The organism is Xanthomonas euroxanthea (genome assembly GCF_900476395.1).
GTDB classification, from domain to species: Bacteria; Pseudomonadota; Gammaproteobacteria; order Xanthomonadales; family Xanthomonadaceae; genus Xanthomonas; species Xanthomonas euroxanthea.
Genome location: NZ_UIHB01000002.1, coordinates 513,128 through 569,750 on the forward strand (window position 1 = coordinate 513,128; position 56,623 = coordinate 569,750).

The following is a 56,623-nucleotide window of genomic DNA, read 5'->3' on the forward strand; positions in this document are numbered from 1 at the left end:
GCCAGCATGAGCGAAGCCGAAGCCGAGACCTTCAAGCCCAATCTGGTATATGTGGACGGCAGCAACGCGATCACCCACACCAACCACAGCATCCCCACGCAGGCCGCATGACACACACCAACGGATTCGACGCGCTTCACGCCCACGCCCAGCGCCTGCGCGGCGCTGCCATCCCCGCATTGCTTGCCGCCGAGCCACAACGGCCGACGCAGTACGCCAGGCAGGTCGGTCCGTTGTATTTCAATTTCGCGCGGCAGAAGTACGACCACGCCGCGCTCGATGCCTTGTTCGCCATCGCGCGCGAGCGTGATCTGGCCGGCGCGTTCCAGCGCCTGTTCCGCGGCGAGCAGGTCAATGTCACCGAGCAGCGCGCTGCACTGCATACCGCGTTGCGCGGCGACCTGACCGATGCGCCGGTGGCTTCCGAAGCGTATGCAACCGCTGCGGAAGTGCGCCAGCGCATGGGCGCGCTGATCAAGCAACTGGAAGCCACCGACGTCACCGATATCGTCAGCGTCGGCATCGGCGGCTCGGACCTGGGGCCACGGTTGGTGGCCGACGCCTTGCGTGCGCCGTCCGGTGCGCGGTTTCGCGTGCATTTCGTCTCCAACGTCGACGGCGCGGCAATGCAGCGCACGCTGGCCACGCTGGACCCGGCACACACTGCCGGCATCCTGATTTCCAAGACCTTCGGCACCCAGGAAACCCTGCTCAACGGCAGCATCCTGCACGCCTGGCTGGGTGGCAGCGAGCGGCTGTACGCGGTGAGTGCCAATCCCGAGCGCGCCGCCAAGGCCTTCGACATCGCGCCGAGCCGCGTACTGCCGATGTGGGACTGGGTCGGTGGCCGTTATTCGCTGTGGTCGGCGGTGGGTTTCCCGATCGCCCTGGCGATCGGCTTCGAACGTTTCGAACAATTGCTGGAAGGCGCGGCGCAGTTCGACGCGCATGCGCTCGACACGCCGCTGGAAGAAAACGTCGCCGTGCTGCATGGCCTGACGGCGGTGTGGAACCGCAACCTGCTCGGCAGCGCCACGCATGCGGTGATGACTTACGACCAGCGTCTGGCCCTGCTGCCGGCCTACCTGCAGCAGCTGGTGATGGAAAGCCTGGGCAAGCGGGTCAAGCTGGACGGTTCTGCCGTGGACAGCGACACCGTGTCGGTGTGGTGGGGCGGTGCCGGTACCGATGTACAGCACAGCTTCTTCCAGGCGTTGCACCAGGGCACCAGCGTGGTGCCGGCCGATTTCATCGGCACCGTGCACAACGACGATCCGTACGCGGAAAACCATGTCGCGCTGATGGCCAACGTATTGGCGCAGACCGAGGCGCTGGCCAACGGCCAGGACAGCAGCGATCCGCACCGCAGTTATCCGGGCGGCCGCCCGAGCACGGTGATCCTGCTCGACGCGCTGACCCCGCAAGCGCTGGGCGCGCTGATCTCGATGTACGAGCACAGCGTCTACGTGCAGTCGGTGATGTGGGGCATCAATGCCTTCGACCAGTTTGGTGTGGAGCTGGGCAAGCAGCTGGCCAGCCAGTTGCTGCCGGCACTGAAGGGCGAGTCGGCCGACGTGGCGGACCCGGTGACGCGCGAACTGCTGGCCAAGCTGCGCGGCTGAGCCTGGTGCATCGGTGGCAAGACGACGGGGCCTGCGGGCCCCGTTTTCGTTGTGCGGCGGCCTGTCCGGCATGGATTGGTTCAAAATAGCCAAATTTCCCAAAATGGGAAGTTGGGCGTACGCTGTGAGTCACCACCACGTGCAGGACCGTCCCATGTCTCGCCTCCAGGATCTGCCCGAGCTCGAAACATCCCCTGCCGCCGACATCAAGGTGAAGGGCTGGCCCAGCCTGATGCGCAAGGTGCGCTCGCATGGCGCGGTGGTCATCACCAACCATAATCATCCCGAGGCGGTCGTGGTGGATGCGGAGGAATACCACCGTCTGGTGAGGCAGGCGAGCGCAGCGGCGGCCGCCTCGACGCGGGCGCAATCGCTGCAGGCATTGCGGGCCAGGTTCGACGCGCATCTGGCGGCGGTGACCGATGGCCCAGGCCTGGCCCAGGTGATCGGCAAGCCGGCACGCCGGGGCAGCAAGGTCACCCTGGGCCCGTCGCTCTAGATCGTGGGAAACATCCTGGTGCTGGCCGGCGTCAACGGCGCCGGCAAGAGTTCGCTGCTGGGCAGCGTGTTGCGGGAAGAAGGCGGCACCTGGTTCAACCCGGACGCGTTCACCCGGGAGCTGGTGGAGCAGGGCTGGCCACCGGAACAGGCCAATGCGCAAGCCTGGCAGGAGGGCGTGCGACGGCTGCGTCAGGCCATGGACGCCGGCCATGACTATGCATTGGAAACCACCCTGGGCGCGACCACCATCCCGCGCCTGCTGCGGCAGGCCTGCGCGCAGCACACCGTGGCGATCTGGTTCTGCGGCCTATCCAGCGTCGAGCTGCATATCGAACGTGTCGCAGCGCGCGTGGCCGCCGGCGGGCATGCCATCCCCGAGCGCAAGATCCGCGAGCGCTACGATGCCTCGCGTGCCAACCTGATCGCGCTGCTGCCGCATCTGGCGGTGCTGCATGTCTACGACAACAGCGTGCCCGCCGATGCGACCGGGCAGGTTGCCCCGCTACTGGTGCTGGAACTGGACCGCAACGGCCTGCAGTACCCGACCACGCCGGACGAACTGGCGCAGGTGCCCGGCTGGGCCAAGCCCATCGTGATGGCGGCGCTGGAGTTGCGGCAATCTTGAGCCGCGCGCTCATGCACTTGCGGTCTGATCCGCTTCTCGCCGACGCGGCCCGACATCCGGCGACCTCACCTGTAGGAGCGCACCCGGGCGCGACAGGTTAGATCGGCAAAGCTCCTCGCGCCCAGGTGCGCTCCTACCGGCATTGCGACAGCAGCGAGACGCCACGCTGCACGCGTCGGCCTCACCCGTAGGAGCGCACCCGGGCGCGACAGGCCATGCCGGCAAAGCTTCTCGCGCCCAGCTGCGCTTCTACCGGCCTTGCGACAGCAACGAGAACGCCATGCTGTATGTGTCAGCTGCAGCGCCACGCAACGCTGCAACTGGAACGGCGGCGCCTAGGCTTTGCCCAACCTCACCGCCACCGGGTCGCCGGTGAGGTAGCCCACCGCCGCGCCGAAGCGGTTCTTGTAGTTGGCACGCACCAGCGGATCCAGCGTGGCCTTGACGGTGTCGTGCAGCGGGCTTTCCCAGTCACCGGGGTGCTGGAAATTGCTCATCACGTAGGTCCAGCCGTGGATCTGGTCGACCGCATGCAGGCCGGTGGATTCGGCGCCGGCCGGCACCGACAGCAGGCGCGTGAGGGTGCCGCTGTCCACGTTGTAGGCCCACAGGAAATTGTTGACGTGCAGGCTGCTGTCTTCGCCGATGAACAAGGTGCGCAGCGCTTCGGAGAACTTGAGGTTGTCCGGGTTGGCCAGGCGCTCCGGATCGGCCAGGTTGCCCAGCGCGTCGGCCTTGGCCAGGTCGTGGCCGGTGAGCGCGGCCGGGGCGGCCATGTCGATCGGCACCCAGTCGCTGTGGATCGGCGCGCCGTGGTGGTCGCGCTGGCCGCCGCGCAGATTCAAGGCGTACACCGCGCCCGCGTCCGGGCCCTCCACCTTCACGTCGCCCGAACCGTCGCGCATGCTGGTGACGATGTAGGACATCGCCATGTAGGCGATCTTGTCGCGGGCATTGACGGTGGTGCCTTCGAGCTTGGTGAAGCCCAGGCTGCCGCCGGCCAGGGCGGCGTAGCGGTGGGTTTCCAGATACGTGGCCGCCTTCTCCATGCCCGGCTTGATGCGGATCCAGTTGAAGGTGCCGTTGAACGGAATTTTGGTGAACGCGGCATCGCCCGGGTCGCTCAGATGCACGTCGAGGATGTCGGCGGCGGTGAGGCGGTCGGCCATGGCCTGGATCTCGGCACTGGTGGCATGGCCGAGCTTGATCCAGCGCAACGTGGCCGCGCCCGGGCCCACGCCCGAGGTCTGCTGCCACTTGCCCACGTACAGGGTGCCGGCCGACAGGTCCGCCTTGCGGTCGGCGATGAACATGAACAGCCCGCCATTGGTGGCGTCGTCGCCCATCAGCACGGTGCGCTGGTCGGGCATCACCTGCACCAGCTCGTGCGAGATGCGGCCCAGGCAGTAATGCTTGCGCACGCTCCCGGTGCCGTCCGGGTGGACGGTGATTTCGGGCAGATGGCCGTAGTGATAGGGGTTGGCCTTCTCCGGGTCGCCGTACAGATGCGTGCTGTAGCTGCGGAACTGGGTGTTGCCGGCCAGCGCGGTGGCGTCGGGTTCGTATTCTTCGCTGGACAGGTGGGTATTCCACGGCGACAGGCTGGCCCCGCAGGTGGTCCACAGCCCGTGCACCGGTGCCGTGTCGACGTTGTGGTACTTCACCAGCGACAGCTTGCCGGTGGCCGGGTCCTGATCCAGCGTCAGCACGGCGATCGGCGCGGGCAGGTGCCGGTTGGTGTCGTTGCCGGCCTGGTCGCGGGTGGTGTATTCGAACTGCACCACCGCGAAGACGTGATTGCCCTTGACCCCGGGCACCTTGGCATCGGGCAGGGTCAGCAGCGAGGAGCCGTCCGGGCAGTCGGAAAAGAACGGCCGTTCGGCACCGGGTTTGGAGCGGTCGATGATCGGGCGGTGCTGGATGTCGTAGTAGCCGCCGGCCAGCACGGTGCCGCCCTTGCCGTCGGGCACCTGGTCGCCGGTGACGAAGAACGGGTGGTACGCAAGCGCATACCGCTGGGTGCTGCCGTCGCTGCGCGCCACCGTCAGCGACGAGCCCACCGTGGTGGTGGCCATCGCCGCGGGGTTGGCCAGGCTGGGCGCCGGCATGCCATGGAAGGTGGCCGACACCAGCTGGGTCGGGGTGTCCGACGGCCGCAGCGGGCGTGCGGCCAATGCCGCACCGCCGAAATGTTGCAGGGCGGCGGCGCTGGCGCTGCCCAGCGGCAACAGCGGGACGGACGCCAGCAGGTGCATCAGGCGGCGGCGGGCGGGATCGGGGGAGGCAGACATCGAAACTCCAGGCAAAGACGACGATCAACGATGGCCGGTGGCGCATCGGCAAGCCGGTCACGCTAGGCCCGGGGTATGACAGTTGTTTGACGGCGAGCTCACCTGTTGGCGGGCATTCGAACAGGGCGCCGCAAGCGAACCCGGCAATACCTGCAACGGCGGGTTGGGCTGCGCAGTGCGGAGCCGGCACGGTGGTGCATCGCAGCAAAGTGCGCCGCCACGCAAGCCCAGGCGCCACGCCGGATTTGGCGGTTTCCCGTGGTTTGACGGGTGCTGCCGGTATTCCAAGCCTATAGCCCGGGCCAATAAGTTGCTCGTCGTTTGGCATACGAGCGCGCGGTGTTGACAGGGTAGGGGAATCACGCAAGCGTACGCCGCCTAATGGCCTGCGGCGTCACGCATCGCCGTGGGGAGAACCACCTGGAGACCTGGATCTTGGACAAGCTGCTTCGTCGTACCGCCGCGCCTGTCGCGCGTCGTGCCCTCTCTCTGGCTACCGCCGCCGCGGTGCTGATGCTGGCCGCCTGCCAAGGCAAGGACACCGCCGCCGAGGCAAGCAAGACCGCACCGGCCGCCGCGCCCGCCGAGGCGTCCACCGCCATCCATCCCGACCAGTGGCCGTCGCCGAAGTGGCCGTTCGCCCAGGACCAGGCCCTGGAGCAGCGCATCACCGATGTGATGGCCAAGATGAGTGTCGAAGAGAAGGTCGCCCAGACCATCCAGGGCGACATCGCCAGCATGACCCCGGACGACGTGCGCAAGTACCGCATCGGGTCGGTGCTGGCCGGTGGCAACTCCGACCCGGGCGGCAAGTACGACGCCAAGCCGGCCGAGTGGCTGAAGCTGGCCGACGCCTTCTATGAAGCGTCGATGGACACCTCCAAGGGCGACAATGCGATCCCGATCATCTTCGGCATCGATGCGGTGCACGGCCAGAGCAACATCGTCGGTGCCACGCTGTTCCCGCACAACATCGGCCTGGGCGCCACGCGCAACCCGGAGCTGATCAAGAAGATCGGTGAAGTCACCGCCGCCGAAACCCGCGTCACCGGCATGGAGTGGACCTTTGCGCCCACCGTGGCGGTGCCGCAGGACGACCGCTGGGGCCGCAGCTACGAAGGCTATTCCGAGTCGCCGGACGTGGTGGCCAGCTTCGCCGGCAAGATGGTCGAAGGCGTGCAGGGCACGCCGGGCACCCCGCAGTTCCTCGACGGCAGCCACGTGATTTCCTCGGTGAAGCATTTCGTCGGCGACGGCGGCACCACCGACGGCAAGGACCAGGGCGACACCAAGGTGTCCGAAGCCACCATGCGCGACATCCACGCGGCCGGTTATCCGCCGGCGATCGCGGCCGGTGCGCAGACGGTGATGGCCTCGTTCAACAGCTTCAACGGCGAAAAGATGCACGGCAACAAGGTCATGCTGACCGACGTGCTCAAGGGCCGCATGAACTTCGGCGGTTTCGTGGTCGGCGACTGGAATGGCCACGGCCAGGTCAAGGGCTGCACCAACGAGAACTGCCCGGCCTCGTTCATCGCCGGCGTCGACATGGCGATGGCCTCCGACAGCTGGAAGGGCATTTACGAGACCGAGCTGGCCGCGGTGAAGTCTGGCCAGATTTCGATGGAGCGCCTGGACGATGCGGTGCGCCGCATCCTGCGCGTCAAGCTGCGCCTGGGCCTGTTCGAAGCCGGCAAGCCGTCCAAGCGCCCGCTCGGCGGCAAGTACGAATTGCTGGGCGCGCCGGAACACCGCGCGATCGCCCGCCAGGCAGTGCGCGAGTCGCTGGTGCTGCTGAAGAACCAGGCCGGCATCCTGCCGCTGGATCCGAAAAAGCGCGTGCTGGTGCTGGGCGATGGCGCCAACGACATGGGCAAGCAGTCCGGCGGCTGGACGCTGAACTGGCAGGGCACCGGTACCAAGCGCAGCGACTACCCCAACGGCAACACTATCTGGGAAGGCCTGGACAAGCAGATCAAGGCCGCCGGCGGCACCGCCGAGCTGGCAGTCGATGGTGCGTACAAGATCAAGCCCGACGTGGCGGTGGTGGTGTTCGGTGAGAACCCGTACGCCGAGTTCCAGGGCGACATCGCCACCCTGCTGTACAAGCCGGGCGACGAGAGCGAGCTGGCATTGATCAAGAAGCTCAAGGCCGAGGGCATCCCGGTGGTGGCGGTGTTCCTGAGCGGGCGCCCGTTGTGGATGAACCAGTACATCAACGCGGCCGATGCGTTCGTCGCCGCCTGGTTGCCGGGTTCGGAAGGCGAGGGCATTGCCGACGTGCTGCTGCGCAAGGCCGATGGCACGGTGCAGAACGACTTCAAGGGCAAGCTGAGCTTCTCCTGGCCCAGGACCGCGGTGCAGTTCGCCAACAACGTCGGCCAGAAGGATTACGACCCGCAGTTCAAGTTCGGCTTCGGCCTGACCTATGCCGACAAGGGCGACCTGGCCGCGCTGCCGGAGGAATCGGGCGTGTCCGGCGAGCAGTCGGTGGGCGGGGTGTACTTCGTGCGCGGCAAGCCGGCGCTAGGCATTGCGATGCAGCTGTCCAACGCCGGCCAGGCCAACATGCCGGCGACCACGCTGCCGGTGGGTCTGTCCGATGGCAGCCTGAAGATGACCGCCGTCGATCACAAGGCGCAGGAAGATGCGCGGCGCCTGGTGTGGTCCGGTGCCAAGGCCTCCAGCGTATTGCTGGTGTCCGGCAAACCGGTCGACGTCTCGCGCGAGAGCAACGGCGATGTGCAGCTGCAGCTGACCGTGCGCCGCGACAGCGCGGTAACTGGGCCGGTATGGCTGGGCGTGGGCTGTGGCGACAACTGCGGCGGCCGTGTCGATGCGCAGAAGACCCTGGCCGCGCTGCCGCAGGGCCAGTGGAAGGTGCTGGGCGTGCCGCTGAAGTGCTTTGCGGTGGCCGGTGCGGACGTGACCAGGCTGACCCAGGTCGCCAGCATCGAAAGCGCTGCGGCGCTGGACCTGTCGGTGTCGAAGATCGCGCTGGGCGCGCTCAACGAAGCCGAAGTCACGCTCGACTGCCCGGTCAAGTAAGCAGCACACCCGCAGGCGCGCCTGCGGGTGTGTCCAGGTAATCAGGACACACGCGTCGCCGGTCCCGGCGACGTGCTACAGCGGCCACCCTCAGCGGTGGTGTCATCAGCCGCCGCGGGACGCGCGCGTCGATCGGCCGGGAAGGCCTGCAGCTGCGGTTCGCCGCGCTGCCGCCATGCACGCGGTGCGGGCGGCGGCAGTCTGCAGGCCTGTCCGCTCCACGACGCGCCGCCCAGAGCCAGACAGGAGAGTGCAGTGGGTTTGGCGACGTTGGATATCGTGATTGTGCTGGTCTATCTGACCGGCATCTTCGTGCTCGCGCAGTGGGTCTCGCGCGAGAAGGCCGGTCACACCAAGAGCGCCGAGGATTACTTCCTGGCGAGCAAGTCGTTGCCGTGGTGGGCGATCGGTGCCTCGCTGATTGCCGCGAACATTTCGGCCGAACAGATCATCGGCATGGCCGGCTCCGGCTATGCGATCGGCCTGGCGATCGCGTCCTACGAGTGGATGGCGGCGCTGACGCTGCTGATCGTCGGCAAGTTCTTCCTGCCGATCTTCCTGCGCAACGGCATCTACACCATGCCGCAGTTCCTGGAACAGCGCTACGGCAAGTGGATCCGCACGCTGATGGCGGTGTTCTGGCTGCTGCTGTACGTGTTCGTCAATCTCACCTCGATCCTGTGGCTGGGCTCGATCGCGGTCAGCCAGGTCACCGGCATGGACCAGACCCTGGCGCTGGCACTGATCGGCGTGTTCGCGCTGGTCTACCAGCTGTATGGCGGGTTGAAGGCGGTGGCCTTGACCGACATCGTGCAGGTCACGCTGCTGGTGCTGGGCGGCCTGCTGGTGGCCGGGCTGACCCTGGCACGGATCGGCGACGGTGCCGGCGTGCTGGCCGGCTTCAAGCACCTGTGGAATGCGCACCCGGAGCACTTCCACATGATCCTGAGCAAGGACAACCCGTTCTACAAGGACCTGCCCGGCCTGAGCGTGCTGCTGGGCGGCCTGTGGGTGATGAACATCAGCTACTGGGGGTTCAACCAGTACATCATCCAGCGCGCGCTGGCGGCCAAGAACATCGGCGAGGCGCAGAAGGGCATGGTGTTCGCCGCGTTCCTGAAGCTGCTGATGCCGTTGGTGATCGTGGTGCCGGGCATTGCCGCAGTGGTGCTGGCGCCGGACCTGGCCAAGCCCGACCAGGCCTATCCGACCATGATGCAGCTGTTGCCGACCGGCATCCTGGGCCTGGTGTTCGCGGCGCTGGTGGCGGCGATCGTGGCCTCGCTGGCCTCCAAGATCAACTCGGTTGCGACGATCTTCACCCTGGATTTCTACGCCAAGTTCCGGCCGCAGACCGAGCAGAAGCAACTGGTGCGCGTGGGCCGCATCGTGGCCATCGTGGCGGTGATCATCGGCATCCTGACCGCGCGGCCGTTGCTGGGCAACTTCGACCAGGGTTTCCAGTTCATCCAGGAATTCACCGGCTTCTTCACCCCGGGCGTGGTGGTGATCTTCATGCTTGGCCTGTTCTGGAAGCGCGCCAACGAAGCCGGTGCGCTGACCGCGGCGATCGGCTCGGTGGTGCTGTCGTTCGCGCTCAAGTTCGCCTGGCCGGAACTGCCGTTCATGGACCGCATTGGGGTGGTGTTCGTGGCCGCGCTGGTACTGGCGGTGCTGGTGTCGTTGATGACCGCCCCGACCCAGGCACGCGATCTGATCCGCACCGACGATGTGGCCTACGGCACCACGCTGGGCTTCAAGATCGGTGCGATCGGGGTCGTGGCGATCCTGATCGCGCTCTATGCGGTGTTCTGGTAATCGATCAGACCGCACGCTGAGATCAGCCGTGCATATGCGGCGCGACACGCAGGTGTCGCGCCGCATTGCGTTTGGACGTTGTGCGGTTGGCGCTTACACCCGCGCCGCGGCCAGGCTCGCAGCGAGCAGGTTGACCGGTGCTTCGAACTGCTCGTGCCACGGCGTCTGCAGCCAGGTTTCCAGTGCGGCCGCCGGCATCGGTTTGGCGATCCAGTAGCCCTGGCCTTCGTCGCAGCCCCAGGCGCGCAACTGCGTGTAGGCCTCCGCCGATTCAATGCCTTCGGCGACCACGCGCTGGCCCAGGCTGTGGCCGAGCTGGATCATGGCCGGCACCAGGGTGCGGTCGGTACGGCTGTCCGGCAACGAGCGGATGAAGGACTGATCGATCTTCAACGAGCTGGCCGGCAGCTGCTTGAGATAGCTGAAATTGCTGTAGCCGGTGCCGAAGTCGTCGATGGCGATGTGCACGCCCAGCGCCGCGATCGCCGCCAGTTGCTCGGCCAGATGCTCGGGGTGGCGGATCATCGCGCTTTCGGTGAATTCGATCTCCAGCCGGCGCGGATCCAGCTTGTGGCGCTCCAGGCCACGCCGCAGCAGGCCGACGAAGCCGGGCCGGTCCAGGTCGGCGGCTGACACGTTCAAGGCCAGATTGAAATCCAGGCCCTGTTGCTGCCAGCGCGCGGCCTGGGCGATGCCGTTGTCGATCACCCAGGCAGTGATGCGGTTGATCAACGCGGTCTTCTCGGCCATCGGCACGAAGTCGGCGGGCATCACCGGGCCGATCATCGGATGCTGCCAGCGCAGCAGCGCTTCCACCCCGACGCAGCGGTGATCGTGCAGGTCCACGCGCGGCTGGTAGTGCAGACGCAGCTGGCTGGAACTGTCCAGCGCGGCGGGCAGGGCCGCCAGCAGGCGGAAGGTATTGCGCTGGGCCACGTCGTGCTTGCGCTCGTACATGCTCCAGGGCGCGCCGCGCTCGCGCGAGATGTCCACCGAAGTGGTCAGCGAACGGATGGTGTCGGCCGCGCCATAGCTGGTCTGCAGCGAGACCGCGCCGATCGAGGCCACCGGGGTATGCGGAATGCCCTGATGTTCCAGCGGCTCGGCAAAGGCCTTGGAGACCTTGGTGCACAGCGTGGACAACCGGTGCGTCTCGACCTGGGCCAGGAAGCCGAAGGTGGTCGGGTCCAGCCGATACAACGCGGTGCCGGCAGGCAGATAGGCCGCCAGGCGGCGCTGCGCGAGCGCCACATAGCCGTCGGCATAGTCCCAGCCCAGCGCCTTGACCATTTCGCGGAAATAGTCGCTGCCGCAGATGTCGACCGCCACGGCGGTGGTGGCCGGGGCGCTGTCGCGTTGCGACAGCCAGGCATCCAGGTCTTCGGCAAAGCGCGACCGATTGGGCAGCCCGGTCGGGCCGTCGCGATAGGTGGTGCTGCGCAGGTTTTCCACCCGCAGCACCGCCAGGTCGCGCAGGCCTTCCAGTTGGGTGATCGCCTCGGCGTCCAGACCCGGGCGCGGGCTGGTTCCGATCACGCACAAGGTGCCGATGCGGTGGCCGTCGCGCAGCGTCAGCGGTGCGCCGGCGTAGAAGCGGATGAACGGCGGGCCCAGCACCAGCGGGTTGTCGCAAAAGCGCGGATCCAGTTGTGCGTCGGGCACCACCATCACCTCGTGGCTGCGGATCGCATGCGCGCAGAACGCCTGGTCGCGCGGTGTTTCCTGCGGCTCCAGGCCGATGCGGGCCTTGAACCACTGGCGATGCTCGTCCACCAGCGATACCAGTGCGATTTCCGCGCCCAGGTTGCGGGCAGCCATCGCGGCGATGGTCTCGAACACCGGATCGGGCGGCGAGTCCAGCAGGCAAAGACCACGCAGGACGGCCAACCGGGTCGACTCATCGACCTCGGGCGGAGGAGGGGAACTGACGGGAGCGAGCGCGGAATGCATGTGCTCGTATCGGCCTGAAGCGTGATCCCTTGATCGACAGCACCGGGCTTTGTTCAGTTGACGCGGTTTTCCCGCACGGTGGCCGCGGTTGAAGCGCCGCGGCGACGGCCGCGACGCGGCGGCATCAGGCAGCGGTTTGGGCGACGGCTGGGCGCCAGGCCGGCGATTGCGCCGGTTCCTAAGTCATGCCTGATGCGACGGGCCGGCAGCGCCGTCGGCACCGATGCGCGTCGCTCAACATTATCGACGCCTGGCCGATCACTGGTGGTAAGCCCGCCTTGTCGTCCCACTAGCAGTAACGATTCAGCGCACTGATTTTGGTGCCTGCTCGTTGTGTGACAGGGATTACATCAACAGCTACCGCAAATTGACACAGTGTTCACGGGCGCTGTGAGTTACGCCATCGCCCGTCATCCTCCCCGCTGCCTGGAAATCGATCGTGAAATCACCGTTGCCCCGTTTTGCCCGCCGCATGCTGCTGGTCGTTGCAGGCCTGGCATTGTCGTCTGCCGCGCACGCAGGGCTGTCGGTGTCCGGCACCCAGCTGCGTGAGTCCAATGGCAATACCGTGGTATTGCGTGGCGTCAATCTGCCGCACGCCTGGTACGCAAGCCGAACCGATGCGGCCCTGGCCGCCATTGCCGCCACCGGCGCCAACAGCGTGCGTGTGGTGCTCAGTTCCGGTTATCGCTGGAACCGTACGCCGGAGGCCGAGGTGGCGCGCATCATCGCGCGTTGCAAAAGCCTGGGCTTGATCGCGGTGCTGGAGGTGCACGACACCACCGGCTATGGCGAAGACGGCGCCGCCGCCGGTCTGTCCCATGCCACTGCGTACTGGACCAGCATCCGCAAGGCACTGATCGGCAACGAAGACCACGTCATCATCAACATCGGCAACGAGCCGTTCGGCAACCAGTTGAGCGCCAGCGAATGGGTCAATGGCCATGCAACGGCGATCGCCGCGTTGCGCAAGACCGGGCTGACCCACGCATTGATGGTGGATGCACCGAACTGGGGCCAGGACTGGAAGTTCTATATGCGCGACAACGCGGCCGCCTTGCTGGCGCGCGACAGCCGCCGCAACCTGATCTTCAGCGTGCACATGTACGAAGTGTTCGGCAGCGATGCGACGGTCAACAAGTATTTGCGCGCCTTCCGCGATAAAAAGCTGGCACTGGTGATCGGCGAGTTCGGAGGAGACCATCGCGGCGCGCAGGTGGACGAGGCGGCGATCATGCGTCGCGCCCGCGAATACAACGTTGGCTACCTGGGCTGGTCGTGGTCGGGCAACGACAGCAGCACGCAATCGCTGGATATCGCAATCGGCTGGAACGCCACGCGCCTCAGCAGTTGGGGCCGCAACTTGATCCTGGGCGCCGATGGCATCACCGCGACCTCGCGCAGGGCGAGCGTATTCGGCCCGCGTTGAGATTGAAGCTCCACAGTCGGTAGAGCGGTCGATCCGGCGCTTGGTTGCAGGCCCTTGCCCGGCCACCATGGCGGGACACGCCGTGAATCCGTCCATGGAGGCTCTTACGCGGCATCCATGCCGCGTAAGGTCCCGCGACGGTGAGCGGGCAAGGACCAGTCGAGATGGTCGGTACTCAAAGTTAAGAGCAGTGCCGGATGCGCCTTGTTCGATCGTGGAGCATCTGCACACCGCCGCATTACAGACAGCTTTCAGATGAGCGCCGACCAACTGTCTGGTGCGGTGTCCTTGCCGGTTGCGGGACCGTGTGGCGGCATGGATGCCGCCACCGAGCCCCCAGGGATGGGTTCACGGCGTGTCCCGCAAGCGGTGAGGGCGCCGCGCCCTCGACGCTGCGCGTTGGCTGCAGGGCCCTTGCCCGCCCACCATCGCGGGACACGCCGCAAGTACGTCCATGTAGGCTCCGGCGCGGCATCCATGCCGCTCAGGGTCCCGCGACGATGAGCGGGCAAGGACCTATCGAGATGGTCGGTGCGCATGGGTAAGAGCAGTGCGGGATGGGGCCCTGTTCGCTCATGACGTATCGGCTNNAGCATNTGANNCACNNCCGCANTACAGACAGGNTTTCANANGAGCGCCGACCAACTGTCTGGTGCGGTGTCCTTGCCNGTTGCNGGANCNTGTGGCGGCATGGATGCCGCCANNGNGCCCCNNGGGATGGGTTCACGGCGTGTCCCGCAAGCGGTGAGGGCGCCGCGCCCTCGACGCTGCGCGTTGGCTGCAGGGCCCTGGCCCGCCCACCATCGCGGGACACGCCGCAAGTACGTCCATGTAGGCTCCGGCGCGGCATCCATGCCGCTCAGGGTCCCGCGACGGTGAGCGGGCAAGGACCTATCGAGATGGTCGGTGCGCATGGGTAAGAGCAGTGCGGGATGGGGCCCTGTTCGCTCATGACGTATCGGCTCCACATTTGATGCATACCGCACTACAGACAGGTTTTCACAAGAGCGCCGACCAACTGTCTGGTGCGGTGTCCTTGCCCGTTGCCGGAACATTGGCGGCATGGATGCCGCCAATGCGCCCCTGGGGATGGGGTCACGGCGTGTCCGGCGAGCGGCGAGGGCGCTGCGCCCTCGACCGATTTGTCCTCACGGCAACTGGCCGCGTTTCAACGTCCGGGCTCGCGTAATGGCCCCGGGCTTGGCCGCTTGGTCAACTTGCGCTGCAGCGAGCGGCGGTGCATGCCGAGCAGGCGTGCGGCAGCCGAGACATTGCCGCCGGTTTCGTGCAGCGCCTGCTGGATGTGCTCCCATTGCAGGCGGCTCAGCGGTGTCATCATTTCCCGCGCGGTTTCTTCTTCGTCCGGCTCGGGCAGCTCGTCGTCCTCTTCGCCCAGCGCCCGCATGATGGTGGGGATATTGGCCGGCTTGGGCAGATAGTCGTCGGCACCGAGCTTGATGGCCTCCACGGCGGTGGCGATGCTCGCGTAGCCGGTGACCAGCAGGATGCGCATATCGGCGCGGATCTCGCGCAACGGCTGGATCAGGCTCAGGCCGGAATCGTGACCGAGCTTGAGATCGATCAGGGCGAAATCGGGCAGGGCGCTGCGTGCGGTCGACAAGGCACTGGCCGCATCGGTGGCGGTCAGGGTGTCCACGCCGCGGCGGGCGAGGCTGCGTTGCAGCGTGCGCAGGTACAAGGTGTCGTCGTCGACCAGCAGGCCGGTGCGCAGGGGAGTGCTTGTCATGCGAGTGCCTCGTGTTCGGAGAGCGGCAGACGGAAACCGACGCGGGCGCCGCTGCCTTCGGCGGGCAGCATCCACAACTCGCCCTGCAGCCGCTCGACGGTGGCATGCGACAGCGCCAGCCCAACACCCATGCCGTCATGCTTGCCGCTGTTGAACAGGGTGCCGGGCAGCATGGCTTGCGAGGTATCGAAGCCCGGACCGTAGTCGCGTACTTCGCCGCTGAGATGATCCTGCTCCACGCGCAGCGTCAGGTCGATCTGCGGCCGGCCGGCCCGTTCGCCGGCATCGGCCGCATTGTTGAGCAACACCATCAGCAGATGGCTGACCCCGGGCTGCAGCAGCAGGCGCATCGGCGCATCGTCGTTGCGACGCAGCTCGATGGTCGGGCGCACCAGCCGCCATTGTTCCAGCACGTCCTTGACCGCGACTTCGCGGCTGAGGTGGCCGTTGTCGGCCGGTGCGGCCAGCGCCAGCACGCGCTCGTGGCACTGCACCAGCAGCTCGCGCAGGGTGTCCAGATCCTCGCGCAACTCGCTCTGGTCGCACTGGTCGGCGATGTCGTCGACCAGCAGCGTCATCGTGGCCAGCGGCGTGTTCAACTCATGCGCGACCGAGGCCGCATGCGTGGCCAGCGCCACGATGCCCTCGTTGCGCGCGAAGCGCTCGCGCAGCGTGGAGATCTCGCGCTCGCGTTCGCGCATCGACAAGGCCAGCCGGGTGGCGAAGGCCAGCACCACCACCGTGGACAACAGGAAGTTGGCGGCCATGCCCCACATATGCAGGCTGAGCGGGTCGAAACTGCCGTAGGGCAGCGGCAGCCCGAACGCTGCACTGATCACATAACCGGCCACGCAGGCCGCCGCCACCGCCATCGCCCAGCCCAGCGGCAGGGCCAGCGCGGCCAGGGCGATCAGCACCAGGAACAGGGAGCCGAACGGGTTGGCGATGCCGCCGCTCCAGCCCACCATCCAGGTCAGCACCGTGACGTCGACCAGGATGTGGCCGAATTCGGTGGCCGGGCTGACCGCGCCGCGATGGGCCACCCGCAGCTGTGCATACAGGTTGAACACCGCCAGCGCGGCCACGCCGGCCCACAAGGGTTGCTGCGGCAGATCCAGGCCCATCAGCCCGGTGGCGACCAGGATGGTGGCGGCCTGGCCGGCAGTGGCCAGCCAGCGCAGGCTGCACAGGGTCCGCAGGAAGGAGGCGTCTGAGGAATTCATCACGGCAATGCTATGCGCTCGGGGGCGTGGCGGCCTGCGACAAACCGTCGCATCGGCCTGGAAGACGGCGCGCGCAGCGCTTCAGCTGTGAGCGGACCGATGACAGGCTAAAATACCGCGATGTACGACGCCGTGACTCGCCCAACCCCTCCCGCCGACGCCACCGCCTGGCCGCGCCGCATCACCCAGGCCGTCAAGATCGGCAGCGTGACTGTGGGCGGCGGCCACCCGGTGGTCGTCCAGTCGATGACCAATACCGACACCGCCGACATTGCCGGCAGCGTCAAGCAGGTGGCCGACCTGTGGCGCGCCGGCTCGGAAATGGTGCGCCTGACCGTCAACAACGCCGAGTCGGCCGCGGCCATTCCGCGCATCGTCGACAAGCTGCGCATGATGGGGATCGAGGTGCCGTTGATCGGCGACTTCCACTACAACGGGCATCAGCTGCTCGCCGCCGAGCCGGCCTGCGCCGAAGCGCTGGCCAAGTACCGCATCAATCCGGGCAATGTCGGCTTCGGCAAGAAGAAGGATCTGCAGTTCGCGCAGCTGATCGAGTTTGCGATCAAGTACGACAAGCCGGTGCGCATCGGCGCCAACTGGGGCTCGCTGGACCAGTCGCTGGCAGCGCAGCTGATGGACGAGAACTCGCAGCGCGACACGCCCTGGGATGCCGGCCGCGTGCTGCGCGAAGCGCTGATCCGCTCGGCGGTGGATTCGGCCGAGCGCGCGGTGGAACTGGGCCTGGCGCGCGAGCGCATCATCCTGTCGGCCAAGGTGTCCGGCGTGCAGGAGCTGATCGCGGTGTATCGCGACATGGCGAGCCGCTGCGACTTTGCGCTGCATCTGGGCCTGACCGAAGCCGGTATCGGCAGCAAGGGCATCGTGGCCTCGGCCGCGGCGCTGAGCGTGCTGCTGCAGGAAGGCATCGGCGACACCATCCGCATCTCGCTGACGCCGGAGCCGGGCCAGTCGCGCACCCAGGAAGTGATCGTCGCGCAGGAATTGCTGCAGACCACCGGCCAGCGCGCCTTCACGCCGATGGTCACCGCCTGCCCGGGTTGCGGCCGCACTACCTCCGAGTTCTTCCAGGAACTGGCCGGCGTGGTGCAGAACCATGTGCGCGCCAAGATGCCGGAGTGGAAGATCAGCAACCCCGGCGCGGAGAACATGACCCTGGCGGTGATGGGCTGCGTGGTCAACGGGCCGGGCGAATCGCGCCATGCCAACATCGGCATCTCGTTGCCGGGCACCGGCGAGGCGCCGTCGGCGCCGGTGTTCATCGATGGCGAGAAAAGCGTCACCCTGCGTGGCGAGAACATTGCCTACGAGTTCATCGATCTGATCGATCAGTACGTCGAACGCACCTATGTCCGCCGCGCCGGCTGAATCGCCGGCCGGTTTCAGGGGATGGCTGCGCAGCAATGCGTGGCGCATGGCGTTGCTGTTTGCCGGCGTGCTGCTGCCGCTGGGCTTGTTCGTCGACCTGGCCGACGAAGTCCACGAACTGGAAAATTTTTACTTCGACGAGCCCTTGCTGTGGAGCATGCGCAGCATCGCCACGCCGGGGCTGGATGCGTTTTTCGGGGTGGTTTCCAAGCTGGGTTACCAGTACGGGGTGATCCCGGCCGATATCGCCATCGTGCTGGTATTGCTGATGCTGCGGCGCTGGCGCGAGGGAACCTTTGCCGCACTCGGCTTTGCTGGCTCGGCCTTGCTGAACATGGGCGCCAAGCAGGTCTTCCAGCGCGACCGCCCAAGCCTGTGGGAATCGATTGCCCCGGAAAGCACCTTCAGCTTTCCCAGCGGGCATGCGATGGGCTCGATGACGCTCGCCGCGGTGGTGGTCTCGCTGGCCTGGAACACCCGCTGGCGCTGGCCGGTGGCCATTGCCGCAAGTGGGTTCGCGGTGCTGGTGGGGGTGTCGCGGATCTACCTGGGGGTGCATTACCCCTCCGACATCCTGGGCGGCTGGTCGGCCGCGCTGGTGTGGGTGGTCGGGCTGTATCTGGTGATGTTTCGCGGCGCGCGGCGGCCGCATTGGCGTCGCCATCCCGCTTCGACCTGAGGGCACGACCGCTTTGTGGTCGAACGCGGTCGGCGCAGGCCGGGATGCCTGGCGTGGCGCCAATACGCCGCTGCCTTTGACTCAGCGAGGGCTTGCCAGCTCCCGGCGCTGCAACTGCAGCCCGATCACGCTGCCGATCACTGCCAGCAGAATCATGTAATACGCCGGTCCCATCGGGTGCTGCTTGAGCAGCATCACCACCACCAGCGGGGTCAGGCCACCAAACACCGCATAGCCCAGGTTGTAGGCGAATGACACGCCGGACAGGCGCACCACCGGCGGAAACGCCTCGACCATGACGCGCGGGATCGCGCCCAGGACGCCGAGCGCCGCGCCCATCAGGGCATACAGCGGAAACAGCAACCGCGCATCGCCGGCCAGCCGATAGAACAGCCAGGCGCTGGCGCCCAGGAATACGCTGCCGGCAAGCAGCACGCGTCCATTGCCGTAGCGATCGGACAAGGCGCCGGCCACGATCGAGCCGGCCGCCTGCAGCAGGACCGCAAGCAGATTGGCCTGCAAGGCGACCGCTGCCGGGTAGTGGTACGCGCTCTGCAGCAGCGTCGGCGTCATCAACGACACCACCAGCACCCCGGCCGCCACCATCCAGGTCAGCCACAACGACAGCGCCACACTGCGTGGATGATCGCGCAGCACCACCTTGAGCGGCGTCTCGCGCGCCAGGGCACGCATTGCCATCAGCTCGGCGAACACCGGTGTTTCGTGCAGCCAGCGCCGCAGATACACCGAAAGCAGGCCGAAGATGCCACCGGCCAGGAACGGCAGGCGCCAGGCGCCTTCGGCGATTTCCTGCGGTGTGAAGGCGCGATTGATCGCCCCCGCACTGAGCGAGCCGAGCAACACGCCGGCTGCCAGGCCGGCCGTCAAGGTCCCGCACGCCAGTCCCCTGCGCTGTGCAGGCACGTGTTCTGCGACGAAGACCCATGCACTGGGGACTTCGCCGCCGATGGCCGCGCCCTGCAGCAACCGCATCGTCAGCAGCAGTAAGGGGGCGGCCAGGCCGATCTGCGCGTAGGTCGGCAGCACGCCGATGGCCAGCGTCGGCAACGCCATCAACCCGATGCTCAGCGCGAACATGCGCTTGCGACCGAGCAGATCGCCGAAGTGCGCCATCACCATCCCGCCCAGCGGGCGGATCAGGTACCCGGCTGCAAAGATGCCGAAGGTCTGCAACTGCCGCATCCACTCCGGAATGCCCGGCGGGAAGAACAGCTCCCCCAGCACCGTGGCGAAGAAAATGAAGATGATGAAGTCGTAGAATTCCAGCGCGCCGCCCAGTGCGGACAACGCCAGCGTCTTGTAATCACCGCGTGTGAGCTGGCTTGCTGGTGCGGTGCCTGTTGCTGGACGGGTCTTCAAGGCATGACATCCTGTGGCAGGTGATCGCGCGCCTGCGCGTGCTGCAGCCGCGGGGTGTGAGTCACCCATGTTCTCGCTGCGGCAATGCGCAGCTTGCACGTTTGCACGCAACGGCGGGGCGGACGCACTTCGGGAAAGGCGCGCTGGCTGCGCCTTTGGTGGCGGTCAGTCGCGCACACTTGCGTGCGCGGCCGCTTCGGCATGCAGGGCGGTGGTGTCGAACAACGGCAACTGTGCATCGCTGCTGTCCACCAGCAGCGAAATCTCGGTACAGCCCAGGATGATCGCTTGCGCGCCATCCTGGCCGAGGTCGGCCATGACCTGACGAAAATAGCCGCGCGACGCCGGCCGGATGACGCCCTGGCAGAGTTCGTCGTAGATCACGCGATGCAGCTGCGCGCGTGCGTCGGCCGGCGGTACCAGCACCTGCAGGCCGCGCGTGGCCAGGCGCTCGCGATAGAACGGCTGCTCCATGGTGAAACGCGTGCCGAGCAGCCCGACCCGGGTGACGCCCGCCGCAATCAGCGCCTCGGCCGTGGCATCGGCGATATGCAGCAATGGCAGCGGCGTGGCGGAGGTGATCGCATCGGCAACGCAATGCATGGTGTTGGTGCACAGCACCAGGAAGTCGGCGCCACCGGCATGCAGCGCGCGCGCCGCTGCCGCCATCGCCTGGCCGGCGCCGTCCCAGTCGCCGGCGTGTTGCAGGCGCTCGATCTCATGGAAATTGACGCTGTACAGCAAGACCTTGGCCGAGTGCAGGCCGCCGCAGGCATGGCGCACCCGCTGGTTGATGATGCGGTAGTAGGGCAGGGTGGATTCCCAGCTCATGCCGCCGATCAGGCCGATGGTTTTGCTTGGAACCGGCATACCGACCTCACCTTGGAACAGTCAACGAATGTGCGTACGCATCGCCCTTCGATGCCCGGGGAGCGTGTATCGGCGCAGTGTACGTCGGCAGCGTCACCACGCCATCGCGCGCCGGCCAGGCCGCCTGCGGACGGTCGATCACTCGCCCGGTTTTGCGCCTTCCAGCGGCGCATGCGTGGCGGCACGGCGTGCCAGCACGCTTTCACGATGCGCGATGTAGACGTTGGCACTGATGATGATGGCCGCACCGACCAGGGTATGGTGTTCGATCGCCTCGCCGAACAGCCACCAGCCCAGCAGCGCCACCAGCGGCAGCTGCATGAAGCTGATCGGCTGCAGTGCGGAGACTTCGCCCAGCTTGAGCGCGCGCGTCCAGAACAGCTGCCCGGCGGTACCGAAGATGCCGGTCGCCGCCAGCCAGAGCCAGTCGATACCGTGCGGCCAGGTCCACTGGAACAGTGCCGGAATCAGCGACATCGGCACCCAGAACACATAGGTGTAGAACACCACGGTGTCCGAGTCGTCGCTGCGCGAGAGCTGCTTGATCTGGATCGCCACCACGGCGCTGATCACCGCTGCCAGCAGCGCAATCAGCAGCCCGGGCGTAAAGGTGGACGAGCCCGGCCGCAGGATCACCAGCACGCCGATGAATCCGGCCGCCACCGCCAGCCAGCGCCGCAGGCGCACCTGTTCGCGCAGCCACACCACGGCAAGGACGGTGACGAACAACGGGGTGGAATACGACAGCGAGATCGCCTGCGACAACGGCAGGTGGCCGATCGCCCAGAACCCGCACAGCATCGAGGCCAGGCCGATCAGGGTGCGTGCCAGATATTGCGGTAACTGCCGCGTGCGCGGCAGCGCCTTGCCGGGGCGCAGGATCAGCGGCAACAGGGCCAGCAGCCCGAACGCATTGCGAAAGAACGCGATCTCGGTGGTGGTGATCGTGCTTGACGCCAGCCGGATGCAGATCGCCATCAGGCCGAAGGCGAAGGTACTGGTGAGCATCCACAGCGCGGCACGTCGTGACGCCTGCGCTGCGGTCACCAATGCGCTCCGATGATGCGTGGCTCCGGCTCCAGGATCACCGAATAACGCTCGCGCACCGACTCGGCGATGCGCCGCGCAACATCCAGCAGTTGTGCACCGCTGGCAGTGCCGTAGTTGACCAGCACCAGCGCGTGGTCCGGCGATACCCCGGCATCGCCCTCGCGCCGGCCTTTCCAGCCGCACTGCTCGATCAACCAGGCCGCCGACAACTTGCCCTGGCCGGGCTGTTCGCCGGGATACACCGGCATGTCGGCGAATGTGGCCTGCAACGCGGCGATCTGCTCGCTGGGCAGCAACGGATTCTTGAAGAAGCTGCCGGCATTGCCGAGCACATCCGGGTCCGGCAGCTTGCGCCGACGGATATTGATCACCGCCTGCGCCACATCGGCGGCACCGGCCAGTTCGGCGCCCATGCTGGCCAGTTCCTCGCGGATGCCGGCATAGTCCAGCCGCAACTCATGCAGCAGCGGCAGATTGAATTCCACCGCGACGATCAGGTAACGCTCCGGCTGCTGCTTGAACACGCTGTCGCGATAGGCAAAGGCGCACTCGGCCGCCGTCAGTCGCACGAATTGCTGGGCCTGCAGGTCGAAGGCATCCACCACATGGATGAAGTCGCCCACCTGCGCGCCGTATGCGCCGATGTTCTGGATCGGGCAGGCGCCGACCGTGCCGGGAATCAAGGCCAGGTTCTCCAGCCCCGACAACCCCTGCTGCAGCGAATACAGCACCAGCGCATGCCAGTTGACGCCGGCACCGGCGCGCACGATGGCGTGGTCGGCATGGTGCGCAATGATGGCGATGTCGCGGTTTTCGAAACACAGCACGCAGCCCGGCGGGTCGCCGGCCAGCAGCACGTTGCTGCCGCTGCCCAACACCAGCAGCGGCTGCCCGGCGATCTCCGGTGCCGCCAGCGCCTGCGGCAGTGCATCGGGTGCGTGGATGCCCAGCAACCAGCGTGCCGTGGCTTCCACATGGAAGGTATTGAGCGCGCGCAGTGGCGCGTGCTCGCTCAAGCGCCAGCCGGCCTGCGCTGCAGCGCTCATAACGGCGACACCGCACCGCCGCTGGGCGCCTCGCGGCGGCGGCGGATCGCATTGACGCATTCGCCGATCAGCGGCGGCCCGCGATAGACCAGGCCGCTGTAGCACTGCACCAGGGTCGCGCCGGCCGCCATCTTGGCCACCGCGTCGGCACCGGAGTTGATGCCGCCCACGCCGATCAACGGAATCGACTCGGGCAGGCGGGCGCGCAAGCGGCGCAGCACCAGCGTGGACTGCCCCAGCAGCGGTGCACCCGACAGGCCGCCAGCCTCGCCAGCCAGCGGATGATTGGCGATCAAGGTGCGCGTCACCGTGGTGTTGGTGGCGATCACGCCATCCACCGCCAGGTCGGCCAGCACGCGCGCGGCCGCATCGATGTCGCGGTCGTTGAGGTCCGGCGCCACCTTCACCAGCATCGGCACGCGCTTGCCGTGTTGCGCGGCCAGGGCTTCCTGGGTTTCGCGCAGGTCGGCGATCAGCCGACGCAGCGCCTGTTCTTCCTGCAGTTCGCGCAAGCCGGCGGTGTTGGGCGAGGAGATGTTGACGGTGATGTAGTCGGCCAGCGGGTAGACGCGCTCCATGCAATAGCGGTAATCGCTGGTCGCCTCTTCGTTGGGCGTGTCCTTGTTCTTGCCGATGTTGATGCCGAGCAGGCCGCCGCGACGACGCGCGCGTTGCACGTTGGCCACCAGCACATCCACGCCCAGGTTGTTGAAGCCCATGCGGTTGATCACCGCCTGGTACTCCGGCAAGCGGAACATGCGCGGCTTGGGATTGCCCTCCTGCGGCCGCGGGGTCACCGTGCCGATCTCGACAAACCCAAAGCCAAGCGCAAGCAGCGCATCGATGTGCTCGCCGTTCTTGTCCAGGCCGGCACCGAGACCGACCGGGTTGGGAAACATCAGCCCGAAGGCCGGTGTCGGCAGCGGCTCCGGGCGCCTGGCCAGCAGCGATGTGGTGCCGGTGCGGTAGGCAACATCGATGGAGCGCAATGCCAGCGCATGGGCGCGCTCGGCGTCGAGGGAAAACAGCAAGGGGCGGGCAAACGAATACATGTGGGTCAGTTCAATCCCCCGGCGAACACCCGGGTCTGGTATTGGAAGTCGATCAGCCCGTCGCGCGCGTGCGCATCGAACAGCGTGCGCAGCGCGGCGAGCATCGGGACATGACGCGGGTCATGCGCCAGCGGCGCATATGACGAAGACAACAGCCGGCCACGCAAGGCATCGAAGTCCAGCCGTTGCACGTTGGGAACGCGCGCCATCGCGCGGAAGCCGTCGCCGAACCACGCCTGCATGGTGGCATCGTCCTGATAGCGCTCGGCCACGGCCGAATAGTCGGTGCCGTAGTCCAGCAGCAGTTGTTCGTAGCCGCGCAGGAAGTCGGTGGTGTCCAGTTCGCGGCTGTTCCAGTAGATCACCGCCAGCCCGCCGGGCTGCAGGATGCGCGCCCATTCGGCGCGCACCGCCCGAACGTCGAACCAGTGGAAGGCCTGCGCCGCGGACACCAATCCGACACTGGCGGCGGCCAGCCCGGTGGCCTCGGCGGTGCCGTCGACCGCGCGGAAGGTGGGGAATTCCGCCAGCCACTGTTGCGCGGCTTCGCGCATGGCCGGGTTGGGTTCCACCGCCGTGACCGGATAGCCGGCCTCCAGGAACAGCCGGCTGGAAATGCCGGTGCCGGCACCGATATCGGCCACCGTGGTGGCCGGCGTCACGCCCAGCTCTTCGTGCAGCCAGCGCAGCAGTTGTGGCGGATAGCTTGGCCGGTAGCGCACATAGGCCGCGACGCGGTCGTTGAAGCGTTGGGCGGAGGAGGGCGCGGCCATGCTCAACTGTTGGCGGCCGCAAGCCAGGCCAGGCCGCCGAAGAACAGGATGAAGATCGCCACCCCTGCCACCCAGAGCGCAACCGCCAACCAGCCGAGAATCAGCCCGCCGATGGCCAGCCCGTCGCCGTCCAGCCCCTGCGGATTGCGGCGGATTTCGCCGCGCGCCAGATGGCCGGTGATGATGGCGCAGAGGCTGCCGAGGAACGGGATCAGCGTCCAGCCGAGAATGCCCGAGACCAGGCTGACGATGGCCATGGCGCTGGTCTGTCGAACGACGACGTTCATCATGAACTCCTGAAGTGGCGGCAGCCGACGGCTGGCGTGGCCCGATTATCCCAGAGCCGCCGCCCGAATGGCGTGCCATCTGCGGCCAAACGCGATCGCGTGGTCGGGTTTGACGCGAACGGGCGGGGCTGGATGTCTGCTCGCCCCGGCATCGGACTGAGCGGCGAGGGAAACCTTGGGTGCCCAAATGATGCGCAGGTGCGACTCACGGCTGTGACCACGGCATCGGGGGCCACGCCGCCGGGAGCGTGGATGCCGGGCGCGGACGCACCGGAGCAGCCATGGTCCGGCACGCATGCGACAGCGCGCCGGCGCGATGCCCGGCGCGCCTGCACACGTCGATCAGAGATCGAACTTGATGCCCTGTGCCAGCGGCAGCGAGTCGGAGTAGTTGATCGTATTGGTCTGGCGACGCATATAGACCTTCCACGCATCCGAGCCGGATTCGCGGCCACCGCCGGTCTCCTTCTCGCCACCGAACGCACCGCCGATCTCCGCACCGGAGGTGCCGATGTTGACGTTGGCGATGCCGCAGTCGCTGCCGGCCGCCGACAGGAACTTCTCGGCCGCCTTCAGGTTCTGGGTGAAGATCGACGACGACAGGCCCTGCGGCACGCCGTTCTGCAGCTCGATCGCCTCGTCCAGCGTGCTGTACTTCATCACATACAGGATCGGCGCGAAGGTCTCGTGCTGCACCACCGCGTCGCTGTTCTGCAGCCCGGTGACGATCGCCGGCAGCACGAAGTTGCCAGGGCGATCGATCGCGGTGCCGCCCACTTCGACCGTGCCGCCGGCCGCCTTGGCCTTGGCGATCGAGGCCAGGAACTGCTCCACCGCGCCCTGGCTGTTGAGCGGGCCCATCAGGTTGGCCGGGTCGGTGGGGTCGCCGATCTTGCTGTCGAGCTGCTTGTACGCCTTGACCAGCGTGGCCAGCACGTTGTCGTAGATGGATTCATGCACGATCAGGCGGCGCGTGGTGGTGCAGCGCTGCCCGGCGGTGCCCACCGCGCCAAACACGATGCCGGGGATGGCCAGCTTCAGGTCGGCGGTTTCGTCCAGGATGATGGCGTTGTTGCCGCCCAGTTCGAGCAGGCAACGGCCCAGGCGGCGCGCGACCTTTTCCGCAACCACGCGGCCGATCTGGGTCGACCCGGTGAAGCTGATCAGCGGCACGCGGCTGTCCTCGACCAGCTTCTCGGACAGGGAGGTGCCGGCATCGTTGATCAGGAAGAAGATGTCCGGGAAGCCGGCGTCCTTGAGCGCGGCATTGCAGATCTTCATCGTCGCGATCGCGGTCAGCGGGGTCTTGTTGGATGGCTTCCAGATGCAGATATCGCCGCAGATCGCCGCCAGGAACGCATTCCACGCCCACACTGCCACCGGGAAGTTGAACGCGCTGATGATGCCGACCAGGCCCAGCGGCTGGTACTGCTCGTACATGCGGTGGCCGGGACGCTCCGAATGCATGGTGTAGCCGTACAGCATGCGGCTCTGGCCCACTGCAAAGTCGGCGATGTCGATCATCTCCTGCACCTCGCCGTCGCCCTCGGGCTTGCTCTTGCCCATTTCCAGCGCCACCAGCGAGCCCAGCGCATCCTTGTGCGCGCGCAGCGCCTCGCCACACAGGCGGACGGCCTCACCACGGCGCGGCGCAGGCGTGGTCCGCCAGACCTTGAAGGCGGCCTGCGCACGCTGGACGATCAGCTCGTAATCCTCCGGCGTGGTCGCCTGCACATCGGCGATCACCGCATTGGTGGTCGGATTGAGCGGCTGCAGCACCCCGGCGCCGGTCGCCTGCGACCAGGTCGCCTCGCCAAGATAAGTACCGGAATTGGACGCGGCGAGGTCGAGCGCCTTGAGCAGGTCAGCGGACATGGGATCTCCAAAGGTCGGGACGGTCGCGCAGCGGACAGGGCCACCCGCGACACGGGTAGCCGCCGATTTTAGCAGGCTCCGCCAACCACCCACCGGCTTGGCAATCGCAACGATCGTGCGACAATGCCCACCTTGGCCCCGTAGCTCAGCTGGATAGAGCGTCCCCCTCCTAAGGAAGAGGGGAAATTGAGGGGTCACCGCTATCTTGTCTAACTTGTTGTTTAATAAGGCCTGTGGTTGCTCGTTCGGCGGGTGCGATGCAGGTCTAGACATCGCAAAGCAGCTTCTAGCAGCGCTTGTTCGCCACAGCATTGCCACGGCTTCCAAGGTCTCCTAGGCTGCGCTATAAGACATTTGTAATGAGTCTAGGGATGGGCCATCTCGCATGTCTGCAAGCGCGCTTCAAACGCTTCGAGAGTTGTATCCGCAGCGCTATGCACTTCGGCCGGACGAGGTCGCACATTTGCTTCGTGGCCAAAGCACGAGAGGAGTCGTGCAACGCGTGCGCGAAGGCATGCAGTCGGGGCGCTATCCGGGTGCTCGCAAGATCGACGGATTGATCCAGATGCCACTTGAAGCGTTGGCCGAGATCTTGGATCCAGCGCCCGCACCGCAGCCGGTCGCCCCCATCATCACTCCTTCATCCTCGCGACGCCGATCCGCCATTGGGCCGCGTCTCGGTTTCGTGCGGGCGGCAGGCTTTTGGGAGCAAGTGATGGGGGCCATTGGCGAGCAGGTATTGGCCGAGGAGCTGGGGGAGGTCGCGGCAAAAGTCTTGCACGAGCTTCGCTATGAGGAGGCTGAGGCCAGATCGCGCAATCAGCGCGATGAGCTTATGCGCTAGCGAGCGCATCATCTTTCTCACGCACATTGCGCCTGCGCCCACAGAGAAGACTGGGGTAGCACCTTCGAAGAAGAGGACGGGTCGGACAAAGACGTTAAGAGTGGATCGAGCCGGCGCGAGTTGAAGCCCCGTCCGCCGCGATCTGGGATGTCGGGATCGACGGGAATGCGGCACTGAAAGATCGAGTCTGATCAGGGGAACTGGGACGCTGGCTCCCCCCCTTCTACGCTGCCCAGATGCTTGCTAATCTGATCGTGGGCGTGGTCGACGCCTGCTGCTCACCTTGGCAAACCCTCGCGGGACGACGTCCACCCGAACCATGTCTGATCTTCCCACTGTGGCGGATCCGGGCAGTGAGCACCTGGCCCCCGCCCACAGCGAGGAGTTCAGCCATGCGTTTCATCAAGACCACGCCTGCCCAGGTCGAAGCCCTGAAAAAGCAGGCCAAGCGTATTCAGCGCAACGGTGGCGGCAAGCACGCCGACCTACTCAACCGAGTCGCCCGCAGTGCCGGCTATGACCACTGGCACCATGTGTGCCTGTGTCTCACCGAAACCGAGCAGATCAAAGGCTCTCGGCAGCTCTTGCCCGAAGTCGAGGCGATCATTCAATCGGCCTTGGCAGGGAAGGGCAAGATCGTGGTCACGGGCCCAGAGGCCTTGGCATCCCGGCAGTTTGTCCTTTTCGCCACCGAGGATGGTGACGCCTGGCTTTTGGACCCGGAGGAGGACAAGGCCTTGTGCTTGGTCTGGCATGGGGAGCGGCAGGAGGTCGTCATCCAGGATCTGCCTATGCAGATTAAGATCCTCTGGCATGGCGACTTCGAACTCAATGGTCCCTTCTTCGCCGTTCGCACCGATCACCCTGGCGTGGGTTCTCGCTACATTGGAGGCTACCCGCTGGATACGCTGCGCGAGACGTTGGAACGAGTTCGGTCTGCCGACAAGCGCATCGAGCAGATCTTCGGCCGCGAAGACGTCGTGGCCATCACCCCCGAAATCATCCGTCAGCTTGTAGGGCAGCGTTGGGAAGAGGCGACTCTGCTGGAAGCAGTGCGGGCGGGAGCACAGTATTCGCCCTCTCGAAACACGGTGTTGTATCCGGCGGTGTTCGGAGAAGAGGAATAGGTGCGGGTCTAGCTCCTGACGCGGCTGGCCCGATTCCATTTGTGGACGCTTCGGAAAAGCAGAGCCCCCTTCGGGGGCTCTTGTGGGGCCGTTTACTTCTAAGCCGCCTCGCGGCGGCGAACGAGGGAACACCTCCGCGATCGCGGGGAATGACCCGATGCATGGAGGGTAGGGCAGTCAACTCAACTCAACTGTCAAGCTGATGAAGCAGGATGATGCCGTTCTGGTTACCCAAACCCCTTCTCGTAGCGGAACTCTCCCAGCAGCTCTCGCATGAGATCCCCATCAAGCTGTTCAAACTCGAGAACGAGTTCCTCGCCAGGTGCCCGCGGCTTCGCTGGACCATCATGGGGCGCGTTCTTGGTGTGCCCTCGAACTCGTTCACCGTTCGACTTGATATACGGCAGAACGACAATTCGGCCGAAATTCACCGAATTTATCTTGCCTTCGAACCAGATCGCCTCGTCGTCCTCGCTATCTGCGCTTCCGCTACGCTCCTTTACTTGCCAGCCAATACTGCCTTGTTCATACCAGAACACATAGCTGCCCCAAACTACGGCACGTTTTCCGCGCGCTAGTGCATCTGCCAAGAGCTGCTGCACACCACGCATCGTGAGGATGCGACTGGCCTCCGGGAGCAACATCTGCCTGATCGCCGCCTTCATCTTTCCGTAGTGATCGAACTCGTTCAGGCCGAACCCGTTTGCAATCGGGGCTCGGTGAGCACCTCTGAGGCCCTTGCGATTAGCGAGAAAAGACTTGCACCAGGAGCCATCATCACGCCGTTGAGCCATGCGTCTGCGCCGCCCATCGCCAAATGCAATTGAGCGAATATAAGGGTGCTGAGTGAGTGCCGCTTCGATTTCTATACGGTAGGTTTCGTCATCCGAATGCAGTCGAGCGGGCAGCATGGCGACAGGGATTTCGGACAACCCACGGGCTCGCCCAATTGCCAGCATCAATTCTTCTTCTTGCTGCAAGCGTTGGTGCGACTGGCGAGCTTTCTGAGCTCGAAGTTGAAGAGAGATGCGGCGCTCCGCGTCGGGCTCACTGACGAGTTCCTGATCGAAGAAGTTGTTAAGTTCATGTTCGCGCACCTGCGCCTGCTCCCGTGTGGGAAAAGCTCTGGCAGGAATATCGGGTGTGTCGTTCGGGTGGTGTCGCCGCCAAGATGGAAGCGATCCACCTCTCGCGACAAGGACTTGGACGAACCAAAGGTTGTAGTCGGGATCGAACTCGGTTCGAGCACTGATAAATTGGGTAGTCATATAAAAAAACAACGCCTCGTCTATGAGTTGAGACGCCGCAGACACGAGCGTCAACGTCGTCGCTATCTTTCCTTTCGTGTAGCAACACGCGTGGCCCCGTCCTATTTGCGGGGCCATGGCAGTTGCCCAGTTAGGGGCGGTAATCGCTCATCGTCATCGTCCTTCTCAAAGGACTGCTCAGTTGATCTACCTAAGTGCTCGAATGTTAGAAGCGACAAAGTTTGCTTCCACGCCATCATGTGTAGTGCTTCTTCATAGCAGGTGAAGTTCTCTGCCGATGCGCTGTTGCTCCAATCTGACGCATCGAGATCTTCGGTATCGAAGCGAACTCCGTTGCGAAGCAGCCGGGATGCTGCGGAGCCGCTTGGAAGTTTGATCCCTCGTTCGATGTAAATTCCGGCCTCGCGCACAGCAGCAGATGGCAGTGCCAGCTGGATGCTGCCATCTTCGGCATAAACATAGGCGACAAGCTCGCGGGAGGCGCGCACAAAGCTCGATGCGACACATCGATGCGACGCCTGGAACTGTTCGATGAGCGTTTGAACGGTTTCAACCGTGAAGGGGAGGCTAGACGCCAGCGGTCGGATCAGATGCAGAGGCACCAAACATGCTGCCGCGAAGGCATCACAGAGCTTCTCTTCTGACGGACGAGCTGTGAAGCGTTCGAGCTCGTTGGAGGGAAGCACCTCGCCATGCTTGGAAGGAAGGTCCAGGACGTGATGGGCAACTTCGTGCAGCGTGGTGAACCGTTGACGATAAAGATCGTCGTTTTGGTTGATGCAGATGATCTTTCGACCAGATTTCGGAAACGTGTTGCCAGCCTGATTGGCAGGGAGGTCTGCAAACTTGACCTCGAAGCCCAGTCCTTGGGCGATGCCAACTGCGTCAACGGGTGCCGACGCAATGTCCTTGACTAGGGCTTGGGCTCTGCCTATTGCAGTCAGCTCGTCCATGAGGCGATCTCCTACATCGAACGCACAAGCTCGATGATCTTCATCCAGTCATCTTGGGTGGTAGGGCGAGTGCCGCGAAAGCTCATAGTGGCCGCCGGCTCGATGTCTTCAATCGGGATCTCGGGATGCCGGTTGATCAGCTCGAACAGCACATCATCGATGGGGGTCTTGGACAGGAGAGCCAATATCTCGGTGTCTCTCGAGCTGAGCTGTAAGGCCTTCGCCATCTTGGCCACCGTGTCCTCAGAAGGAGCCGTGCGATGCCCACTGGCAAGACGCCATAGGTAGACGTGGTCCAAGTCCTCCACGCGCTCACTGAGCTGGCGAAAGCTCGCGCTCTCCCTTTTCGAAGACACAAAACCCTTTAAATCCATGCACTTAATCTCTTACTTGTACAGTCCGTGCGCGTAGTATAGGCTTGTTGCCTAAGCCAGAAACACCATAGATTAGATCAGGCCGTGAACGCGGTCATATTTTGGACATCGGTGTTGCCTGGCGAGGCAGCGCCCGCCTTGGCGGGCTTTTTTAGAACCAGGCTGTTGCCTGGAATGGAAACGAGGTGACGCACGATGAGCAAGACCAGCGGTTTGAAGCCCGGGTAGACGGCTCCTCGGTCCGGCCAGTATCAGATTACCGGTCCGCGCGGTGGTCAGGGTCCGGAGCGGACGGTTGTAAGGGGCGAGCCCCTCCCGCCTACCCCAAGTCCTCGGTCTACCTACACCTTGGTCGATCCGACCAAGTCGAAGTAGTCGCCAGTCGCGACCGGTGCGACGGCCATCACATTCAATCCGGTCGCAACTCTTCCGCTCGCCGCTCTGTCCTCTGAGGAGATCTTGATGAAGCCCTTTCGGGTGCTCTGCCTAGACGGCGGAGGAATGCGAGGCGTGTATCAGGCCGCTTACCTGCGGGCCTTTGCTGCTCGCGTGTGTGGTGAAGGCGATACCGAGCTGGACGTAGGACGGTGCTTTGATTTGATTGTCGGCACCAGCACCGGCGGTATCGTTGCTTCCGCGTTGGCGGCGGGGGAGTCCCTTTCCAAGGTGGACCGGCTCTATGAGGAACACGGCAAGGAAATTTTTCCGGGTCAGTGGATCCGCCGTGTTCCGTGGGTGGGGTTGGTCGTTCCGCTCCTCGGTCTCGGCACGCGGCGCGGAGAGACTGCGCTCAGGAGTGCTCTTGAAGCGACCTTCCAGGACAAGACCTTTCGCTATGTCCAAGAGGTCCGAGGCATCAGCCTAGCGTTGACGTCGATCGATATGGCACGCCACGCGGCGGTCGTGTTCAAAACGCGCCATCTGCGTCGGCTCAATGGGCGCGACGACAACCGCACATTGGTGGATGCCTGCATGGCCACTACTGCGGCTCCAATCCTGCGCGCTTTGGCGCGCCTCACCGAGCCGGGCGGTGAAGCCCACGTGGTTTATGCCGACGGCGGTTTGTGGGCGAACAATCCCGGGGCGCTCGGTGCGATCGAAGCGGTCGAAATCCTAGGAGATCGGGAAGAGGCGCGACCGATCCACCTTTTCATGTTGGGCGCACTTCCGGCACAGGGTGGAGAGGAGCTCTCAGATCGACGCCGGTATCGTGGTGCCTTGGGATGGAAAGGCGGCTTGCATGCGATCAGCGCGAGCCTCAACTCGCAGGCGGTCGGCTACGACTATCTGAGCAAGAAGATCCTGGAATTGCGAAAGGACGAAAGCATGGCGTTCCGCTTGCCTGCTCAGTGTCCATCCGAGCAACTCCTGAAATACATCCAGAACATGGATGACGCCAGGCCGAAGGTGCTCAATGCCCTTCGCCGTCAGGCGACTTCCGATGTCGACTACGCATGGGCTCAGTCGGTCAAGCCCGGAAGCGAGATGGCGCACTTTCGCGCAGCATTGACCGATGGCCTTTGTAAGCAGAAAGGAGAAGGGTGATGGCTGTTTTTGATTGTGGCGAGGACATGGAAAAATTCCATGACAACAAGATTAACCTGAGCACGGACGAGCGCAACGAGATGCGCGAGCGACGCAATACCGGTCGCCGTCGCTTGGAGATCGGACTGGATGAAGAGGAACATCCGCAGCCGAAGATCACCTGCACGCAGGGATCCTACGAGATGCACACGATGGTCCAGGATCCGAACTGCGACTACGACATTGATGATGGGATCTACTTCGCCGAAGACGACCTCGTCGACAAACTGGGCTTGCCGCTCACGCCGCAAGAGGCCAAGGAACGGGTCTGTGCGGCGCTCTCGCGCGACAACCGCTTCGCTAACCCGGCGGAAGTGTTCCCCAAGTGTGTGCGGCAGGTTTACAGCGAGGGCTACCACATTGACATGCCGGTCTATCGCATCCGGAAGGAAGATAATGGCCAAAGCGGCAAGCGGGAAGTCTTCGAACTGGCGGGCGATGGCAGTTGGGATGCATCCGACGCACGCGCGACCACATGGTGGTTCCGGAAGGAGGTCTCGACGCGGAACGAAGCACATGAAGACGAGGGAGAGCAGATGCGCCGCATTACGCGTCTGACCAAGGGGCAGGCACGCAGTCGTGAAAACTGGAAGGATGAGACGACCAGCGGGATCGTCATTACCAAGCTTGTAGTGGATAACTTCGTGCCGTCGGCTGGTCGCGACGATGAGGCCTTATTGGAAACATGGAAAAAAATCCAAGTGCAGCTGAGCGAATCGACTGAAGTTGAGCACCCGGTTAATGCTTCCAACTTGGCTGAGTTAGGCAACGCAAAAGTCGGCTTCTTCCGCGACAAACTCGGCGAGGCGCTCGAAGAACTTGCGATCCTGGAAAAGGGTTGCACGCGGTCTGAGGCGCGCAAGGCGTGGGATGGCGTGTTCGACAGTGGCTACTTCCAGAAGCTCCCCGATCCGACCGCCAAAGAGAACGCAAAAAAGGCTTTCTTTATCGCCACGTCTGACAAGTCTGACGTTCGCAATGATGGCAACGGCCGTTTTGGCTGAGGACGAACCGTCTGGACTTCACGGTAACCCAGGTTGAGGAGATCGAGCACGGTCTGGATGAGTCCAGGCCCGGCTCGTGGCGCCGCTTACGTCCGGAAGAGGAAGGCGCATTCACGGGCTTTGGACTGGTAGCAGCATGGCGGGTAGACATCCCCGCGAATTGGCACCGCCATCCGTTGATCGACCACGTTGTAGTCGGTATCAACGCGGCATTTCCCTTCTCAGACCCGGTCGTTGTCGCGCTGCAAGGTGTTGCCAAGGATGCGCCACATTGGCCACACATCGACCCGACAGGAAATGTCTGTCTTGGTAGGCTCCGCTACTCCTCGCCTGCGGCAACGCGCATTCTGAGCACTTTGCAAGATGCTCTGACAGTCTTAGAGATGACGGAAGAAGAACGCGAAGCTGAGCATCGGCGTGAGTTCCTATCCTATTGGGCGCAGCTGGGGCAGCCCACGCGCACACCCTACCTGAGCCTGATGGGGGGTGCGAAAAATTCCAGGGATATTGCCTATTACAAAGACCCTCGCCGTGGGGTCTTCTTTGCCGAAGATGCGACGCAGCTCAATACGTGGCTGGCGCGCATCGGAAAACAGCCGCCGAAAGTCGCGTCCACTACGCACCTCATTTGGCTGGATCAGCCGCTCCTACCGGATCAATTTCCCAAGACTGGCAGGGAAGTTATTGCGTTGGCCGGAGCGCGCGCACTTGAAGCACATGTGCGCCCCGGGAGTGTGCTTCCTGTGCTGCTTGGCTGTGAGATCGACGGCAACTCGGTGTATGTCTGCGCGGAAATCGAAGGCATCAGCATTAAAGATGCCTCGAAGGGGTTCAGGCCATCTAAGCCGCGACCGCCCGCCCTCGTCGCTGCGAGTTTCCATGCGAGACCCGCAGTGCGTAGAAGCGTTCAGCGCGCTGACTACGCGTGGGTGCATGGACGCGGCAAGAATGCCGATATCGAGGTGCTGCGCGGCAAACGTGTCGCCATTGTGGGTTGTGGTGCTCTCGGCGGCTTTCTGGCAAGGGCGCTTGCCCAAGCGGGTGTTGGCTCTCTGCTTTTGATCGATTCCGATGAGTTGGTTCCGAGCAATGTCGGGCGACACGTGCTTGGCATGGAGGCCGTAGGCCAAGACAAATCGCCAGCTCTGGCAAAAAAGCTTGGTACGGATTTTCCTCACGCGGTCGACTTCGAAGCATGGAAGGGCGCGATCCAGAACGCCACGGCGGAGCAGAAGATGGAGCTCGCCGCTTGCGATCTAGTGGTGGCCGCCGGCATCAACCTCGCTGGCGAGTTGGCCCTCAACCAATGGCGGCAGGAACTGGAAACCCCACCAACGCTCATTTGGACATGGATCGAGGAGTTCGCGGTTGCAGGGCACGCGGTTGCCCTTGTCGATGGCGCCGATTTGGCTAGCTCTCTCAATGCTGATGGAGAATTCCAAATGCGGCTTACTTCCGATTGGCCGGCGGGGCAGGGTTACGCGCTAGAAGCCGGTTGTGGTGTTGCATATCAGCCTTATAGCGCGGCCGACATGATGGGCACGATCAATTGCGCGCATCGTCTTTGCCTTGATGTCCTGCTTGGGAAGCAGCGGGGCAGTATCGTTCGGTCTTGGCTGGGTGATCGGGATATCGCCGCTGCAAGTGGGTGCAAGATTGATGGCGCGTTTGAACGCTCATTCTGTGAAATTTCACGTGCTTGGGGTTAATAGGTGATCATCGTTGCCACATTGCCAGAAAGCTCGCAGCGCATCTTGATTGAGGAGGGGGTGCTCGGCCATATGGCGCGGCATCGGCAACTATCCTGGTATTCAAGAGAGGCGGGTGGCCAACTTTTCGGATCAATCCATGCAAGTGAAGTCGTGGTTTCGGCTGCGGCAGGGCCGTATCGGGGAGATCAACGGTGGCGGTCTAGCTATCGCTCCAACGCCAACGCTGCTCAACGTGCGATCAACCAGCATGCCAAGAAGGGGCTTCTCTATCTAGGGGAGTGGCACACACACCCGGAAGAGCATCCGAAGGCGTCACCGGCTGATCGGGACGCGATAACGAGACTGCGATCTGCGTCTGAAACAAGATCAAGTGCCTTGCTGATGTTGATCCAAGGCAACGCTGATGGCGTCCCTGGCCTAGCTCTCTACTCGCTTGGTCCGGAGGTGTTCAGCAGTTGGACGATTTTTGAAGGCTACTCAATCGCTGACGGTTGAATCACTTTAGCCACCAAGAAAATGACGATAGTTGGTCTTGATCTTGACACGTGCACTGATGACCTTATGGTGCAGCTCTATCCTGAGGACATGCGCATGCAAACTCTTCCACACGCTCAACTAGCTTCCCCTGGGTATCAGATTTGGCTGAGAGCTTTCCTTCGTGCACTGGATGAGTGTGCTCCCGACGATGCGAAGGAATTCGCTGAGCGAGCAGTAGATATCTATCAGAAGCGGTGGGTTGATTCGAGCGTGGACAATCGCGAAAGATTGGATGAGTCTGAGTGGCTGATCACGCTTCAGACAAGACGGGAGAGCGAAATGCTGGATCAAGCCCTTCAAGATCAAGGCTTGGTCGAAAATGAAGAAATTAGTGCAGGAGCTTGTGGAGGCGTCGCCAATGCCATTGCTGGCGCCGGTTCCGGCTCGGGATCACTGGTCGGCTGAAGTGGGATGCCGGAAAGATATGGCGCGGAGACCTGCGGTTTTGGCGCTAACGGCGGCCCGACAAAAGACCTCAGTTCGTCGGTGCTCTCGAAGTATGCAGAGAAGCCACCGCTCTGTGACATGACAGTTGCGCTGAGGGGCTGCGAATTTACACACACCGCATTTACGTATTCTTGAAAATCGTCAAGCGGAAGGCCTAAGTAATCCCAGTGCGCCGCTCCGCTAGTGCTGTCGATAATTCGAGTGCGAAGGCCAGGCAAACTATCGAGCCAAACGGACTCGCGCGCACGATATCTGATTGAGCCTATTGGATCGCCATGTTGGCTCAGTGCTACTGTCCCTAGTTCGAAATTGATTGCGCGTTTCCTGGCCATCAACTTCCAGGGAATCGTTCTACATCGAGATTTAACTGCAAGTAGGTAGGGCATCAGCATTAAGTTCGCATCGGGCGGTTGAGTGCCCACCGGCTCAGCCTCGTAGAAGACGACGTGATGGCACTGCGCGGATTGCCGAATCCTGCGGAGATTATCGATGTTTGTCTTGTCTGAACTCGTCGGTGATGAATTGCGAAGCCAGTCGCAAATCATATTGAATGAATTCTTCGTGGGCTTCGACCATTCCTCGTTGATCTTATCTCTCGTTGCCTTGACTTCGATTAACAGTAGACGATCGTCTTGCTCGGTAATGTAGTCTCCAAGTTTGTATTCCGCATACTTCGAGAGGCCGACGTAGCGAACTGGCATTGGGACTGAACCGTCTGGCGGCTTACGCTTGATTGTCTGCGTCCACTGCCAATCGCGGATTGCAACTACGACCGAGCTTTCGGAGATGTTCGTCACTTATGCGCCTCCGGTTGGATAACTTCCTGCGTGAGAGAGAAATCAAGGATCGCTAGTCCCGGGGTCGCGAAATACTGGGATGTGGTTCCCCTGAGTTTCTCTCGGGGTATGAACTCACGGAAACAGGCCGCGTGATGTTCGTCATCGAGCTCGTGCCCAACGATCTGGGCACGCATCTCGGAGGCTACGCCCTTGCCTTGGAGTTCTTGGATGATTGACTTCCGTAGTGAATAGAACCCACGCTTTGCCGGCGGCCATTGGCTGCCCATCTTCTTCAAGTAATTGCCGATGGCCTTGGTGATCCAGTTCCCACGGTCATTGATGACGTCGATCTTGCCCTTCGGAGACAGTTGCGACTCGTGGGCTTTAACTAGACTCTGCATGTGATCTAGGAAACCCGGCCGGATAAGTTCAGGGAGGATTGGAACCGCGCGGGAAGGCTGAGGTCGAACAGACCCACCAGAATCTAGCGCGCCGAGGGCGTCTTCCTGCTCCACAGGATTTAGCGGCGCGCCAGCGTGTGCGATCGCTTTAAACAAAGCGAGATGGAGGCGCTCTTCGTCGAGCGAGTGAGAGGTATGCCAAATGCTGACGCGCATCCATGGCTCGAAAGCATCGTAGAGCGAACTCGTCATGAAGCATCCTTTTCAAAAGCTGATGGTCTTAGTCTTTGCGTAGGAAGCCGATGTGGTTCACGGAATTGATATCAGCGATAAAACGCCCTGAGCCTGACTCTCGGGCGTAATCGAAGAGGAGAAGATAGTGACCAACCATCTCATCAATGCTGGATAGACTATAGCGCGCGAGGATAGGAGAAACGCGATCGCGCAGAAGGGCGATACGGAAACTCTGACGTATCGCGCCAAAGTTGCAGTAATACGTGTCGTGCGCTGGCCAGAGATTCCAGGGGCGAACGATACCCCAGAACCCCAGCCATCGGCCGGTGTGCTGAGCCATAATCGCTGACTCAAAACGCACGAAGGCATCATGGACGGCCACCTCAGGTCGGTCTTGGCCTGGCATGCGAATCGTCATGGAGCTTGTCTTAAAGCTCGGCCACTCGACTAGTTGTTCAAGCAGCTTTTGAGGCCCGCGCGACACCGTGTTGGACCGACGCGTGCGATCGCCACCCGCGCGGGAACGGCTTTCATCATCCGTGGCCTCGACTTCACCAGTGCCCGCTTCTTCGCTTTCGGGCGTCAGTGACGGGATCAGCACGATCAGTTTGGTGTTGCGCTGCTCCCACTGGGCCACGGTCCGATCGGTATCATCGTCTTCCCATGGATCACCATAGCTTCGGGTGATGTCGCACTCGTCGCCGTGGGGTAGGGCGTAGAAGTGAGCAACTTTGCTGCGCCGCCCTGGGCTGGGCCTGGACGCCGACCTGAAATGAGCAGTTGCCTCGCAATAAGGGCAACGCAGATGCGGCTTCAATGCTCGGCGAGCTGACACATCCAGGTCCGCCACTTCCTGGGCCGTGTAGTCCTGGTCGCTTCGACGATCCCTTGCTTTATCCATAGACACCCCCTGTCTTGGCCCACATGCTTTCAAGGGTTGTTCCAGTAGTCAAGCTGTTCAAGTTGAGGAGGCCGACCTGCCTCATGCCCTCCCGATACCCAAAAAAGACAGAAGTCGCTGCGGAGCAATACGATAGAATAGTAGAGCTTGTTGCTAAATCGACGTGCAGCTTTACTGCAATAGATTTCTCACGAATAATTTGCTAATCAACCGCTTGGAACAGTCCTGAATGACAATCGCGTCTTTGAGTGCCCTTGCCGCTGCTAAAGAAAAATTGGCAGAAGAAATTCGGAAATTGGAAGAGCAGGAAGCTCAGCTACGCCAGCAGCAATCATCTGAATCCTATACAGAGATCGTCAAGTTGCTCGACCAATACACTGGCCATTTCAGTGCAAAGCAGAAGTCAGAGATTGCCGCTCTGATAGGTGCTGGTGTGGCTAAGCCAAAGAAAGCTACTTCCACAAAGAAAGAAGTAGCGCCGAAGTATTGGTTGCCACACAACCAAGAAACGTGGTCAGGGCGTGGACGTCCGCCTAAGGCATTCACAATTTGGCAGGGCAGTGCTTCTTACAAAGAATGGAAAGCCAAGCACCCGGATGAGAAGTTTCCTAAATATCCGGGGTGAGCTTTACAAAGCCCCGTGGTGTGATGCTTTTTTAGAAAATGTGGGGCTTGGCGGGGCTGCTTTGCGCAAACGCGCGTAGAAGGGCGCTAGGCCCTCCTGCGCCGGCTTCTCACCTAGGAGGGCGCGGCCATGTGTCTCAGACGATGGGACAGTGCTGCCGATACTTAAGTCCATGGACAGAGCCGAGCTGCGCTTTCACCTCGAACGCCTAGATGAGGCTGTGCCCGCTTTGCGGGCCTCCAGTCCTGACCGGCGCCACTTTTGGCAAGCCTTTGCCAGCATGGTCTTTGCCATCGAGAGCAAGGCGTTAACGAGCGAAGACGCGCAGTTCGTCGGCCGTCGAGTCGAGGAAATCTTGTCGTGGCACGGGCTCGAGAGCAGCGACGAAAACGCCTGCTGACATCAATCGCTGCCCGTCCATCTGCCATCCCTTTGACCCGCAAGCCTTGTTGGGCATGCATGGTGCTGTCCACCAGCGCTGGGCCTCTGAAAGGGACCTTAGCTTCGCTGTCCCGACCGCAAGGACAGGCCTCCTTCTCGACGCTGGCGCTTTGTTGCGGCCCTTCGCTGCGCGCTGCTTGCGCAGTGCTCGCTCTCGGGTGCGGTAGGGCCGGACGCTTCGCCTGTCGGTTCCCACGAGGCGCACAACGCGCTGGTGGAGAAGAACCGATGAAGCGCACCCAAGATCTGAAGGCTCAATACCAACTCCAGATGGACGAAGAGGGCATCTTGCTCGCAGCAGCCACCATCCTGGAACAACGCCTTCAACGGCAAGGCCGCATCCACAGCCCCGAGCAAGCCGGTGACTACTTGATTGCCCGCTGCGCTCACCTGCCGCACGAAGTCTTCGGGGTCGTCTTCCTCGACACCAAGCATCACATCTTGGCAACCGAACATCTCTTCTTCGGCACCATTGACGGCTGCGAGGTGCACCCTTGGGTGGTCGCCAAGCGCGCCCTCGAGTTGAACACCGCTGCCGTCATCCTTTTCCACAATCACCCGAGCGGCAATCCGGAGCCAAGCAATGCAGATCAGCAAATCACCGATCGCTTGACGCAAGCGTTGGCACTTCTCGACATCCGGGTGCTGGATCACCTGATCATTGGCGGGCGCCAGCACACCAGCCTTGCAGCAAGGGGGTGGGCATAGCCCTCCCTCTCTTGGGTCTTTGCTGCACAAACGATGAGATTGCGCAGCGTCAGACAGGCGTGTTCAATCTCGCTAGCTGTGCATTGACATCGATGATCTGTAAGTCCCGTTTGGGCTTGTCCAATCGACTGACGCTGTCACGCTGCGATCTTGACGAAAGGCGTGATGGCGTTAAGTTGAAGGGGAGGAGAGAAAATGGACCAGGCACTTAAAAGAAAGATTAGACAGGCAGTGAAGCAGGGGAGTGAGGCGTATGTGATGTCACTTTGTCAGGCTCAAAGCGATAGCGATGCTGCTGCACGCTACGCCATTGAGGTGGCAATCACTAGCGGCAAAGAAAGCTTGGTTGATCAACTGGTGCCACTGCTGTCAGAGTCATTTGAGGTCTATCCGCTTGATGTGGCTGCTAAGGCAGGATCACTGCGGGCGGTCGAGCGGCTCATGGCGTTTTGCAATGCTGAGGATGACGAAGCATTAGTGCTTGCTGCCAGGCACGGGCACACGGAGTGCGTCAAACGCCTGCTCAAAGAGTGCAGCCCTCTTCAACACGACTCACTTGCGCTGTACGAGGCAGCGCGCCATGGTCATGCGGATGTGGTCTTTCAATTGCTCCTGTTCTCAGATGCCAAGGCACAGGACAGTCGAGCATTGATTGCCGCATGCAAAGAAGGACATTTGGAGGTGATCAAGCATTTGTTGCCGTTTTCATCGAAGATCCAATGTGCGCTGCATGGCTTGGCAGCGGCAGCGGAGAACAACCATGTCGACGTCGTTGAGTTCTTGATCGAAGCTGGCCTCCCAGATCCCGAGGACACCTACACATTGTGGCTCAACGCGGCTGCTGCGAAAGGCCATGAACGCCTGGTGCGCACCTTGCTCGGGGCGATTGTGACAACCCACCGTGCGCCTCGTGACTTTGGCGAAGAGGCGCTGCGATCTGCGGCACGAAATGGGCATGCAGGTATCGTCAAGTCCATCTTGGAATTTGCGCACAAGACCGCCTATCCCGAATTCGCTTTGCACGTCGCACTCGAAAATGGCCATGATGAGGTGGCCGACATCTTGGTTCGCCGAGCGAACTTAGATGATGTGCGGGACCTGATCACAGACGAAGCGATTGAAGCGAAGCTTGATGAGGCGGTTGCCAGAGTTGACGCAACTAAGCAGCACAGAGAGCTTCAATCAAACGAGCGCAAGAGAGTTGCGCAGAGCGATGCGGCGGAGCAGGTGACGATGAGTTCATCTCGTAGCGTGCGCTTGTAGCACTCTCGCTGGGCCCCGGGAGCTGTTCATCGAAGGTCAGCCGGGCGTCATAGATCTCGCTCTCTTGGTTGCTTCCCGCTAAAGTGCCTGGCCTGTCGCAGCCTGGTGCCAAGTCCAGGGCAGTCTTGAAAGGAAGTGGTGTAGGTGTTCAGAGGTTTGGTGTTTTTGGTTTTTGTGCTTGCCACATGGTCAGTGGGAGCCGCAGAGCTGGTTGGTCGTGCGACCATCACAGATGGTGACACGCTCACCTTAGCGAAGAAGCGCATCCGGCTGTGGGGCATCGACGCCCCCGAGAGCGCACAGCAGTGCACCACCCAGGATGGGCATTCTTGGCCATGTGGTCGGCGGTCCGCCGCTGCGCTGGACGGTTACCTGTGGGACAAGACTGTTCGCTGCCAACCCAAGGATACGGACCGCTATGGCCGGGTGGTCGCGGAGTGCTTCGTCCAGGGACAGTCCGTCAACCGTTGGATGGTGCGCTCGGCTGGGCGGTCGCGTATCGGCAATACACCACAGCGTTCATCGCAGACGAGGCCGACGCGCGTCAGCAGCGGCGCAACCTCTGGCAGGGGCCTTTCCAGATGCCTGCCGACTACCGGCGCGGCAAGCGGGAGGAAGCGCGCCAGGCGCGTGCCGTTGTGCCGCTCGTATCCGGCAGTTGCCGCATCAAGGGCAACATCTCCCGCCAGGGCAAGAAGATCTACCATGTGCCCGGTCAGCGGGACTACGAGCGCACCAGCATCGACCTGAGCCGTGGCGAGCGCATGTTCTGTAGGCCCGAGGAGGCGGCGCGGGCAGGATGGCACCCCGCAAAGCGCTGACGGAGCTTTGTGAAGGAGGATCACTGACCAGTTGGCGTCCAAGCCCAGCTTGTGGAACACTTGCGTATCAGTTCCCTTGGGCACCGCGCGATGTCGGCGCAGGACAACATAATTTCGTGGCGCCAAGCGGCGCAAGCTTTGACCCGCCCTGTGCTAACGCAGGCTGGACGGACAGGCGACGGTCGATTCATTCGCAAGATCCTGGCTGACGCCGGGCTGCCGGCTGACTCGGGTCAAACGGTCGCTCAGCTGCTAGACGAGGTCTTGGAAGGGCTTCGACGGAACTATCGCTGCGAATATTTCTACAAAGCGACCATTGCCGATCGCATCGTGTTTGGGAGGCATAGTCCCCGAACGGCAAGTCTGCATGTCGAACTTCCGGTGGGGCGTTCGATTGTCGATTTAGCTGTTTTTAATGGGACTTCAACGGCCTACGAGATCAAGACAGAGTTCGATAGCCATCGTCGACTGTCAACGCAAACTCCAGACTACTTGAAGGTGTTCGAGCGCGTCTATTTGGTGACCCACCCATCGATCAGTCCAAGCTATTTGCGCGTGCTAGATGAGCAAGTAGGCATTCTTACGCTTCAATCGAACGGGTCGTTGCGGGAAATTAGGCCGCCCAGTAGCTCCGGGGCCGATCTAGATAAAATATCGCTATTTGGCATGCTTCGCAGTCAGGAGTATTGCCTAGCTTTGCAGCAGCAATTTGGTGCGCAGCCAGAAGTCCCGAATGGGCTTCGCTACGAGCACTATCGCCGTTTGTGGGAAATGTTGTCGATCGAGGAGGCGCATCGCTTGTTCGTTGCGGCCATGCGGGGACGCACTACCACGGAGTCGACGGCAAAGTTTGTGCGCGCACTGCCCCGCAGTTGCCGGGTTCTCGGCTATGCCACACCTCTGTCTACCGCTCAGCAAAGGCGTGTCTTGAATGCACTTCATGATCTGAATTAGGATGGGTCGAGAACCGGCGCAGGGGGCGCTGCTTGGGGATAAGGATGTATGTTCCGTATATGTATGGCCGCCGATCTGAGCTATTGGCCATTCGCGCGTTGCTTGGCCATGCTGATCGAGATATGACGCAGTGGCTTCCTGTTGTGGAGCCGGTCATCGCCCAAGTCAACGACCTCGCAAGGTGCATCAGTCTCTGCCAAGAAGCTGGTCAAAGTATTGGTGTCATCGTCAATCCGTACAGGCATCAGCTTCGGGACGAGGATGCGCTGTCGGCTTGGCAGAACGAGATCTGGAACAAACTCAATGAGGCACCAGCAATAGTGCCGACCTTCCTAGCCGATGCGCGGGTTACACGATCTGGTCTTGAAGCATTCTTGACGCGCTTTCCTGATCGAGATTTAGCGGTGGTCGTCAGCGATGACCATTTGTCACTTGGCAATGCCCAGTGGCTCAGCAGGCAAGCCCACGTTCGTTGGTTCTTGGTATTCACCGATCATGTCGGTTCTCAAACGATAGCGGCGCTACCAGCACCACGCACCATCTGGATGAAAGATTGCTTTATCAGTCAGGTGCGGAATGCCGACTATCAAGGAGCAGACTTTTTTACCGATCGCCATACATTCTTCCGAGGACGCGCTGCCGGGATTGGCGACTACCTCTGCTTGGGTAGGGCATTTCAAGATGGAGGTGGACCGCCTGGGGCAGTTACTATTCATGCCGCTTACAAGGACCTGGCAAGTCAGCATGTTCGTATTGAACACTTCGTGTCGGATGATCAGATCCAGCTTCAAGTTGACACGGCGGTGAAGTTCTTGCAAGCGGCTGGGAAGCTTGTGAATCAGGTGCGTCGGCGGCCGAATGAATTCGGTTCAAATCCCGCGTTGAATGAGTTTGAACGACTAGTTCAAGAATCGCTTTTTCCTCAGCTCGCTGGTAGTAAGAAACTACAAATTATCCATCATATGTGTCTGATGATGGATGTCTTGCAGGGACGCTTATCGAACGCCGCTCCTCATGCTAGATAGAGTGATGTTATCACGAGCAGGGTGACGAATGTATTTGATGAATTTTCTCACAAACTCGTCATATGCGGCAGGCAGCGTGACTTTGTTCTTTGATCAATTTTCCACTCGAAGCTATAGGTTATTAGGAAATTTACGCCCATAAAGGATTGGCCTTTTGAGCATGCTGATAGGGAATTCGTAATGGCAAGATTAGCTGAAAGTTCTGTTGCTTTTGCTTTGAGAGATTGGCAATGGGGGAAAGGGTTAATCAAGAAAAAGAGTAGAGGGATTTTCATCAGTCTGTCCGGAAATGCCGATAAGAAATTCGGCGATCTTAAAATTGGCCTGGGAGATAGGTTTTATCTTTTTGAGGTTAAGTCGACTTGGGATACGGTCGAAGAAGAGTGGCAGAGGCCGATTGTTAAAGGACGTAAGCATGCGCATCTTATGCTGCGCTCTGTGATTGAGGGGGTGGCGCTAGAGAATCAACAAGCAATTAATATTCTGAATGTTTCGCTCATTGCGCATCACTTCGTCTACGCCGATGTCAACGGGCCTCGCCCTAAGCTTGTTATAGAACCATATGTGCTTGGAACTCATCGGAAAGGTGGATTCTCTGAAAGCAAGGCGCGTGAGCCTGACCGAAGCGTTGCCCAGAAAAGAAATCTCCTTGTTGGACTTGAGTTTTTGAAGCGTTATGCACTTGGGCTGAGATCAAAAGAAAAGGCTGCGCCAGGTAAAATAAATTTCGAAATACCAGAAAACTGGTCTCCTGCTCAATTTTTTGGGTCCGCCGTTGCTATGCTTGATTTAGAAAACAGAGTATGGCGAAAGGTGGGCGTGAATATTGACGACTTTGATCGTTATATCCAATTCCTGTGCGACGGAAAGGATGAGCAAATGAGCGCCATAGTTGCAACAGCCAACGGTTCTTTTTTTGCGTTTAGTGAGAGTACAGCAGATTTGCGCGAGCTGATCTTTGAGTTGCGAGAACATCTCACATCAAAGGCTAAACCAAGCTCAGAGCTGAGTCGTTTGCCTGGAATGCGCTTTGCAAAACGTCGTTAGTATAAAAATTTGCGGACAGGCTTCCTGGGCATGGAAACGATGTCTCGTTTGATTTTTTTTCTGGGAGCTGCAGCTTGAACCGTTTTACGGTCTAGTGTTAGTTTGGCGGCGTCCCCATTCATATTGTCGCGCCTTCCTTTGTGAGGAGCTTTTTTTATGGACGCTACTTCCGTCGATGCACAAACTTTGTCAGGGTTGATGCTGGATCGAGAGATGGTTTCGTCGTGCATATTCACGAGCGCTAGATGTTGCTCAAATAACCTGGTCGCCTTCAACGCCTCCCGTTCCGCGCGCTTGGGGGAAACGCGCGTGAGAGCGGCTAAGAAGGCCTTTGTCCAAAATTCATCGGGTGTCATGAGGTTATTTCCGTGTTCGTAATGCAACACCTATAGGGCAGCGTAAAGCGCTGTCAAGGTCAGCAAACCACGATGGTTGTCTTGGGCTGGTATTCCATATATTAGGGATACATCCTCGCTCCCTTCCTCAGCCGCTCCCTAAATTGCCCTCGCACATAGCTCGGCAACGTCACAGCTGGCTGATAGTGGCCAAGGGCTTCGACTTGGATCTTCCGGGTGTTCCCGGCCGACTTGTGCACGTAGTTGTCTTGCAGAACAGGCGCCTTCTTGTTGAGCGCGTGACCTGTGATGAGAGCGATGTGCTCAACCCGCACGCCCTTAGCATCAAGCTCCGTTGCAAGCGTGTGTCGGAACGCATGCGATCCGATCCCTTTGCCGAAACCTAAGCCCTTCAAGTAAGCAGCAAACTGGTTGACGAAGCCCTGGCTGTAGCGCCCGTTAGGCTCACCGGTCTTGCGGCAGGTGCCAGCAGACAGGTTGGGGAAGAGGCGTGGGTGGCCGGACGCTTTGATGTCGGCCAGGAAGTCGAGGAAGCCTGCCTGGATGAGGCTTGCGTGGATCGGCACCTTGCGAATAGCACTCTTGCCTTTCAGGCTTTGACGGCTGCGCTTGCCAGCGCTTTGCGCCAGATCCTCGTCCACGGTCTTCTGGATCGAGAAGCACCACACGCCTTGATCTTGCACGATGTCGGCCACTTTAAGCTGGGCGATCTCATTGATCCGGGCGCCTGTGAAAAGGGCAATGAGCGGGCACCACCAACGGTGCGGATACTTCTTCGCCCAAGCCAGGAAGGTCTCGGGGTTGAAGATCTTCTGGATTTCTTCTATTGAGAGCAGCCGCTCGGGTTCATCCTGATCAGCCAGCAGCTCTTCTCGGGCCGGTTTGAACGCATCCATCGGCGAGTGAGGGATGGCGCGCGCTTTGACCAGTGTGTTGAAGAAGGACGCGAGGAAGCGCCGATGCAGTTCCAAGGTGGCGTTGGCCGGCTGTGGCCGTCCTTGACGTTGACCCTTGGCGATCAAGGCTTCGACGCTCAACCCTTGGTTCTTGGGGTTGGTCATGAAGTCCTCAGGTGCCCAACGCAGCAGATCCCACATCTGGTAGATGTGCGTGTGGTCGATCCGAGCAACGGAGGTGTTGCCGCTCACGCGTTGAAGGATGGCAAGCGTCCGACGATACGCATCGATCGTGGTGGTGCGAAGGTTCTGCCGCTCTTTGTCTTTGAGGAAGTCGTCGACCTCTTCAGAGAGGAGCCGCGCCGGGGTGGCCAGGGGCAGCGGTTCTGGATAGCGAGTTCCGGATCGGCGAAGCCGCCGGAGCTTTTCATGATGGTCGTAAGTCGCTTGGACCAAGTCTTGAAGGTGAAGCGCGCCGGCTCGGTCTTGAACGACCATGTCAGTGAATTCGACTTTGCCGATGCGAATGCTTCGAATGAATAACTGACCTTTGGGGTGCTGCAAATACTTGTGAAGTTGAGAGTGTTTAAAGTGCATCTACGATCCAATTTTTGAGAAGGTAGACGTTTGATAAGGGGAGGGGATTTTCTGTCAATGATAAAATAGGACAGAAATTTAGTGCCGATGATTGCCTAAGGCGATCTCAATAATTGCCATTCAAACAGCTGTATTTTCAGTTCGACTTTCATAAAAGATTTTACGGACAAGCTATATGGGGCAATGATTGCAGTAGTATAAATGGGTTTTAAACCATCAATGCGCGTGTAGTGTTTAAAAGTAAAAAACCGGGAGAAAGTGAGAGACATCTCACTTAAAAAAATGAACGCAAGTTAAACGATGGTGGGGTTTGCCTAATCTAATCATTCTTAAGAAAACAGTTAGGCAATCCGAGTTCACTGTGTTCTGCCTTAGCAAACTCCCGAAACGCAGTCTCAGCTTTTGAGACATAAGTAGTCTGAGATAGCGCTCGGAGACCGGAGCTTATGGGCGTCCGGATCTGCAAGGCTGTGCCTTGGTTCTCTTGATTAACTACTAATGGAGTTCGACAAATGGGCATCCCGTTCGATGTATCTGGCGTGGTCGGTAGCCTGGTTGCAGCAGCTGTTCTCATTGTTGCGAAGTGGGCGTTCGACAAGCTTAGCTTTTGGGATGAGAAATTTGGCTTGATGATCAATCGAGCTGAACTGAGGAAGATTGAGTTGCTCAGGGCTGACCCTGTCCACATCACGCATTTCCTATTGCTTCAAGGCATTTACTGTTTCGGCGCATTGGCTATTGGGCTGATGCTGCTGCCGCTGGCTTTTATGGATGGTGGCATGAAGCTACTCACGCCAGGACTGTGGTGCGTTGGTTTAGTGATTTATTTTTGCGTTGTGTTCCCGGCAGGCATGATGGTCCGCGTGCGGAAGGGCGATGCCTACATCAAGCGTCAACAAGAGCGCATTGCCCGAGCTGAAAAGCGACTTGAACTCCGCCGGCAGCGAAAGACCCCATAGCCCTGCTTGAAGTAATGATGGTCACCTGGTTTTCGCCAAGTCAAGGTTAGCGTTATCCCACCGCTCAACATGGGTAATACATGAAAATCTTCATCAGTTCGCTTATCACGGGAATGGAAGCCGAGCGAGCAGCGGTCAAGCAGGCCATCGAGCTTTTCGGTCATGAAGCCATCATGGCGGAGGACTTTGGAGCGCGTGCCAGTTCTCCCCAGGTCGCATGCCTCAATGGCGTGCGCGAGGCGGACCTCGTCATGCTCGTCCTTGGGCCTCGCTACGGAGCCAAGCAGGCAGGAGGCGTCTCGGCTACCCACGAGGAGATAAATGAGGCCCGGAACCGTAAGCCGCTCCTCATGTTTGTGCAGTCCGGCATGGAGGCGGAACTGGATCAAGCCGCACTGATTAAGGAGATTGGCAAGTGGCAAGGTGGTCAGCACTGGGATGGCTTCGTCTCAGCAGATGACCTAGGCCCAAAGGCGGCGCGCGCTATCCATAAGTTCCAGCTGATGCAAGCAGTTGCCCCCCTTGACCCAGCAGGACTGCGCGATCGTGCACTGACACTCTTCCCACGGATCGAGCGCGGCTATCAGCAAAGTGGCACGGTCTTGCAGCTTGCTGTTGCAGCTGGACCGGACTCAACAGTGCTTCGCCCCGCCGAGATGGAAGCTCAGCCCCTCCTTGATGCCATGCAAGAGCACGCACTCTTTGGAGCTCCAGCCGTTTTCGATCGGAGCCTAGGGATGAAGGCGGGCTTGAACGGTGAGGCGCTCGTGCTGGTCCAGGAAGCGCAGCGCAGTGACGGCGCGTCGATCCGACTTTGGCCCAACGGAGATGTCCTGATCAGTTTGCCTGTTCCGCCACCAGAGCGCGGCATGGGGCTACCGGTCGTCTTGGAAGAAAGCGTCGCTGAGAAGCTCGAAGCGGCGATCGCCTATGCCGCCTGGCTCCTGGGTCAGATTGACCCCACCGAACGGCTTAGCCATGTCGTTTCTGCTGTGCGATTGCTGGGAGAGCATGCCGGCGCTTGGAGGACCCGCGCAGAGCACGAAGCAAGTCCCAACAGCATGCAAGTGCCTTGGAGACAGGGAGAGCATCAAGAACCGGTGCTTCTCACGCCAGCCCACCAAGTCAGGCAAGCGCTATCCATGGACATGCAGCGAATCGTAGAAGATCTGGTCGTGCTGCTGCGCCGTCGTTGGATTAACTGAGATCCAGTAGAACATCAACCGGGAGAAATCAATGAGCGTTCCCGCACAAGCTTTTGCAGATCGGCTGCCCAATGATCTTTGGCCTGGCAGCATCTTTCTTTTCCGAGAGAGTTGGGCGCTGTTGGTCAACAGTCAGCAGGAAGAAGTTGAGCCTGTCCTCGCATTCTTGGTGCTCCAAGGCGAGCACACAGGCTCGCTCTTGAAGGTCGGAAAAGGAATGCCGCCATGCCTGACTCTGGCCGAACCGTTCGGATGGTTCGCATCAGTGAAAGAGGGGGTGCTCCCGGCGCATGACGTGGTGGATACTGCATCACTCTCACTCACGTCAGATGGACCGGTCGTTGTTGGTCAGATGCCTAGCCAATGGGGAGACGGCGAAAAGATCGCTTTTGGCATGCATGGACAGCCCCTTGGTGACCATCCCCGTGGTGCGGTCAAGCGCTTTGCCACATGGAGTGTTGAGCTTTGTCATCCCGCCCAGCCTTTCGTGAGCTTGGGGCGGATCTTTGAGGTCGATCGAAGTATGTCCTGATTCCATAACAGGCAAAGTAGAACGCTCGAAAATAGCTGTCTTACGCTCTTGAGCCTTGCTAAATCTTGAGTCAGAACTGATGAACTCTGACTCAGGAAACACACATGGCCATCTATCACACCCGCATCAAAACTTACAGCCGAGCCAAAGGGCATTCGGCGCTTGCCGCAGCGGCATATCGCGGTGGTTATCTGCTCACCGATCCCGCCTCAGGTGCGCGCCACGACTACCGGGGTAGGGCGGGCATCATCCAGTCGCGTTGCCTGGCACCACCTGGTTCGCCGGCATGGGCGGATGACCCGCAAGCACTTTGGGCCGCTGCAGAAGCGGCAGAGCGACGCTGCAACAGCACCGTCTGCCGCGACTTCGCGGTTGCGCTTCCGCACGAACTCGATGACCCCAAGCGCTGGGAGTTGGTGCTCGATATCGCACATCGCCTGATTGGCCGCTTTGGATTTGCGTTGCAAGCGAGTCACCATCGCCCGAACAAAGATGATCCGCGCTACTTCTATGCGCATCTACTCGCCACGACTAGACGGATGGAAGCATCGGGAATGACGGCGAAAACGCGTGTGCTAGACGGGCGCATGAATGGCAAGGAGGAAGTTGAGTGGATCCGCGCCATGATCGCTGACCGGATCAATGCACACCTTGCCCAAGCCGGCATTGGAAAATCGTTTGAGCATCGGCCCTTGACGGAACGCTTAGGGGCGATGCGAGGCAACGGGGTCTTTGTCCAAGGACAAGCAAGCTTCGAACAGCTTCTGTCCCGCTACCGCCAAGATGGGCGACTGTTGAGCGTGCCGGATGGCCACACGGCGGAGCAGGCCCAGCGTGAGCACCAAGGGCCAGGCATGGACACTTCTGTTAATGAGGCTTCGGTGGCGCAGGTGCCCATCATGTTGTCACCCACTGGCGGGCTCAGTTCAAGTAGGGACGACGAAGCTCTGTCAGCAAACCAAGAAGATCGAAGCGGCCATCAAGATACGCATTGAGGGCGTCTGCCATGTGCTGGTCAACGCCAAAGCCGGCTGCGTTTTGTTGGGCGATCCAGCTTTCAACATGAGCTTGGCGGAGTTGATGTTCTTGCTGGTCGAGGGGCATAGCGGGGGAGTGGACGGCAGAAGACATAATGACGAATCCAGTGTTGTGGTTCTTCGATTCGTAGCAGAGAAGCCTTCGCCGTCAAGCCCAGTCGCCTAGCCCAATGGTCGCTCGGTCAAAGCTTCAATTTTTCGTTGACCGCCTGACTGACCAGCTCATACCACCGGTTCATCTCGGTCTCGTTGCCGAACTTGATGGTCCACACGGGATGATCGATGTCTTTGACATTGAGCGTCAGCGTCCCTTCGCGATTGTAGTTGTGCCAGTGCTTTTCCCAGGACCGGACATCACTCAGCGCATACGCCTTGATGCGATTGCCGGCTTTGAACTTGATCGATGAGCGGGCTGTTGACACAGCAATGCGCGTGTTCTTGTAGCCATAAAACCGCTGGAAGTCATGGTCAAATGTTGCGTTGTCACTGCGCGTTTTCACCGTTTTGGCAAGCACCAAGAAGATCGCGGCGCAGCCAGCGAAGAAGACCAGGGTAAGAAAAGTGCCGACCGTCATGTGAGTTCCTGAGGAAAGGATGGGATCGCCGTTGATCGCCAACGGCGGCTATTGGACGCGGGCAGTGATCTTCCAAGTGCCGCCCACCTTGGTGAAGGTGTAGACCCCGTCCATTTGATTGCCGAAGTCTTGACCCAAGGCCTTCACCTTGGCGCTGGCATCGCACGTGTAGCTGGGCGCACCGTCCGCCTTTTGGCACTGGTTGCTCTTGAAGTCTTCGATCCTGGCCTCGTCATTGCTGTTCTCTTTGACGAACTGCAAGAAGGCAAATTCCCGCTCAGACTGCGATGGGCGACCTCCCGAGCAGGCACCCAAGAAGGCGATCAACATCCCGACAACGGCAAGGCGTGCTTTGCGCATACAGATTCCTAAGGGGGGCGAGGAGAGGGCGGTGCCTCGGCAATGGGAAGGCTTGAACTTGACGCGCGGCCATGTTACTGAAAAAGTAACAGACACCACAAGTGGGAGGCGCCATGCTCGTTCGTCACATTGCATGCCTGTGGTCACTTTTTGGATCCGAAAGACGCTCGCCTCATCTTTGCCAACCGCCTAAGACAGGCGCGCCTGGCTGCTGGGCTGACCCAAGAGGCCTTAGGTGTGGCAGCCGGGATAGCCGCTGAGGTGGCCCGCACGCGGATCAATCGTTACGAGCACGGCGTCAACGAGTGTGATTTGCGCACCGCCAAGCGCCTGGCCGATGCCCTCGGAATGCCACTGGCTGCCTTCTTCGCCGAGACCGATGAGGTGGCAGAGGCGATCCAAGCGCTCGCGAAGCTCTCCGTCGAAGAGCAGCGAAAAGTCGTCGTCGAATTGCAGCTCAAAGCCCAGCGCAGCGATCTACCCAGCTCATAGTGAGAGGGTCCTTGCTGGTGCCTTGGCATACGTGCAGATCAGACAATTCCTACACGGATGCCAATGCCCATCCGATCTGAGCGGGCGGTGTGATCCTGTAATCTTGCGAGCGGACGGTCATTTTCAAACAAGCCAGGGATCACCGATGGAAGGCAGCGCTCAATGACCGGCAAGATCAAGCTCAGTGTCGCCATCGCGCTCTTGCTCCTCGCCCTCATTGCAGGGGTCTACCTCTCCGGTCAGTTGATCCTGATGCTGTTGAAAGTGGCTGGGCCGCTCAGCTTCGACACCTATTGGTCTTACGTCAAAGCGCTCGACCTCCCGCAGTTCGCTCCCTATGCCACCAAGATCAAGCTGGCTGGCGCCATTGGCTTCGGCGTGCCGCTGCTGGCCTGGATCGCACTGCTGATCCCGCTGTTCAAGCCGAAGGCGGCCGCCTTGCATGGCGATGCGCGCTTTGCGTCCGGCAGTGATCTGGCCAAGAAGGATATGCTCAAACCATCGCCAACCGGCATCGTGGTCGGCAAGCACGGTGGCAAGTTGGTGCGCCTACCTGGGCAACAGTTTGTGATCCTGGCCGCGCCCACGCGTTCGGGCAAGGGTGTGGGCATCGTCATTCCCAATCTGCTCGACTACCAAGGCTCGGTGGTGGTCCTGGACATCAAGCAGGAAAACTTCGATCTGACTTCCGGCTGGCGCAAGAGCCAAGGCCAAGAGGTCTTTTTGTTCAACCCCTTTGCCGAAGACGGGCGCACGCACCGCTGGAATCCGCTGAGCTATATCTCGCCCGATCCCGCGTTTCGCGTGTCGGATCTGATGAGTGTGGCGGCAATGCTCTATCCAGACGGCTCTGACGCCCAGAAGTTCTGGGTAAGCCAGGCGCGCAACGCCTTCATGGCGTTTACGCTCTATCTGTTCGATAGCTTGGACGATCAGATCAAGCGCAAGCACCCGAAAGACACCTGGATGTTCCCAACCCTAGGCTTGCTCTATCGCGTGTCGTCTGGGGATGGGAGCGACTTGAAGGGCTACCTTAAAAAGCTTTCTCAGCGCGACTTCCTGGGCCGCGACGCCAAGATGGCGTTCGACAATTTGCTCTCGCAAGCCGAAGAGACGTTCGCCTCGATCATGGGCACGTTCAAGGAGCCGCTCAACCAGTTCATCAACCCAATCCTGGATGCGGCCACCAGCGGCAACGATTTCTTGCTCACCGATGTGCGCAAGAAGAAGATGAGCATCTACATTGGCATCCAGCCGAACAAGCTGGCGGAAAGCCGCCTGTTGATCAACCTGCTGTTTAGTCAGCTCATCAACCTCAACACCAAAGAGTTGCCGCAGAACAACCCGGCGCTCAAACATCAATGCTTGCTGCTGATGGATGAGTTCACGTCCATCGGCCGGGTCGACATCATTGCAAGCGCGGTGAGCTACATGGCCGGCTACAACATCCGCTTGCTGCCGATCATCCAGAGCATGGCGCAGCTGGACGCGACCTATGGCAAGGATGTCTCGCGCACCATCATCACCAACCATGCCTTGCAAATCGTCTACGCCCCGCGCGAGCAGCAAGACGCCAACGACTACTCGGACATGCTCGGCTACACCACGGTGCGCAAGAAGAACAAGTCGCACACGAGTGGCAAGCAAAGCAGCGTGTCTTACTCCGAGACCGAGCAACGCCGTGCCTTGATGCTGCCGCAAGAGTTGAAGGCGATGGGCTTTGACAAGGAGGTCTTCCTCTACGAAGGCATCCCAAGCCCGGTGCTCTGCGAGAAGATCAAGTATTACGAAGATACCTACTTCACCAAACGGCTGCTCCCAAAAGCCGAGGTGAAGAAATTATCTGCCGCCGTCTCGGGCTCATGAAATTAGCTCTTGACGAAAAATCCAAGCCATTGCCGGGAAATGAAGATGCCATTTGTAAATGAATTTATTCCTGAGCCAGATGTTGTTAAATACGACCTAGAAGCGATCGACAGAGACTTCGTGGTCGGTGGCACCAATGCAAGAGACTGGACAATTGATCGTGATCGCGACATGTATTTGCGCAATGTCGCAAACGGTGGCGGCACTGAAATTGAAGTCAGAAACCAGACGAAATTTTCCTTCTATTGGCATGGAGAGCTCCTGACGCTGAGACTGGATTTGGTCGACGGTGGAGGCGCGCGAGGTCAGCCCGGCTGGTCCCATTGGAGACTGATGTGGATCAATGGAGGAGAGGGACTGCCTGAGCATCTCAAGGCCGACAAGGAGCGATTCATAGTTGACCTCAAAGAAGCCTTGCTTGCATACAAGGATTTTGGCGTCCATTCCAGGAACACGGACTACCACATCGTTTTTGAAGTCGATGAGGGGTGCTTGGTGTGAATGGCTCGATATCTGCCCAGGACGCAATCGATAGAATTCGTCAGAACCCTGGCGATTACCAAACACCAGAATCGCTGCGGTCGCTCGCCGCTCAGGTGGATGCAAATGCCTCAGGCAAGGTCACTGTTCTTTATAGTGGCCCGGCAGCGAAGGACATCTGGTCGACTGATGTCATTGGATCGATGATCGAATCTGGCGAAGACATCCGGGTTATCGATAAAAGCCAGGCATCGAAGTTTCTGAATTCCCGCGAGTTCTATACCGCGCTCGCCGACATCTACGAAATTTCGCCTCGTGAGCTGATAGATGGGTCTCATCGGGGGCCTGCCACAGAGTGGCTTTACCACCCCACGCAAGGTCCTTGGGCAGATGCGTCTGGACGGTTTGCAGATGCAACCGTAGGTGAGGTTCATGCCATCGTGGGCGACGCTCAGCCAAGCCGTGTCTTTGGCGAAATTGAAGTGCCTCGCATTCTTGCCAATCCAAACGTCACCTCGATTGAGGGCCTTCCGCGTGAAGCGCTGGCCGGTGTGAAAGACCGGCTCGGTCAGCAAGCAGCCTTTGAGCTGATCGTGGCCCGTGCGCGTGAACACGAGGGCATGCTGCGCATCCCAGCCAGTGATGATGCGCTCCGCGAGAACAAAGTTCTGAGGCTCGACAACAGAGAGTATTTTCGCGGAACGGCCATTGAAGGAACATCAAAGGCGTTAGACCAGAGCACGCTTCCGCTCAGTGAGCGCATGAAACCGCCAACCGAGCATGCCCAAGCGGGTCAGCAGCGCTGGGATGAGTGGCAGGGACGCAATATCCAGACCACGCCTGAGCCTGAGATCCCAGGCTTGCGTCGCGCCGGGATGACAGCAGGGCTTGCGGGCTTGGGTGTTGCCGCGACCGCCTACGATGCGTCTCAAACCGGCGAGCGTGTTGGCACGCTGTTGGCACAAGACAACCTCACCGCTGCGCGTTCGGAAGCGTTGCACTTTGCTGCCCGAGGTGCCGGCGGCTGGGCGGGAGGCGCCGCCGCCGCCGCCGTTGTTGGCACAACCGGCGCCGGGCCCGTCGCGCTGGTGGTGGCCGATGGTTATTTGTTCAGTGCTGCTGCCGACAAAGCGGCGACGCTCTGGGACAACCGTCAGATCTATACACAGACCGACAAGCAGGGCGTGAGTTGGGAGTTCAACGGCAGCCAGTGGCTTCGCCAAGAAAAAGCCGACCTGCAAAACGATGGCGTGGATACCCAACAGAAGCAGGGCATGTTCGCGCTGCCAGAAAAAGCGCGCGAGCTGAACTATCACGCCAGTAGCGAAGCGACCGAGCAGGCGCTGGGCAAGGTGCAACCCAGTAATCCCTATGTGCAGCCATCCAGTGACGCAGATGCGGCGCATCTCTACGCACGGGATTGGAGGCATGATCCGGCAAGTGGCCAGTGGTCACGGATGGTCGCCGATGAAGTCGACCGGAACGATCGTCCCATCTGGACGGTGGATCCAGCAAGCCCCGAGCGAAGTGCCGCGTTGGACCAGCAAGCAGCCCAGGTGATTGACGC

The 56,623-nt window shown here is 61.4% G+C and carries 52 protein-coding genes and 1 pseudogene (2 of these 53 cut by a window edge); 31 read left to right on the top strand and 22 right to left on the bottom strand.

What is annotated here, in order from left to right; all coding sequences use genetic code 11:
* The 4 genes from panD to CPBF1521_RS09430 all read left to right on the top strand — a co-directional run.
* A protein-coding gene (panD, locus tag CPBF1521_RS09415; protein WP_115676801.1) for an aspartate 1-decarboxylase crosses the window boundary here: on the top strand, positions 1-111 show its final stretch. Its footprint begins 270 nt before the window's first position; 111 of the gene's 381 nt are visible here — the last part of the coding sequence; the start codon falls outside the window, past its left edge; it ends in the stop codon at positions 109-111.
* Positions 108-1,622, top strand: a complete 1,515-nt coding sequence (gene pgi / locus CPBF1521_RS09420) for a glucose-6-phosphate isomerase (protein WP_115676802.1) — start codon at positions 108-110, stop codon at positions 1,620-1,622. The genes panD and pgi overlap by 4 nt, the downstream gene beginning before the upstream one ends.
* 154 nt (positions 1,623-1,776) lie before the next feature.
* Complete coding sequence (locus tag CPBF1521_RS09425) at positions 1,777-2,121, top strand: type II toxin-antitoxin system prevent-host-death family antitoxin (protein ID WP_115676803.1); 345 nt, start codon at positions 1,777-1,779, stop codon at positions 2,119-2,121.
* Positions 2,122-2,124: 3 nt separating this feature from the next.
* Entirely contained in the window at positions 2,125-2,748 is a 624-nt protein-coding gene (locus tag CPBF1521_RS09430) for an ATPase (RefSeq protein WP_115676804.1), read from the top strand.
* Positions 2,749-3,083: 335 nt separating this feature from the next.
* Here the strand turns inward: CPBF1521_RS09430 and CPBF1521_RS09440 are convergent, their stop codons facing one another.
* The gene (locus CPBF1521_RS09440; protein ID WP_115676805.1) at positions 3,084-5,039 is read right to left on the bottom strand and encodes a PhoX family protein; all 1,956 of its coding nucleotides are present in this window, start codon (positions 5,037-5,039) and stop codon (positions 3,084-3,086) included.
* A 435-nt stretch (positions 5,040-5,474) separates the two neighbouring features.
* On the opposite strand from CPBF1521_RS09440, the gene CPBF1521_RS09445 reads away from it, so the two are divergent.
* Complete coding sequence (locus CPBF1521_RS09445; protein WP_115677098.1) at positions 5,475-8,087, top strand: glycoside hydrolase family 3 protein; 2,613 nt, start codon at positions 5,475-5,477, stop codon at positions 8,085-8,087.
* Between the two features lie 255 nt (positions 8,088-8,342).
* Positions 8,343-9,905, top strand: a complete 1,563-nt coding sequence (locus CPBF1521_RS09455; RefSeq protein ID WP_115677099.1) for a sodium/sugar symporter — start codon at positions 8,343-8,345, stop codon at positions 9,903-9,905.
* 93 nt (positions 9,906-9,998) lie between these two features.
* On the opposite strand, the gene CPBF1521_RS09460 is transcribed toward CPBF1521_RS09455, so the two are convergent.
* Entirely contained in the window at positions 9,999-11,855 is a 1,857-nt protein-coding gene (locus CPBF1521_RS09460) for a putative bifunctional diguanylate cyclase/phosphodiesterase (RefSeq protein ID WP_104648598.1), read from the bottom strand.
* A gap of 472 nt (positions 11,856-12,327) precedes the next feature.
* Here CPBF1521_RS09460 and CPBF1521_RS09465 point away from each other — a divergent pair, with 472 nt between their 5' ends.
* Positions 12,328-13,284, top strand: coding sequence for a glycoside hydrolase family 5 protein (locus tag CPBF1521_RS09465; protein ID WP_104648599.1), 957 nt, complete (start codon positions 12,328-12,330; stop codon positions 13,282-13,284).
* Between the two features lie 1,168 nt (positions 13,285-14,452).
* On the opposite strand, the gene CPBF1521_RS09480 is transcribed toward CPBF1521_RS09465, so the two are convergent.
* Positions 14,453-15,031, bottom strand: a complete 579-nt coding sequence (locus tag CPBF1521_RS09480; RefSeq protein ID WP_104585309.1) for a response regulator transcription factor — start codon at positions 15,029-15,031, stop codon at positions 14,453-14,455.
* Positions 15,028-16,254 carry an ATP-binding protein gene (locus tag CPBF1521_RS09485; protein ID WP_164739365.1) on the bottom strand — a complete coding sequence of 409 codons (1,227 nt, stop codon included), beginning with the start codon at positions 16,252-16,254 and terminating at the stop codon, positions 15,028-15,030. Before CPBF1521_RS09485 ends, CPBF1521_RS09480 begins: the two co-directional genes overlap by 4 nt.
* A 120-nt stretch (positions 16,255-16,374) precedes the next feature.
* On the opposite strand from CPBF1521_RS09485, the gene ispG reads away from it, so the two are divergent.
* Both ispG and CPBF1521_RS09495 read left to right on the top strand, forming a co-directional pair.
* The gene (gene ispG / locus CPBF1521_RS09490) at positions 16,375-17,640 is read left to right on the top strand and encodes a flavodoxin-dependent (E)-4-hydroxy-3-methylbut-2-enyl-diphosphate synthase (RefSeq protein ID WP_024940821.1); all 1,266 of its coding nucleotides are present in this window, start codon (positions 16,375-16,377) and stop codon (positions 17,638-17,640) included.
* A complete protein-coding gene (locus tag CPBF1521_RS09495; protein ID WP_104585315.1) occupies positions 17,621-18,319 on the top strand; it encodes a phosphatase PAP2 family protein in 699 nt (232 codons plus the stop codon). Before ispG ends, CPBF1521_RS09495 begins: the two co-directional genes overlap by 20 nt.
* A gap of 81 nt (positions 18,320-18,400) precedes the next feature.
* Here the strand turns inward: CPBF1521_RS09495 and CPBF1521_RS09500 are convergent, their stop codons facing one another.
* From CPBF1521_RS09500 to amaB, 8 genes are all read right to left on the bottom strand, one after another.
* Positions 18,401-19,699, bottom strand: a complete 1,299-nt coding sequence (locus CPBF1521_RS09500) for an MFS transporter (protein WP_115676807.1) — start codon at positions 19,697-19,699, stop codon at positions 18,401-18,403.
* A 165-nt stretch (positions 19,700-19,864) separates the two neighbouring features.
* Positions 19,865-20,569, bottom strand: a complete 705-nt coding sequence (locus CPBF1521_RS09505) for an aspartate/glutamate racemase family protein (protein ID WP_115676808.1) — start codon at positions 20,567-20,569, stop codon at positions 19,865-19,867.
* Between the two features lie 138 nt (positions 20,570-20,707).
* A complete protein-coding gene (locus tag CPBF1521_RS09510) occupies positions 20,708-21,619 on the bottom strand; it encodes a DMT family transporter (RefSeq protein WP_115676809.1) in 912 nt (303 codons plus the stop codon).
* Complete coding sequence (murB, locus tag CPBF1521_RS09515) at positions 21,613-22,665, bottom strand: UDP-N-acetylmuramate dehydrogenase (protein WP_115676810.1); 1,053 nt, start codon at positions 22,663-22,665, stop codon at positions 21,613-21,615. The genes CPBF1521_RS09510 and murB overlap by 7 nt, the downstream gene beginning before the upstream one ends.
* Positions 22,662-23,717: a quinone-dependent dihydroorotate dehydrogenase gene (locus CPBF1521_RS09520; RefSeq protein WP_115676811.1), complete on the bottom strand. Its 1,056-nt coding sequence runs from the start codon at positions 23,715-23,717 to the stop codon at positions 22,662-22,664. Before CPBF1521_RS09520 ends, murB begins: the two co-directional genes overlap by 4 nt.
* 5 nt (positions 23,718-23,722) lie before the next feature.
* A complete protein-coding gene (locus CPBF1521_RS09525) occupies positions 23,723-24,490 on the bottom strand; it encodes a class I SAM-dependent methyltransferase (protein ID WP_181901182.1) in 768 nt (255 codons plus the stop codon).
* A gap of 2 nt (positions 24,491-24,492) precedes the next feature.
* A complete protein-coding gene (locus tag CPBF1521_RS09530) occupies positions 24,493-24,777 on the bottom strand; it encodes a DUF4190 domain-containing protein (RefSeq protein ID WP_016903110.1) in 285 nt (94 codons plus the stop codon).
* Between the two features lie 342 nt (positions 24,778-25,119).
* A complete protein-coding gene (gene amaB, locus CPBF1521_RS09535) occupies positions 25,120-26,652 on the bottom strand; it encodes an L-piperidine-6-carboxylate dehydrogenase (RefSeq protein WP_115676813.1) in 1,533 nt (510 codons plus the stop codon).
* A 514-nt stretch (positions 26,653-27,166) separates the two neighbouring features.
* Between amaB and CPBF1521_RS09540 the strand changes: the two genes are divergently transcribed.
* Together CPBF1521_RS09540 and CPBF1521_RS09545 are read left to right on the top strand one after the other, a co-directional pair.
* Positions 27,167-27,496 carry a hypothetical protein gene (locus tag CPBF1521_RS09540; protein WP_268982696.1) on the top strand — a complete coding sequence of 110 codons (330 nt, stop codon included), beginning with the start codon at positions 27,167-27,169 and terminating at the stop codon, positions 27,494-27,496.
* A gap of 392 nt (positions 27,497-27,888) precedes the next feature.
* A complete protein-coding gene (locus CPBF1521_RS09545; RefSeq protein ID WP_039446065.1) occupies positions 27,889-28,623 on the top strand; it encodes a hypothetical protein in 735 nt (244 codons plus the stop codon).
* A gap of 227 nt (positions 28,624-28,850) precedes the next feature.
* On the opposite strand, the gene CPBF1521_RS09550 is transcribed toward CPBF1521_RS09545, so the two are convergent.
* The 3 genes from CPBF1521_RS09550 to CPBF1521_RS09560 form a co-directional block, all read right to left on the bottom strand.
* Positions 28,851-29,891 carry a hypothetical protein gene (locus CPBF1521_RS09550; RefSeq protein WP_235858427.1) on the bottom strand — a complete coding sequence of 347 codons (1,041 nt, stop codon included), beginning with the start codon at positions 29,889-29,891 and terminating at the stop codon, positions 28,851-28,853.
* A gap of 101 nt (positions 29,892-29,992) precedes the next feature.
* Positions 29,993-30,844 (bottom strand): ImmA/IrrE family metallo-endopeptidase, encoded by an 852-nt coding sequence (locus CPBF1521_RS09555; RefSeq protein WP_115676816.1) that lies wholly within the window; start codon positions 30,842-30,844, stop codon positions 29,993-29,995.
* Positions 30,845-30,855: 11 nt separating this feature from the next.
* Positions 30,856-31,218: a hypothetical protein gene (locus CPBF1521_RS09560; protein ID WP_039446067.1), complete on the bottom strand. Its 363-nt coding sequence runs from the start codon at positions 31,216-31,218 to the stop codon at positions 30,856-30,858.
* A gap of 462 nt (positions 31,219-31,680) precedes the next feature.
* Between CPBF1521_RS09560 and CPBF1521_RS09570 the strand changes: the two genes are divergently transcribed.
* The 4 genes from CPBF1521_RS09570 to CPBF1521_RS21815 all read left to right on the top strand — a co-directional run bounded on the left by CPBF1521_RS09570 (position 31,681) and on the right by CPBF1521_RS21815 (position 36,013).
* Positions 31,681-32,763, top strand: a complete 1,083-nt coding sequence (locus CPBF1521_RS09570; protein WP_115676817.1) for a patatin-like phospholipase family protein — start codon at positions 31,681-31,683, stop codon at positions 32,761-32,763.
* Positions 32,763-33,806, top strand: coding sequence for a cyclic GMP-AMP synthase DncV-like nucleotidyltransferase (locus CPBF1521_RS09575; protein WP_052756057.1), 1,044 nt, complete (start codon positions 32,763-32,765; stop codon positions 33,804-33,806). Before CPBF1521_RS09570 ends, CPBF1521_RS09575 begins: the two co-directional genes overlap by 1 nt.
* 176 nt (positions 33,807-33,982) lie before the next feature.
* The gene (locus CPBF1521_RS09580; RefSeq protein ID WP_128698480.1) at positions 33,983-35,515 is read left to right on the top strand and encodes a ThiF family adenylyltransferase; all 1,533 of its coding nucleotides are present in this window, start codon (positions 33,983-33,985) and stop codon (positions 35,513-35,515) included.
* A 72-nt stretch (positions 35,516-35,587) separates the two neighbouring features.
* Positions 35,588-36,013, top strand: coding sequence for a Mov34/MPN/PAD-1 family protein (locus tag CPBF1521_RS21815; RefSeq protein ID WP_353961343.1), 426 nt, complete (start codon positions 35,588-35,590; stop codon positions 36,011-36,013).
* A gap of 344 nt (positions 36,014-36,357) precedes the next feature.
* Here CPBF1521_RS21815 and CPBF1521_RS09590 read toward each other — a convergent pair whose 3' ends face one another.
* From CPBF1521_RS09590 to CPBF1521_RS09600, 3 genes are read right to left on the bottom strand one after another with little or no spacing between them, the layout of a single operon-like run.
* Complete coding sequence (locus tag CPBF1521_RS09590) at positions 36,358-37,299, bottom strand: hypothetical protein (protein ID WP_147295436.1); 942 nt, start codon at positions 37,297-37,299, stop codon at positions 36,358-36,360.
* Positions 37,296-37,934 (bottom strand): site-specific integrase, encoded by a 639-nt coding sequence (locus CPBF1521_RS09595; protein WP_115676818.1) that lies wholly within the window; start codon positions 37,932-37,934, stop codon positions 37,296-37,298. The genes CPBF1521_RS09590 and CPBF1521_RS09595 overlap by 4 nt, the downstream gene beginning before the upstream one ends.
* Positions 37,935-37,962: 28 nt before the next feature.
* Positions 37,963-38,817, bottom strand: coding sequence for a hypothetical protein (locus CPBF1521_RS09600; RefSeq protein WP_080764663.1), 855 nt, complete (start codon positions 38,815-38,817; stop codon positions 37,963-37,965).
* 229 nt (positions 38,818-39,046) lie between these two features.
* Here CPBF1521_RS09600 and CPBF1521_RS09605 point away from each other — a divergent pair, with 229 nt between their 5' ends.
* The 8 genes and pseudogenes from CPBF1521_RS09605 to CPBF1521_RS09640 all read left to right on the top strand — a co-directional run bounded on the left by CPBF1521_RS09605 (position 39,047) and on the right by CPBF1521_RS09640 (position 45,701).
* The gene (locus CPBF1521_RS09605) at positions 39,047-39,442 is read left to right on the top strand and encodes an H-NS histone family protein (protein ID WP_080764664.1); all 396 of its coding nucleotides are present in this window, start codon (positions 39,047-39,049) and stop codon (positions 39,440-39,442) included.
* 172 nt (positions 39,443-39,614) lie between these two features.
* Positions 39,615-39,842: a hypothetical protein gene (locus tag CPBF1521_RS09610; protein ID WP_046931837.1), complete on the top strand. Its 228-nt coding sequence runs from the start codon at positions 39,615-39,617 to the stop codon at positions 39,840-39,842.
* Between the two features lie 269 nt (positions 39,843-40,111).
* On the top strand, positions 40,112-40,591 hold the full coding sequence (locus CPBF1521_RS09615) for a JAB domain-containing protein (protein WP_115676819.1): 480 nt from the start codon (positions 40,112-40,114) through the stop codon (positions 40,589-40,591).
* Between the two features lie 195 nt (positions 40,592-40,786).
* Positions 40,787-41,854, top strand: a complete 1,068-nt coding sequence (locus tag CPBF1521_RS09620; protein WP_115676820.1) for an ankyrin repeat domain-containing protein — start codon at positions 40,787-40,789, stop codon at positions 41,852-41,854.
* Between the two features lie 144 nt (positions 41,855-41,998).
* Positions 41,999-42,675 (top strand): annotated as a pseudogene (locus tag CPBF1521_RS09625) (thermonuclease family protein).
* Positions 42,676-42,765: 90 nt separating this feature from the next.
* Entirely contained in the window at positions 42,766-43,629 is an 864-nt protein-coding gene (locus CPBF1521_RS09630) for a sce7726 family protein (protein ID WP_115676821.1), read from the top strand.
* Positions 43,630-43,673: 44 nt separating this feature from the next.
* Complete coding sequence (locus CPBF1521_RS09635) at positions 43,674-44,654, top strand: sce7725 family protein (protein WP_147295437.1); 981 nt, start codon at positions 43,674-43,676, stop codon at positions 44,652-44,654.
* Positions 44,655-44,834: 180 nt separating this feature from the next.
* Positions 44,835-45,701, top strand: coding sequence for a hypothetical protein (locus tag CPBF1521_RS09640; protein WP_147295438.1), 867 nt, complete (start codon positions 44,835-44,837; stop codon positions 45,699-45,701).
* Here the strand turns inward: CPBF1521_RS09640 and CPBF1521_RS09645 are convergent.
* Together CPBF1521_RS09645 and CPBF1521_RS09650 are read right to left on the bottom strand one after the other, a co-directional pair.
* Positions 45,698-46,057, bottom strand: coding sequence for a hypothetical protein (locus CPBF1521_RS09645; protein ID WP_147295439.1), 360 nt, complete (start codon positions 46,055-46,057; stop codon positions 45,698-45,700). The genes CPBF1521_RS09640 and CPBF1521_RS09645 overlap by 4 nt on opposite strands.
* Positions 46,058-46,158: 101 nt before the next feature.
* Positions 46,159-47,328: a site-specific integrase gene (locus CPBF1521_RS09650; RefSeq protein WP_115677100.1), complete on the bottom strand. Its 1,170-nt coding sequence runs from the start codon at positions 47,326-47,328 to the stop codon at positions 46,159-46,161.
* Between the two features lie 734 nt (positions 47,329-48,062).
* On the opposite strand from CPBF1521_RS09650, the gene CPBF1521_RS09655 reads away from it, so the two are divergent.
* From CPBF1521_RS09655 to CPBF1521_RS09670, 4 genes are all read left to right on the top strand, one after another.
* Complete coding sequence (locus CPBF1521_RS09655) at positions 48,063-48,509, top strand: hypothetical protein (RefSeq protein ID WP_002811388.1); 447 nt, start codon at positions 48,063-48,065, stop codon at positions 48,507-48,509.
* An 80-nt stretch (positions 48,510-48,589) separates the two neighbouring features.
* Positions 48,590-49,714: a DUF4062 domain-containing protein gene (locus tag CPBF1521_RS09660; RefSeq protein ID WP_115676822.1), complete on the top strand. Its 1,125-nt coding sequence runs from the start codon at positions 48,590-48,592 to the stop codon at positions 49,712-49,714.
* A 31-nt stretch (positions 49,715-49,745) separates the two neighbouring features.
* Positions 49,746-50,246, top strand: coding sequence for a hypothetical protein (locus tag CPBF1521_RS09665; RefSeq protein ID WP_115676823.1), 501 nt, complete (start codon positions 49,746-49,748; stop codon positions 50,244-50,246).
* A 104-nt stretch (positions 50,247-50,350) separates the two neighbouring features.
* Positions 50,351-51,241, top strand: coding sequence for a MobA/MobL family protein (locus CPBF1521_RS09670; protein ID WP_115676824.1), 891 nt, complete (start codon positions 50,351-50,353; stop codon positions 51,239-51,241).
* A gap of 224 nt (positions 51,242-51,465) precedes the next feature.
* Here CPBF1521_RS09670 and CPBF1521_RS09680 read toward each other — a convergent pair whose 3' ends face one another.
* On the bottom strand, positions 51,466-51,858 hold the full coding sequence (locus tag CPBF1521_RS09680) for a hypothetical protein (protein WP_115676826.1): 393 nt from the start codon (positions 51,856-51,858) through the stop codon (positions 51,466-51,468).
* A 48-nt stretch (positions 51,859-51,906) separates the two neighbouring features.
* The gene (locus tag CPBF1521_RS09685; RefSeq protein ID WP_115676827.1) at positions 51,907-52,218 is read right to left on the bottom strand and encodes a hypothetical protein; all 312 of its coding nucleotides are present in this window, start codon (positions 52,216-52,218) and stop codon (positions 51,907-51,909) included.
* 150 nt (positions 52,219-52,368) lie between these two features.
* Between CPBF1521_RS09685 and CPBF1521_RS09690 the strand changes: the two genes are divergently transcribed.
* From CPBF1521_RS09690 to CPBF1521_RS09710, 4 genes are all read left to right on the top strand, one after another.
* On the top strand, positions 52,369-52,710 hold the full coding sequence (locus tag CPBF1521_RS09690) for a helix-turn-helix domain-containing protein (protein WP_115676828.1): 342 nt from the start codon (positions 52,369-52,371) through the stop codon (positions 52,708-52,710).
* 162 nt (positions 52,711-52,872) lie between these two features.
* On the top strand, positions 52,873-54,576 hold the full coding sequence (locus CPBF1521_RS09695; RefSeq protein WP_181901183.1) for a type IV secretory system conjugative DNA transfer family protein: 1,704 nt from the start codon (positions 52,873-52,875) through the stop codon (positions 54,574-54,576).
* 39 nt (positions 54,577-54,615) lie between these two features.
* The gene (locus CPBF1521_RS09700; protein ID WP_115676829.1) at positions 54,616-55,077 is read left to right on the top strand and encodes a hypothetical protein; all 462 of its coding nucleotides are present in this window, start codon (positions 54,616-54,618) and stop codon (positions 55,075-55,077) included.
* 740 nt (positions 55,078-55,817) lie between these two features.
* Positions 55,818-56,623: the 5' end (the start) of a peptidoglycan-binding protein gene (locus CPBF1521_RS09710; RefSeq protein WP_115677102.1), read on the top strand. It continues 2,134 nt past the right edge of the window; only the first 806 of its 2,940 coding nucleotides appear in the window; its start codon is at positions 55,818-55,820; the stop codon falls past the right edge of the window.

Bases quoted from the DNA above. Each gene is read 5' to 3' on its own strand.
- pgi (WP_115676802.1), top strand. From the start codon at position 108: ATGACACACACCAACGGATTCGACGCGCTTCACGCCCACGCCCAGCGC.
- CPBF1521_RS09425 (WP_115676803.1), top strand. From the start codon at position 1,777: ATGTCTCGCCTCCAGGATCTGCCCGAGCTCGAAACATCCCCTGCCGCC.
- CPBF1521_RS09440 (WP_115676805.1), bottom strand. From the start codon at position 5,039: ATGTCTGCCTCCCCCGATCCCGCCCGCCGCCGCCTGATGCACCTGCTG.
- CPBF1521_RS09460 (WP_104648598.1), bottom strand. From the start codon at position 11,855: ATGCATTCCGCGCTCGCTCCCGTCAGTTCCCCTCCTCCGCCCGAGGTC.
- CPBF1521_RS09465 (WP_104648599.1), top strand. From the start codon at position 12,328: ATGCTGCTGGTCGTTGCAGGCCTGGCATTGTCGTCTGCCGCGCACGCA.
- CPBF1521_RS09480 (WP_104585309.1), bottom strand. From the start codon at position 15,031: ATGACAAGCACTCCCCTGCGCACCGGCCTGCTGGTCGACGACGACACC.
- CPBF1521_RS09485 (WP_164739365.1), bottom strand. From the start codon at position 16,254: ATGAATTCCTCAGACGCCTCCTTCCTGCGGACCCTGTGCAGCCTGCGC.
- ispG (WP_024940821.1), top strand. From the start codon at position 16,375: ATGTACGACGCCGTGACTCGCCCAACCCCTCCCGCCGACGCCACCGCC.
- CPBF1521_RS09495 (WP_104585315.1), top strand. From the start codon at position 17,621: ATGTCCGCCGCGCCGGCTGAATCGCCGGCCGGTTTCAGGGGATGGCTG.
- CPBF1521_RS09505 (WP_115676808.1), bottom strand. From the start codon at position 20,569: ATGCCGGTTCCAAGCAAAACCATCGGCCTGATCGGCGGCATGAGCTGG.
- murB (WP_115676810.1), bottom strand. From the start codon at position 22,665: ATGAGCGCTGCAGCGCAGGCCGGCTGGCGCTTGAGCGAGCACGCGCCA.
- CPBF1521_RS09520 (WP_115676811.1), bottom strand. From the start codon at position 23,717: ATGTATTCGTTTGCCCGCCCCTTGCTGTTTTCCCTCGACGCCGAGCGC.
- CPBF1521_RS09525 (WP_181901182.1), bottom strand. From the start codon at position 24,490: ATGGCCGCGCCCTCCTCCGCCCAACGCTTCAACGACCGCGTCGCGGCC.
- CPBF1521_RS09530 (WP_016903110.1), bottom strand. From the start codon at position 24,777: ATGAACGTCGTCGTTCGACAGACCAGCGCCATGGCCATCGTCAGCCTG.
- amaB (WP_115676813.1), bottom strand. From the start codon at position 26,652: ATGTCCGCTGACCTGCTCAAGGCGCTCGACCTCGCCGCGTCCAATTCC.
- CPBF1521_RS09540 (WP_268982696.1), top strand. From the start codon at position 27,167: ATGCAGTCGGGGCGCTATCCGGGTGCTCGCAAGATCGACGGATTGATC.
- CPBF1521_RS09545 (WP_039446065.1), top strand. From the start codon at position 27,889: ATGCGTTTCATCAAGACCACGCCTGCCCAGGTCGAAGCCCTGAAAAAG.
- CPBF1521_RS09550 (WP_235858427.1), bottom strand. From the start codon at position 29,891: ATGACTACCCAATTTATCAGTGCTCGAACCGAGTTCGATCCCGACTAC.
- CPBF1521_RS09555 (WP_115676816.1), bottom strand. From the start codon at position 30,844: ATGGACGAGCTGACTGCAATAGGCAGAGCCCAAGCCCTAGTCAAGGAC.
- CPBF1521_RS09560 (WP_039446067.1), bottom strand. From the start codon at position 31,218: ATGGATTTAAAGGGTTTTGTGTCTTCGAAAAGGGAGAGCGCGAGCTTT.
- CPBF1521_RS09570 (WP_115676817.1), top strand. From the start codon at position 31,681: ATGAAGCCCTTTCGGGTGCTCTGCCTAGACGGCGGAGGAATGCGAGGC.
- CPBF1521_RS09575 (WP_052756057.1), top strand. From the start codon at position 32,763: ATGGCTGTTTTTGATTGTGGCGAGGACATGGAAAAATTCCATGACAAC.
- CPBF1521_RS21815 (WP_353961343.1), top strand. From the start codon at position 35,588: ATGGCGCGGCATCGGCAACTATCCTGGTATTCAAGAGAGGCGGGTGGC.
- CPBF1521_RS09595 (WP_115676818.1), bottom strand. From the start codon at position 37,934: ATGACGAGTTCGCTCTACGATGCTTTCGAGCCATGGATGCGCGTCAGC.
- CPBF1521_RS09600 (WP_080764663.1), bottom strand. From the start codon at position 38,817: ATGGATAAAGCAAGGGATCGTCGAAGCGACCAGGACTACACGGCCCAG.
- CPBF1521_RS09605 (WP_080764664.1), top strand. From the start codon at position 39,047: ATGACAATCGCGTCTTTGAGTGCCCTTGCCGCTGCTAAAGAAAAATTG.
- CPBF1521_RS09610 (WP_046931837.1), top strand. From the start codon at position 39,615: ATGGACAGAGCCGAGCTGCGCTTTCACCTCGAACGCCTAGATGAGGCT.
- CPBF1521_RS09615 (WP_115676819.1), top strand. From the start codon at position 40,112: ATGAAGCGCACCCAAGATCTGAAGGCTCAATACCAACTCCAGATGGAC.
- CPBF1521_RS09620 (WP_115676820.1), top strand. From the start codon at position 40,787: ATGGACCAGGCACTTAAAAGAAAGATTAGACAGGCAGTGAAGCAGGGG.
- CPBF1521_RS09630 (WP_115676821.1), top strand. From the start codon at position 42,766: ATGTCGGCGCAGGACAACATAATTTCGTGGCGCCAAGCGGCGCAAGCT.
- CPBF1521_RS09635 (WP_147295437.1), top strand. From the start codon at position 43,674: ATGTATGTTCCGTATATGTATGGCCGCCGATCTGAGCTATTGGCCATT.
- CPBF1521_RS09640 (WP_147295438.1), top strand. From the start codon at position 44,835: ATGGCAAGATTAGCTGAAAGTTCTGTTGCTTTTGCTTTGAGAGATTGG.
- CPBF1521_RS09645 (WP_147295439.1), bottom strand. From the start codon at position 46,057: ATGACACCCGATGAATTTTGGACAAAGGCCTTCTTAGCCGCTCTCACG.
- CPBF1521_RS09655 (WP_002811388.1), top strand. From the start codon at position 48,063: ATGGGCATCCCGTTCGATGTATCTGGCGTGGTCGGTAGCCTGGTTGCA.
- CPBF1521_RS09660 (WP_115676822.1), top strand. From the start codon at position 48,590: ATGAAAATCTTCATCAGTTCGCTTATCACGGGAATGGAAGCCGAGCGA.
- CPBF1521_RS09665 (WP_115676823.1), top strand. From the start codon at position 49,746: ATGAGCGTTCCCGCACAAGCTTTTGCAGATCGGCTGCCCAATGATCTT.
- CPBF1521_RS09670 (WP_115676824.1), top strand. From the start codon at position 50,351: ATGGCCATCTATCACACCCGCATCAAAACTTACAGCCGAGCCAAAGGG.
- CPBF1521_RS09680 (WP_115676826.1), bottom strand. From the start codon at position 51,858: ATGACGGTCGGCACTTTTCTTACCCTGGTCTTCTTCGCTGGCTGCGCC.
- CPBF1521_RS09685 (WP_115676827.1), bottom strand. From the start codon at position 52,218: ATGCGCAAAGCACGCCTTGCCGTTGTCGGGATGTTGATCGCCTTCTTG.
- CPBF1521_RS09695 (WP_181901183.1), top strand. From the start codon at position 52,873: ATGACCGGCAAGATCAAGCTCAGTGTCGCCATCGCGCTCTTGCTCCTC.
- CPBF1521_RS09700 (WP_115676829.1), top strand. From the start codon at position 54,616: ATGAAGATGCCATTTGTAAATGAATTTATTCCTGAGCCAGATGTTGTT.